50 protein-coding genes and 1 pseudogene are annotated in these 43,809 nt (G+C 40.4%); 19 read left to right on the top strand and 32 right to left on the bottom strand.

What is annotated here, in order from left to right; translation table 11 throughout:
- Positions 1–274: 274 nt before the first annotated feature.
- Positions 275–934 carry a YkyA family protein gene (locus tag ACFVSH_RS07050; RefSeq protein WP_387599628.1) on the bottom strand — a complete coding sequence of 220 codons (660 nt, stop codon included), beginning with the start codon at positions 932–934 and terminating at the stop codon, positions 275–277.
- A 215-nt stretch (positions 935–1,149) separates the two neighbouring features.
- On the opposite strand from ACFVSH_RS07050, the gene ACFVSH_RS07045 reads away from it, so the two are divergent.
- Together ACFVSH_RS07045 and def are read left to right on the top strand one after the other, a co-directional pair.
- Positions 1,150–1,320 carry a YjcZ family sporulation protein gene (locus tag ACFVSH_RS07045; RefSeq protein WP_387599626.1) on the top strand — a complete coding sequence of 57 codons (171 nt, stop codon included), beginning with the start codon at positions 1,150–1,152 and terminating at the stop codon, positions 1,318–1,320.
- A 239-nt stretch (positions 1,321–1,559) separates the two neighbouring features.
- Positions 1,560–2,114 (top strand): peptide deformylase, encoded by a 555-nt coding sequence (def, locus tag ACFVSH_RS07040; RefSeq protein ID WP_387705369.1) that lies wholly within the window; start codon positions 1,560–1,562, stop codon positions 2,112–2,114.
- Positions 2,115–2,162: 48 nt separating this feature from the next.
- Here def and ACFVSH_RS07035 read toward each other — a convergent pair whose 3' ends face one another.
- Positions 2,163–2,930, bottom strand: a complete 768-nt coding sequence (locus tag ACFVSH_RS07035; RefSeq protein WP_260284149.1) for a Cof-type HAD-IIB family hydrolase — start codon at positions 2,928–2,930, stop codon at positions 2,163–2,165.
- Between the two features lie 882 nt (positions 2,931–3,812).
- Between ACFVSH_RS07035 and ACFVSH_RS07030 the strand changes: the two genes are divergently transcribed.
- Positions 3,813–4,022 (top strand): DNA-dependent RNA polymerase subunit epsilon, encoded by a 210-nt coding sequence (locus ACFVSH_RS07030; protein ID WP_034314070.1) that lies wholly within the window; start codon positions 3,813–3,815, stop codon positions 4,020–4,022.
- A 3-nt stretch (positions 4,023–4,025) separates the two neighbouring features.
- Complete coding sequence (gene rnjA, locus ACFVSH_RS07025; RefSeq protein WP_214750625.1) at positions 4,026–5,696, top strand: ribonuclease J1; 1,671 nt, start codon at positions 4,026–4,028, stop codon at positions 5,694–5,696.
- Between the two features lie 79 nt (positions 5,697–5,775).
- Here the strand turns inward: rnjA and ACFVSH_RS07020 are convergent, their stop codons facing one another.
- The 5 genes from ACFVSH_RS07020 to ACFVSH_RS07000 all read right to left on the bottom strand — a co-directional run bounded on the left by ACFVSH_RS07020 (position 5,776) and on the right by ACFVSH_RS07000 (position 9,675).
- Complete coding sequence (locus ACFVSH_RS07020; protein ID WP_192203910.1) at positions 5,776–6,435, bottom strand: potassium channel family protein; 660 nt, start codon at positions 6,433–6,435, stop codon at positions 5,776–5,778.
- Between the two features lie 62 nt (positions 6,436–6,497).
- Complete coding sequence (locus tag ACFVSH_RS07015; protein WP_387599614.1) at positions 6,498–7,628, bottom strand: N-acetyldiaminopimelate deacetylase; 1,131 nt, start codon at positions 7,626–7,628, stop codon at positions 6,498–6,500.
- Between the two features lie 68 nt (positions 7,629–7,696).
- Positions 7,697–8,407, bottom strand: coding sequence for a 2,3,4,5-tetrahydropyridine-2,6-dicarboxylate N-acetyltransferase (gene dapD, locus ACFVSH_RS07010; RefSeq protein WP_192203908.1), 711 nt, complete (start codon positions 8,405–8,407; stop codon positions 7,697–7,699).
- 124 nt (positions 8,408–8,531) lie between these two features.
- Positions 8,532–9,416, bottom strand: a complete 885-nt coding sequence (locus ACFVSH_RS07005) for a transcriptional regulator CcpC (RefSeq protein ID WP_063231999.1) — start codon at positions 9,414–9,416, stop codon at positions 8,532–8,534.
- A gap of 76 nt (positions 9,417–9,492) precedes the next feature.
- A complete protein-coding gene (locus ACFVSH_RS07000) occupies positions 9,493–9,675 on the bottom strand; it encodes a hypothetical protein (RefSeq protein WP_387705371.1) in 183 nt (60 codons plus the stop codon).
- On the opposite strand from ACFVSH_RS07000, the gene ACFVSH_RS06995 reads away from it, so the two are divergent.
- Positions 9,605–9,787, top strand: a complete 183-nt coding sequence (locus tag ACFVSH_RS06995; protein WP_387600264.1) for a hypothetical protein — start codon at positions 9,605–9,607, stop codon at positions 9,785–9,787. The genes ACFVSH_RS07000 and ACFVSH_RS06995 overlap by 71 nt on opposite strands.
- Positions 9,788–9,869: 82 nt before the next feature.
- Here the strand turns inward: ACFVSH_RS06995 and ACFVSH_RS06990 are convergent, their stop codons facing one another.
- The 4 genes from ACFVSH_RS06990 to ACFVSH_RS06975 form a co-directional block, all read right to left on the bottom strand.
- A complete protein-coding gene (locus ACFVSH_RS06990) occupies positions 9,870–11,375 on the bottom strand; it encodes an MDR family MFS transporter (RefSeq protein WP_387705367.1) in 1,506 nt (501 codons plus the stop codon).
- 125 nt (positions 11,376–11,500) lie between these two features.
- Positions 11,501–11,941 carry a cyclic-di-AMP-binding protein CbpB gene (gene cbpB / locus ACFVSH_RS06985; protein ID WP_192203903.1) on the bottom strand — a complete coding sequence of 147 codons (441 nt, stop codon included), beginning with the start codon at positions 11,939–11,941 and terminating at the stop codon, positions 11,501–11,503.
- 122 nt (positions 11,942–12,063) lie between these two features.
- Positions 12,064–12,210: a hypothetical protein gene (locus ACFVSH_RS06980; RefSeq protein WP_192203901.1), complete on the bottom strand. Its 147-nt coding sequence runs from the start codon at positions 12,208–12,210 to the stop codon at positions 12,064–12,066.
- A gap of 95 nt (positions 12,211–12,305) precedes the next feature.
- Positions 12,306–12,545 carry a YkuJ family protein gene (locus tag ACFVSH_RS06975; protein WP_034314086.1) on the bottom strand — a complete coding sequence of 80 codons (240 nt, stop codon included), beginning with the start codon at positions 12,543–12,545 and terminating at the stop codon, positions 12,306–12,308.
- 184 nt (positions 12,546–12,729) lie between these two features.
- Between ACFVSH_RS06975 and ACFVSH_RS06970 the strand changes: the two genes are divergently transcribed.
- Both ACFVSH_RS06970 and ACFVSH_RS06965 read left to right on the top strand, forming a co-directional pair.
- Complete coding sequence (locus ACFVSH_RS06970; RefSeq protein ID WP_387705365.1) at positions 12,730–13,689, top strand: MBL fold metallo-hydrolase; 960 nt, start codon at positions 12,730–12,732, stop codon at positions 13,687–13,689.
- 94 nt (positions 13,690–13,783) lie between these two features.
- Complete coding sequence (locus tag ACFVSH_RS06965) at positions 13,784–14,017, top strand: glutaredoxin family protein (protein ID WP_387705363.1); 234 nt, start codon at positions 13,784–13,786, stop codon at positions 14,015–14,017.
- Between the two features lie 74 nt (positions 14,018–14,091).
- Here ACFVSH_RS06965 and ACFVSH_RS06960 read toward each other — a convergent pair whose 3' ends face one another.
- The 4 genes from ACFVSH_RS06960 to ACFVSH_RS06945 form a co-directional block, all read right to left on the bottom strand.
- Entirely contained in the window at positions 14,092–14,577 is a 486-nt protein-coding gene (locus tag ACFVSH_RS06960; RefSeq protein WP_387705361.1) for a DUF3993 domain-containing protein, read from the bottom strand.
- Positions 14,578–14,759: 182 nt separating this feature from the next.
- Complete coding sequence (locus tag ACFVSH_RS06955) at positions 14,760–14,987, bottom strand: hypothetical protein (protein ID WP_260284144.1); 228 nt, start codon at positions 14,985–14,987, stop codon at positions 14,760–14,762.
- Positions 14,988–15,061: 74 nt separating this feature from the next.
- Positions 15,062–16,267 (bottom strand): EAL domain-containing protein, encoded by a 1,206-nt coding sequence (locus ACFVSH_RS06950; RefSeq protein ID WP_387705359.1) that lies wholly within the window; start codon positions 16,265–16,267, stop codon positions 15,062–15,064.
- 189 nt (positions 16,268–16,456) lie between these two features.
- A complete protein-coding gene (locus ACFVSH_RS06945) occupies positions 16,457–18,313 on the bottom strand; it encodes an SLC13 family permease (RefSeq protein WP_387705357.1) in 1,857 nt (618 codons plus the stop codon).
- 163 nt (positions 18,314–18,476) lie between these two features.
- Between ACFVSH_RS06945 and ACFVSH_RS06940 the strand changes: the two genes are divergently transcribed.
- Positions 18,477–19,340: a metallophosphoesterase gene (locus ACFVSH_RS06940; protein WP_260284141.1), complete on the top strand. Its 864-nt coding sequence runs from the start codon at positions 18,477–18,479 to the stop codon at positions 19,338–19,340.
- 180 nt (positions 19,341–19,520) lie between these two features.
- On the opposite strand, the gene crcB is transcribed toward ACFVSH_RS06940, so the two are convergent.
- Positions 19,521–19,883: a fluoride efflux transporter CrcB gene (gene crcB, locus ACFVSH_RS06935; protein ID WP_387599592.1), complete on the bottom strand. Its 363-nt coding sequence runs from the start codon at positions 19,881–19,883 to the stop codon at positions 19,521–19,523.
- Positions 19,880–20,260, bottom strand: coding sequence for a fluoride efflux transporter FluC (locus ACFVSH_RS06930; RefSeq protein ID WP_387705355.1), 381 nt, complete (start codon positions 20,258–20,260; stop codon positions 19,880–19,882). Before ACFVSH_RS06930 ends, crcB begins: the two co-directional genes overlap by 4 nt.
- A gap of 116 nt (positions 20,261–20,376) precedes the next feature.
- Between ACFVSH_RS06930 and ACFVSH_RS06925 the strand changes: the two genes are divergently transcribed.
- Both ACFVSH_RS06925 and ACFVSH_RS06920 read left to right on the top strand, forming a co-directional pair.
- The gene (locus tag ACFVSH_RS06925) at positions 20,377–20,730 is read left to right on the top strand and encodes a hypothetical protein (RefSeq protein ID WP_387599587.1); all 354 of its coding nucleotides are present in this window, start codon (positions 20,377–20,379) and stop codon (positions 20,728–20,730) included.
- Between the two features lie 291 nt (positions 20,731–21,021).
- Positions 21,022–21,528: a YkyB family protein gene (locus ACFVSH_RS06920; RefSeq protein ID WP_260284138.1), complete on the top strand. Its 507-nt coding sequence runs from the start codon at positions 21,022–21,024 to the stop codon at positions 21,526–21,528.
- A 55-nt stretch (positions 21,529–21,583) separates the two neighbouring features.
- Here the strand turns inward: ACFVSH_RS06920 and ACFVSH_RS06915 are convergent.
- From ACFVSH_RS06915 to corA, 3 genes and pseudogenes are all read right to left on the bottom strand, one after another.
- Positions 21,584–22,489, bottom strand: a pseudogene (locus ACFVSH_RS06915) (chemotaxis protein).
- Positions 22,490–22,596: 107 nt separating this feature from the next.
- On the bottom strand, positions 22,597–22,809 hold the full coding sequence (locus ACFVSH_RS06910; protein ID WP_387705353.1) for a hypothetical protein: 213 nt from the start codon (positions 22,807–22,809) through the stop codon (positions 22,597–22,599).
- Positions 22,810–23,009: 200 nt separating this feature from the next.
- The gene (gene corA, locus ACFVSH_RS06905) at positions 23,010–23,993 is read right to left on the bottom strand and encodes a magnesium/cobalt transporter CorA (protein ID WP_387599578.1); all 984 of its coding nucleotides are present in this window, start codon (positions 23,991–23,993) and stop codon (positions 23,010–23,012) included.
- A 144-nt stretch (positions 23,994–24,137) separates the two neighbouring features.
- Between corA and ACFVSH_RS06900 the strand changes: the two genes are divergently transcribed.
- Entirely contained in the window at positions 24,138–25,286 is a 1,149-nt protein-coding gene (locus tag ACFVSH_RS06900) for an aminotransferase A (RefSeq protein WP_387705351.1), read from the top strand.
- Positions 25,287–25,385: 99 nt separating this feature from the next.
- Here ACFVSH_RS06900 and ACFVSH_RS06895 read toward each other — a convergent pair whose 3' ends face one another.
- From ACFVSH_RS06895 to ACFVSH_RS06865, 7 genes are all read right to left on the bottom strand, one after another.
- A complete protein-coding gene (locus ACFVSH_RS06895; protein WP_034314117.1) occupies positions 25,386–25,751 on the bottom strand; it encodes a hypothetical protein in 366 nt (121 codons plus the stop codon).
- Positions 25,752–25,816: 65 nt separating this feature from the next.
- The gene (locus tag ACFVSH_RS06890) at positions 25,817–26,719 is read right to left on the bottom strand and encodes an NAD(P)-dependent oxidoreductase (RefSeq protein ID WP_387599573.1); all 903 of its coding nucleotides are present in this window, start codon (positions 26,717–26,719) and stop codon (positions 25,817–25,819) included.
- 6 nt (positions 26,720–26,725) lie between these two features.
- Positions 26,726–27,511, bottom strand: a complete 786-nt coding sequence (locus ACFVSH_RS06885) for an SDR family oxidoreductase (RefSeq protein ID WP_387599571.1) — start codon at positions 27,509–27,511, stop codon at positions 26,726–26,728.
- A gap of 318 nt (positions 27,512–27,829) precedes the next feature.
- A complete protein-coding gene (gene ptsP, locus ACFVSH_RS06880) occupies positions 27,830–29,548 on the bottom strand; it encodes a phosphoenolpyruvate--protein phosphotransferase (RefSeq protein ID WP_260284132.1) in 1,719 nt (572 codons plus the stop codon).
- A complete protein-coding gene (locus ACFVSH_RS06875; RefSeq protein ID WP_076366836.1) occupies positions 29,548–29,814 on the bottom strand; it encodes a phosphocarrier protein HPr in 267 nt (88 codons plus the stop codon). Before ACFVSH_RS06875 ends, ptsP begins: the two co-directional genes overlap by 1 nt.
- A gap of 213 nt (positions 29,815–30,027) precedes the next feature.
- Positions 30,028–30,813 (bottom strand): ABC transporter permease, encoded by a 786-nt coding sequence (locus ACFVSH_RS06870; RefSeq protein WP_387599566.1) that lies wholly within the window; start codon positions 30,811–30,813, stop codon positions 30,028–30,030.
- Complete coding sequence (locus ACFVSH_RS06865; RefSeq protein WP_387705350.1) at positions 30,813–31,445, bottom strand: ABC transporter ATP-binding protein; 633 nt, start codon at positions 31,443–31,445, stop codon at positions 30,813–30,815. Before ACFVSH_RS06865 ends, ACFVSH_RS06870 begins: the two co-directional genes overlap by 1 nt.
- Before the next feature lie 184 nt (positions 31,446–31,629).
- Between ACFVSH_RS06865 and ACFVSH_RS06860 the strand changes: the two genes are divergently transcribed.
- The 3 genes from ACFVSH_RS06860 (at position 31,630) to ACFVSH_RS06850 (ending at position 33,671) form a co-directional block, all read left to right on the top strand.
- Positions 31,630–32,448, top strand: coding sequence for a thermonuclease family protein (locus ACFVSH_RS06860; RefSeq protein ID WP_387599560.1), 819 nt, complete (start codon positions 31,630–31,632; stop codon positions 32,446–32,448).
- Positions 32,449–32,703: 255 nt separating this feature from the next.
- Positions 32,704–33,111 (top strand): hypothetical protein, encoded by a 408-nt coding sequence (locus ACFVSH_RS06855; protein WP_387705348.1) that lies wholly within the window; start codon positions 32,704–32,706, stop codon positions 33,109–33,111.
- 71 nt (positions 33,112–33,182) lie between these two features.
- Entirely contained in the window at positions 33,183–33,671 is a 489-nt protein-coding gene (locus ACFVSH_RS06850; protein ID WP_387705346.1) for a sigma-70 family RNA polymerase sigma factor, read from the top strand.
- A gap of 48 nt (positions 33,672–33,719) precedes the next feature.
- Here ACFVSH_RS06850 and ACFVSH_RS06845 read toward each other — a convergent pair whose 3' ends face one another.
- A complete protein-coding gene (locus ACFVSH_RS06845; RefSeq protein ID WP_387599551.1) occupies positions 33,720–33,914 on the bottom strand; it encodes a hypothetical protein in 195 nt (64 codons plus the stop codon).
- A 452-nt stretch (positions 33,915–34,366) separates the two neighbouring features.
- Between ACFVSH_RS06845 and ACFVSH_RS06840 the strand changes: the two genes are divergently transcribed.
- Together ACFVSH_RS06840 and ACFVSH_RS06835 are read left to right on the top strand one after the other, a co-directional pair.
- Positions 34,367–34,543 carry a YkvS family protein gene (locus ACFVSH_RS06840; protein WP_064505160.1) on the top strand — a complete coding sequence of 59 codons (177 nt, stop codon included), beginning with the start codon at positions 34,367–34,369 and terminating at the stop codon, positions 34,541–34,543.
- A gap of 199 nt (positions 34,544–34,742) precedes the next feature.
- On the top strand, positions 34,743–35,369 hold the full coding sequence (locus ACFVSH_RS06835; protein WP_387705344.1) for a hypothetical protein: 627 nt from the start codon (positions 34,743–34,745) through the stop codon (positions 35,367–35,369).
- Between the two features lie 41 nt (positions 35,370–35,410).
- Here the strand turns inward: ACFVSH_RS06835 and ACFVSH_RS06830 are convergent, their stop codons facing one another.
- From ACFVSH_RS06830 to ACFVSH_RS06820, 3 genes are all read right to left on the bottom strand, one after another.
- A complete protein-coding gene (locus tag ACFVSH_RS06830; protein ID WP_387599545.1) occupies positions 35,411–36,451 on the bottom strand; it encodes a YkvI family membrane protein in 1,041 nt (346 codons plus the stop codon).
- A gap of 244 nt (positions 36,452–36,695) precedes the next feature.
- Positions 36,696–38,390, bottom strand: coding sequence for a M3 family oligoendopeptidase (locus ACFVSH_RS06825; RefSeq protein WP_260284126.1), 1,695 nt, complete (start codon positions 38,388–38,390; stop codon positions 36,696–36,698).
- Between the two features lie 220 nt (positions 38,391–38,610).
- Entirely contained in the window at positions 38,611–39,048 is a 438-nt protein-coding gene (locus ACFVSH_RS06820) for a MarR family winged helix-turn-helix transcriptional regulator (protein WP_192203855.1), read from the bottom strand.
- A 155-nt stretch (positions 39,049–39,203) separates the two neighbouring features.
- On the opposite strand from ACFVSH_RS06820, the gene ACFVSH_RS06815 reads away from it, so the two are divergent.
- From ACFVSH_RS06815 to ACFVSH_RS06805, 3 genes are all read left to right on the top strand, one after another.
- Positions 39,204–40,700: an ATP-binding protein gene (locus ACFVSH_RS06815; protein WP_387705342.1), complete on the top strand. Its 1,497-nt coding sequence runs from the start codon at positions 39,204–39,206 to the stop codon at positions 40,698–40,700.
- A gap of 142 nt (positions 40,701–40,842) precedes the next feature.
- The gene (locus tag ACFVSH_RS06810; protein ID WP_387705340.1) at positions 40,843–42,066 is read left to right on the top strand and encodes an MFS transporter; all 1,224 of its coding nucleotides are present in this window, start codon (positions 40,843–40,845) and stop codon (positions 42,064–42,066) included.
- Positions 42,067–42,182: 116 nt separating this feature from the next.
- Positions 42,183–42,914 carry a ZIP family metal transporter gene (locus ACFVSH_RS06805; RefSeq protein WP_387599535.1) on the top strand — a complete coding sequence of 244 codons (732 nt, stop codon included), beginning with the start codon at positions 42,183–42,185 and terminating at the stop codon, positions 42,912–42,914.
- Positions 42,915–43,223: 309 nt separating this feature from the next.
- Here the strand turns inward: ACFVSH_RS06805 and ACFVSH_RS06800 are convergent, their stop codons facing one another.
- Positions 43,224–43,466 (bottom strand): aspartyl-phosphate phosphatase Spo0E family protein, encoded by a 243-nt coding sequence (locus tag ACFVSH_RS06800; RefSeq protein WP_192203849.1) that lies wholly within the window; start codon positions 43,464–43,466, stop codon positions 43,224–43,226.
- Between the last annotated feature and the right edge of the window lie 343 nt (positions 43,467–43,809).

Here is a 43,809-nt window from a genome sequence, read left to right as displayed (position 1 = left end):
CATTTAAACCCCCCAGCATATCGGATCGATTCCAAAACCGCTTAAACTATAGGCATTTGAGCCGTCGGAATAATATTCCAAAAAAATATTCAAACGCTTTCATATAAGTCTGCTGTTAGAATTTTGATTATCGTTTTTTTTTAGTACAGGTATGGAATCCCGCATCAAGGTGGTTGCACAAAAAAGGCCATTCTAGAATTTTTCTGTCCCTACATGAACTGGATTGAACAAAATATGGGCTGTGAGTGAGAATCACAGCCCATCATTATTTATATTATTTTGTTGAATCAGCCATTTCTATGCCGGAACTATCATAAAAACTTTCTTTTTTTTGATTTGATTTTTCCGTTAATGCATTAAATTCCTCATTTGCTTTCAGAACCTTTGTATAAGAAGTATTTATTTTCTTGATTTGCACTTGTAATTCATCCATTTTCAAATCCTCTTTTTTAAAAAGTTCATATAATTCACGATCATAAGCCAGACTTTGTTGATAAGCATCATATAAATTATCGTAGGTGCTATAGCGCTCACTCATGACCTTTTTCATTTCAGTCGCTTCTTTTTTTATTTTTTCATCCTCTATTTTCCCGATTTGTTCATCTATCTGATTGAATTGTTCTTTTGAGGATTGCATACTGCTTTGTTCCTTTTCAATTATTTTTTCCCTTTGGTCGATATTCTTGGTGGCTTCATCTGAAAGCTCGACAATCTGTTTATAATCATCCAATCCAAGTTTAATGATTTTCTCATATTTTTCTTTTTCTTTTTTCTCCAAATCATTAAGAGGCTCTTGATGTTCGGTGAAATCACTTTCCTTATCTGCAGTTTTCTCTAGGATTTTGTGGATTCTTTCTTCCGGTGAACCATTAAAACAACCAGTCAAGATCACTAAAGAAAGAAGTAAAATAACATATGGACCAAAACGCTTCAACTTAGACAGCTCCTTCTAATAGTACTTCGATGATTCATTTTTCTCTAAATTCCCTTATTAGCAGCAAACACTTGTTACAATCATATTCCAAACAGGTTTTTTTCATTACTGGGCGCTAGCCTACACCCTTTAAGCCATACTGCATAGGCTGTAGTGACCGTTTCAAATCAGAGTGGTCAGTATTTTAATAATACAAAAAACGGAGGTATGAAATTATGTATGGAGGTTACAACCAGGAATGCTGTTATCCGGTTTCCGTTGCACCCAGCTATGGTTATGGTGATGGTTATGGCTATGGTGGTGGAGGCTGCGGCTTTGGAAGCGGCTTCGCTCTAATCATTGTCCTGTTCATTCTGTTAATCATTGTCGGCGCGTGCTTATGCTAACCAGGTAATTACTATTACCTTTACCCGAAAATGTTAACTATTTACCCTGAATAACAAAAAATGATTTATTTTTTTTAAATAGACCTTAACACGCAAATAATATAATGGCTGGGATAGGAATTAATGACTTGATTCCATCCCTTCCATTTTTCTTTCATTAGACATCCATTAACTTTCAGTGTTTTTTTTGTTAAAATAACCCTATACATATTATAAGAATTTTTGCGGGGTGAAAGATAATGCTTACCATGGATGATTTTGTTAATGAAGACGATCCAATCTTAAGGCAAGTCGCGGTAGAGGTTCCGCTTCCGGCATCAAAAGAAGATAAGCAACTTTTAGAAAGCTTGATGGAATATATCCAAAACAGCCAGAATCCCGATATTTCTGCACTATTCGGGCTAAGGGCAGGAATTGGCTTGGCTGCACCACAGGTGAATGTTTCAAAAAGGATGATCGCGGTTCATTTGAAAGAAAAAGATGGTCAACTGTATAGCTATGCACTTTTCAACCCTAAACTCATCAGCCATTCAGTGGGAAAAGCATATTTGACATCCGGAGAAGGCTGCCTTTCCGTAAATCGTCCCGTTTCCGGCTATGTGCCCCGTTATGCTCGAATAACGGTTGTGGGTACGGACCTGGAAGGAAAATCGGTTCAACTCCGCCTGAAAGGCATCGCAGCCATTTGCTTTCAGCATGAAATCGACCACCTTAATGGAATCATGTTTTATGATCATATCAATCCGGAAGACCCCTATGCCATTCCGGAAAATTCAATTGCGTTGGAAAGGTAACGCAATAAGCAAAACCCCTGTCTGTTGGCTGACGGGGGTTTTGTTTTTTTATATCAGTTCCAGTTCCTTCAAACCAAAAAGTATGCCATCATCATCGACATCCTTCGTTACAAAGTCTGCCTCTTGCTTCACCAGTTGACCGGCATTCCCCATTGCCACGCCATATCCCGCTACTTTTAACATCTCTATATCATTTAAGCCATCTCCAAAGGCGTAAACATCCTCCAAAGCAAACCCGACTTTTTCCATTAATATTTTAATGCCTTCAGCTTTTGAACCCCCGAATGGAAGTACATCCGTTGAATATTCATGCCATCTAATGAAATGAAAGTCGTCATATTTCCCAACAAAGTTCCCTTCTTCATCTTCCGAACAGAATAATAAGGCTTGATATATATCATGGTCCTCATAAAAATCTGCCACATGTTCAGGGTGGGGAAACTTCAGGCTGCTTAATGCTTCTTCGATTCTGCTATGATGTGGAACACTCGATTTCATTGTCTCCTCATTCATGAAAACGATCGGTATTTCATTTTTTTCAGCATGTTCGTGGAGCCGTTTTATCTCAGGTATGCTCAAAGGGTTTTTATAAACGACTTTCCCTTCAAAAACAACGTATTGTCCATTGAAACTTACAAATGTATCGATGCCAAGCTCTTCCCTTAAAGATTCGAACATGAACGGAGCCCTTCCTGTGGCAATCGCTACAAAAACCCCGCTATCCTGCAGTTGCTTAATGGCTTTTTTTGTTGAAGCAGGTAACTTTTTTTCATGATCGAGCAATGTTCCGTCAATATCAAAGAATACGATTTTCACTAACAATTCACTTCCAATTCATTCATTTTTCCTTTTTAATATGTACCCATTTAATAATTGTCATCAAGATAAGTCAAGTAACATAACTGGATTCCACTCAATTTACGTTTTTTATTCATGAATGGGCATATACTATTCTTAATAGTGACAACTCAGGCTTTCTTAGATTACTTCTCTCCCATCCTTCTATCCTCCAAAATCCCAGCCGCTTGTTTGAATGAGCCTTTTTTTTCAAAAATGGGCCAAGTACCTGTAAAGACGTATTTACATTATTGAATAATCCTATACAATAATAGTAAGGGAGCGTGATCGCCATGTTAAAAAAGCTTCGTAAAAAGCTTGCTAAACAGTGGAAAGATCTTTTAAGAAAAAAATCTATCGCATGATTTGCCACTCATTCCTGCCTTGGCCGTCATCCATATGCGAATTTTTTTCGGACAGCTCTTCAAAAACTTGCGAAGGGCTTCTTCCTTGTTGTAAAGTTCTTGTTAAGCATTCTTTCTATCTTGGCTTTTATATGGTCAGGGGGATACATATTTCAAATAAAGATATGAGTCGTTGTGTTTTCATGAAACGCTGACACAGTCGTACTGTTTTAATTAGAAAGAAATCGTTTATGAAAAAAAAGATCCCATGATTTAAGTTTTACACATGGCAAAAACGGATAGGATATAAGATAGAGGAAGACACAATTGGATTGATACCAGAATCGGCCATCTATTTTTTATATACTTTTAGACATTGGTATATTTAATTCATCAAACCCCTTCCGTTTTTATGGCGGAGCTGGGTTTATTTTTACATGATGTTGAAAAACATGAAAAAATTGTTGTTTTTATATATAATGAAAAAAGCAATGCAAACAAGTGAGGAGAGATTAAAATGGTTTTTAAGGTATACTATCAAGTAACCATATCAGAGGTTCCCATCAGGGAGAATACTAAAACAATGTTTGTCGAAGGTGAATCCGTTCGTGACGTTCGTTTAAAATTAAAAAAGGAACCTTATAACGTAGAAATCGTATTACCCGTAACCGGAGCATATTTAGAATATGAAAAACAAAATGAAGATTACAAAGTATTGGAGCTATAATTTATGAAATTTGTAAAAAACGATCAAACAGCTGTATTCGCCCTGGGCGGTTTAGGCGAAATCGGTAAGAACACATATGCTGTTCAGTTTCAAGATGAAATCATCATCATTGATGCTGGAATTAAATTTCCTGAAGATGAGCTTCTTGGTATTGACTATGTGATTCCAGATTACAGCTATTTAGAAAAAAATGTAGATAAAATTAAAGGTGTCTTCATTACCCATGGCCATGAAGATCATATTGGCGGGATTCCTTATTTGCTTAGAAAAGTGAATGTCCCTGTATACGGCGGGAAACTAGCACTTGGACTGCTTCGTAATAAATTGGAAGAACACGGCCTTTTACGCCAGACAACCATGATTGAGATCAGTGAAGATGAAGTGATCAAGTTCCGGAAAACGTCCGTCTCATTCTTCCGTACAACACACAGTATCCCTGACTCTTATGGAATCGTTGTAAAAACACCACCTGGACAAATTGTCCATACTGGTGATTTTAAATTCGACTTCACACCAGTGGGCGAGCCTGCAAACCTGACCAAGATGGCTGAGATCGGTAAAGAAGGTGTATTGTGCTTACTCTCGGATAGCACAAATAGTGAAGTGCAGAACTTTACTATGTCCGAAAGCCGTGTCGGCGATACCATTCAAGACATTTTCCGTAAGGTTGACGGCCGGATTATTTTTGCAACGTTTGCATCGAACATCCATCGCCTTCAGCAAGTTGTCGAAGCAGCCGTGGCTAACGGCCGTAAAATAGCCGTTTTTGGCCGAAGCATGGATTCAGCCATATCAATTGGACAAGATCTTGGTTATATCGTAGCGCCTAAAGATACATTTATTGATGTACAGCAATTAAATCGTATGCCTGCGAATAAAGTAACCATCCTTTGTACAGGCAGTCAAGGTGAACCAATGGCAGCATTATCGCGCATAGCGAATGGCACTCACCGTCAGATTCAAATCATTCCTGGTGATACTGTAGTATTTTCATCTTCACCTATCCCAGGTAACACAATCAGTGTTTCGAGAACAATCAATCAATTATATCGTGCAGGAGCAGACGTCATTTCAGGTCCTTTGAATGACATTCATACATCAGGACATGGCGGACAGCAGGAACAAAAGCTGATGCTTCGTTTGATTAAACCAAAATTCTTCATGCCAATCCATGGTGAATACCGTATGCAAAAACTACATGCCCGCCATGCAGTCGATTGCGGGGTTCCGGAAGAAAATTGCTTTATCATGGATAATGGCGAAGTTCTATCCTTAAGTGAAAACACAGCACAAATCGCTGGTAAAATCCCTTCAGGATCGGTTTATATCGATGGAAGCGGCATCGGGGATATTGGTAATATCGTTCTCCGTGATCGTCGGATTCTTTCTGAGGAAGGCCTTGTCGTTGTCGTTGTCAGCATCAATATGAAGGAATTCAAAATTGCATCCGGACCTGACATTATCTCACGCGGATTTGTTTACATGAGAGAATCAGGAGACCTTATCAGCGATGCTCAATCCTTGATAACTAAGCATTTAAATAAGGTGATGGAGCGCAAAACTACACAATGGTCTGAAATTAAAAATGAAATTACAGACACTTTATCTCCATTCCTATATGAAAAGACTAAACGGCGTCCAATGATCCTGCCGATCATCATGGAAGTCCAATAATAATAGAAGCCCAGCCATTGATGGCTGGGCTTTTTTGTGGATAATAAGTGCGCGCTGCCCGAAATTGAGCAAGGCTTGCTTATTCCACAATTTTTTTTTCAAAGCGATTGATGTCCGAATCCGCGCCGATGACGATCAATATATCACCTTTATGAATTAAATCGCTCGCCTGCGGGGAGACATTTATATCGTTCCCCCTTTTGATCGCGACTATATTCAGCCCATAATGAGCACGGATATCAAGGTCAAAGATCGAGTTTCCATTCATCTTTTGGCTTGCAACAATTTCGACGATGGAGTGTTCATCAGAAAGCTCCAAATAATCGAGAATATTATTGGAGACGATATTATGGGCGATCCTTCTCCCCATATCTCGTTCGGGGTGCACGACATAGTCTGCCCCGATTTTACGAAGAACCTTCTCATGATAATCATTTTGCGCTTTAACCGTAACATTCCCGACACCCAATTCCTTAAGCATAAGCGTCGTCAATATGCTAGCTTGAATATTCTCGCCAATCGCTACAATGACGTGATCAAAATTCCGAATCCCTATGTTTCTCAGTACATTTTCATCTGTAGTATCCCCTACTACGGCATGTGAAGCTATTCTGGCAAATTCATTCACTCGATCTTCGTCAGCATCGATAGCCAGAACCCCTAATCCTTCTTCAGCTAATGTCTTGACTATGCTGCCGCCAAAACGGCCAAGTCCAATCACCGCAAATTCTTTTTTCACAATAAGCCCTCCAACGTCATTCGTTCTCTCTTTAGAGCCTGTTCTGTACTGAAAAGCATTTTTTACGCTTCGCTTCCTTTAAACGTTATATAGTCCGTTAAGTGATTGATTGCGAGCTCAATCGCAGTTTCATCCGGACTTAACTTAGCGTGGTGCAATCCGTAATCCGATGAAACCCCCAGCCAGAACATGAATCCTGGAATCTCCTTTAACATATAACCAAAATCTTCACCAGTCATTGCTTCAGTGCAGCGATGCAAATGAACAGCGGTTGACTTCTCTGTAAATTCCATGAATTCCCGGGTCAGCCGTTCTTCATTATACACCTGGTGATACATCGCACCATAGTCGATTTCAGCCAAGCACTCATATCCCACTTGTATGCCATCCACAAGCGCTTTTATTCTTGACTTGACCTTTACCATCGATTCGGGGTTAAGGGTGCGTATTGTACCTTCTAACCGTGCTGTCTCCGCAATAATATTTTGAACGGTGCCTCCAGTAATCTTCCCAACTGTAATGACAGCTGAATCAAGTGGATTGACATTCCTGGAAACGATTGTTTGCAGCTGCCCTACAAGCGAACAGGCCGCAATGACCATGTCATTTGTTTCATGCGGATAGGCTGCATGCCCTCCTTTCCCTCTCAAATCGATGAATAATTCAGATGTATTGGCAAATAGAAGCCCTTCTTTAACGGCAATCGTCCCAACTGGGTACTCTGGAGCAATATGTAAAGCAAGAATCATATCCGGCTTCCATTTTTTCATCGTTTCCGATTTAAGCATCGGTTCAGCTCCGCCAGGACCTTCTTCTGCAGGCTGGAAGATGAATAGCAAGTCATCATCGATCGGATTTTCGGTGAAATATGTCAATAATCCCAAACCTATGCTCATATGAAAATCATGACCGCAGGCATGCATATATTCCTCGTGTGTGGATGCAAACGGCAATCCGGTTTCCTCTTTTATCGGCAGACCGTCAATATCAGCCCGGTAGCCAATCGTTTTTCGCGGGTTCATTCCCTTCACTTTCACGAATATCCCAGTCCGCCAAGTTTCTATCTCCATTCGCTCCTGGGCCAGTTTCGTTATGTAGTTAAGTAGGTATTCCTGCGTCTTGAATTCTTGGAACCCTATCTCCGGTATTTGATGCAAATCACGCCGGATCTCGGCAAAAGGACTTATTTTCACATTATTTCCTCCTATACAGAAAGCGTGGATATATTTATCCACGCTTCAGGCAATATTCACTAAAGAAATTAAAGTTGACGAAGTTCTTGCATGATTTCTGTTTTTGATTTTGTTTTTTCGTCAATTTGTTTAATGACCCTCGCCGGGATACCGGCAGCAACGGAGTAAGGAGGAATGTCTTTCGTTACAACTGCACCAGCCGCCACAACTGAACCTTGACCGATTTTCACACCTTCCAGTACGACCGCATTGGCTCCGATTAAAACATCATCTTCCAAAATGACCGGTTGTGCGGAAGGCGGCTCGATGACACCTGCTAAAACGGCACCTGCGCCTACGTGACAGTTTTTACCTACTGTTGCACGACCGCCCAGTATTGCGTTCATGTCGATCATTGTGCCTTCACCGATGACAGAACCAATATTGATTGATGCACCCATCATGATGACTGCGTTGTCTCCAATGGATACTTGGTCACGGATTACTGCGCCAGGCTCGATACGGGCTTTGATGCCTTTTAGGTCCAATAAAGGAATGGCAGAGTTACGGCGATCATTTTCAACTACATAATCCTCGATTTTTGTTCCTGCTGCCTTGATTGCTTCTTCGACTTCAGACCACTCACCGAATACAACACCTGTATTTCCTGTTATGAAAGTTTTAGAAGCTGGTCCAAAATCCATGCCTTCTAAATCGCCTTTGACATATACCTTTACAGGTGTAGATTTTTTACTATTTGAGATAAAAGAAATAATTTCGTTTGCATCCATTTTGTTCATTCCGGGTAAACCTCCTAAATATGTATCATTACTCGTTTTAAATTTACCAGACAACTGCCGGCAAGACAAGTTGAATGTCACTCTTATATATTATTCTCCCCTATTGACACTTTCGTCAGCGGACCTATAACATTCCTTGGTCGCGAATATGCTCTTTCACCACTTCCGTGAATGCTTGCACTTGCTTTAACTGGAAGGCAGATTCATAGCCGCAAAGCCATGTATCTCGTTCGATTGAGTGGTTATGCCCATCCAGTAGAGGGATTTTAAAAACATTCGTATCTTTATCATGCAAAGTGATGGCTGGCAGGATTGCATATCCTATACCATTGAACACCATTTGTTTGCATGTTTCGATTTGATCCACGACAATGGTGTTTTTTGGTGTCGTTTTAAATTGCCGATGCCACCAGTCCTGGATTTCCTGATAATAATTCGAATCGCTTTTAAACTGAATGAATGGCCGGTCCGTTTCGAACACTTGATTCAATTCCTTCATTTCAGTATCGACCAGATACAGCATATCCGTAAATAAATGCTGTTTTACACCTTTCCAATCCGGGGCTCCCCTTATGATGCCAATATGCACCTGTCCTTCATACAAAGACTTTAAAATCTCACTGCTCCAGCCAGTGATTAAGGAAATTTTGGCATACGGATATTTTTGAACGAACTTTTTCAATACTTGCGGCAGCCAATTTTGACCGACAATCGAAGCACAGGCTATTTTCAAAGTCCCATATACTTCATGGTCCATAGCTTGAATGCTTTCCCTGACCTTTTCTTCTTTTTCGATAACCTCATTGGCCAAACGAATTACCGCTTCACCTGCAGGCGTCAGTGACAGCCCTTTTTGTGAACGCAGAAACAGTTTCGAGCCCCAATCCTTTTCTATGGATTGTAAACGCTGTGATAAAGCCGGCTGGGAAACGAACAACCGCTCAGCTGCTTTTCTCATATTCATTTCCTGAGCAAGCACGGATAATAAATGAAATTCTGAAAATGACATACACACCAACCTCTTGATAATTAATTCTTATCATGATGATTTAATTTATTTAAATTTTATTATCAACAAAGTCGGCTTATAATACAAGAGAAAAGAAACGGAGTGAATATCCTTTGACGATCATTTTACTGCTTGTCATCAGTTTTGCAGCATCCTTCGTCGGCCAATCAGCTGGGAGCGGCGGCCTTATCGGAATGCCATCCCTTCTTTTGATAGGTTTACCCATATACCAGGCTATTGGTTCAGTCAAATTTCCCAATATGTTTTCTTCTTTTTCTAGCTTTTATACTTTATTCAAGAAAAAGCAGCTAAAATTGAAGGATGCCCTCCAGTTAATCCCATTTTCCCTTTTGCAGTGGCCTGCTTGCTAATTCATTCTCTGAGAAGGCAATGAATTTGTTAGCCATCTGTATCTTGACTGTAAACTCCATTTAAAGAGTCTGCCTTTTTTCCCTATGCCTTCTTATTCTTTCTTAGTCTCGTAAGTAACAGGAAGCTGATTACAGAGAAGACCAGGACAATAAGATAAATCGTCTGCAAAGACAATGTAAGTCCTTCCTGTAAAACATTTACCACATTTTCAGGAAGCGACATGCGTTCTTCACTGTTCAACAGTTTATTTGCCGTATCTATCGTCACTCCCGAGCCGGCTGGCGCATGCTCGTTCAAGTAGGCCTGAAGCCTCATATTCATGATTCCTCCAAGTAATGCAGCACCTACAGTATTTCCTAAATTACGCATGAACATATTGGAAGCTGTCGCAATGCCCCTTCGTTCCCAGCTGACGGTTTTTTGAATGACGACAATGAATGAGGTTGAGGTCAAGCCCATGCCCACTCCGACAAAGAAGGATCCCATGGCAGCAATAAGTGGGCCAGCTTCCGGCTTCATCCACACGAGGATCAAGCTCCCAAGGATCAATGAACACCCTCCAAGGAGGGAGGTTGATTTGAATCCTATTTTCATCAATAACCTGCCAGAGACCATCGATGCGATCGGCCAGCCAATTGACATGGCTGTCAATGTAAAACCAGCTACCGTAGGCGAGCGTTCCATCACGCCCTGAACGAAGGTCGGAAGGAAACTCGATAATCCGATCATCATCACCCCTGTCGTCAGGGATACAAGATTGGCAATCAGGATGGAACGCTCCTGCCAAATTTCAAATGGCATCATCGGTTCGGCCGCTTTCTTTTCCTGAAGAATGAAGAAGATGAAGGTGATGATGGCCACTAATGCCAAGGATATGACCGGAGCTGAAGCCCATGACCATTTTACTCCTCCTTCTACGAGAATCACCATAAGAGTGGATATGGATAACGTCAATAGCGTTGCACCTAGGTAATCGATATCACGTTTTTTCTTTTCGATATTTTCATGAAGGAAAAACCAAATCCCAATAAAAGATAATAACCCCAAAGGGATATTTACCCAGAAGACAAGCTTCCAAGTCAGGGATTCAACGATCAAGCCGCCCAAAGCTGGCCCCATGACAGCCGAAATGCCCCACACGCTCGATAGATACCCTTGAACGCGTGCCCTCTCTTCATTTTTATAAATATCGCCAACAATTGTCGAGGCCACAGGAGCTACAGCCCCTGCCCCAAAACCTTGTATAAAGCGATATATGATGAGTTCCGTCATAGAATCTGCAAAGCCGCAGAGAAGGGAGCCAATGAGGAAGACAATGATTCCAAATAATAAAACAGGTTTTCTCCCGAGAATATCCGATAGCTTTCCATATATCAAGACTGTTACCGCGTTCATTAGCAAATAACCTGAAAACACCCAGCTGTAAAGTGAAAAACCGCCTAAATCACTTACAATGGCTGGCATTGCCGTTGACACTATCGTTCCTTCAATAGCATTCATAAACATAGCCAACATGATTGCAGCTAATATGAAGGGACGTTTCAATTTTTTATTCTGCACCTTAGCACTATTCACTTCTTGGCCCAATTTCAGCATCCTCCCCTAAGACCCTAACTGTTTATAGACTTTTCCACTAGCTGGATAAAATATGTAAAAACAAGAAAACTCGCCAACTGGCGAGTCTTGAGGTTAACCATCTTTTTAAGCCTTACTTATTTATCGGGTGTATTTTGTTTAAATACCTTTTTCAGGATTGCTCTTCTCGTTAAGATACCTTCAAATACATGTTCGTCATTCTCCACACAGACAAAAGGATGATCAATCAACAATTCCACACCCTTTGTCAATGTATCATCAATATGCAGGCGAGGTATTTCTATATTCATTATTTCGGAAACTTTTTTATTCTCAAGATTATCAAATTCAATTCGTTCCAGTCCCAAGATTGAATCAAGAATGACTGGTGTGCTAATTAAACCATGCAGTTTATACATCGGATCTAACACAGGAATGGCCGTATAACCGCTCTTTGTTAAAACCAATAGTGCATGTTCTAAATTATTGGTTACCTGCACGTGGGCCACGCGTTCAGAAGAAATCATTAAGTCTTTAACGCTGGATTCCAATAAATCCCCATCATGAGTACCGATCATGTTAAAACCCCTTACCATATGTTTTTATATACAGCTCTTTCTATAGTTTAACATATGTAAGCAGAAAAGGCTCATTCCTAGACCAATAAAATCCCAAACGACGGGATGTCCGCAAGAGATTTTTAGCCTTTACTAGTTTTGATGTTAACCTGTTTAAAACCGCATTCCGGGCATTGATAAATTACATTTTGGTTGGATTGTGCCGTTAATACATCATCCATTTCTCTTTCCTCACCGCATGCTGGGCATATTACCATTGGATTTTTCATTTTACATCCCTCCAATTAATAAGATGTGTAATTTTCACTGCTTCATTCACAATAAAAAAGCCGCTTCCAAAGGAGGGCGGCTTTTCGTGATTTTTTTAAGATTGAAGAAGATCAAAGATTTCAATGGTAATCATATCAATATTATCAAATTGATATTTGGATGATTTCCCTTTATCACTGTATACTTCAAGCTCGAACATTTCTGTTTTGCTGAAATATGTAACCTGGCACTTTTTCACACCATCTATTTCAAAAAAACGTTGAGCAGATTCAGATTCCTTCGCTTGCTCTTGAAGACTTTTCAATCTGGTAAGGATGCCCTGTAATTGAGACATACTCCCTCTCCTTTCTGAATAAAACCTTTTCGATAGGTTTCACTATACCATACTTTTCTATCCAGTAACCACGCTGAAATAAATTCAGAATAATTTAAAACTTCATTCTTTACATGGCACTATTAACAGAATAAAATAAGGAATGGATTTTGTACATGAAAAATTTTTTAGGGGGTAGATTCTGTTGCAAAACATTAGTGAACTTGGTTATCGCATTTCATTGATTGATGGTTTTGATTTGGATAGAAGAAATCGTACAGGTACATATGTAATTGCCGATGAAGACATCACATTAGTCGAAACTTCCGCCAGCCCTTCCATCCCCCACTTAATGAAGGGGCTCGAACATTTGGGAATCGCCCTTGAAGATATTACATATATCATTCTTACCCATATTCATTTGGACCATGCAGGTGGAGCTGGACTTTTTTTACAGCATTGCCCGAACGCCAAAGTGATCGTCCATCCAAAAGGTGCACGTCATCTAGAAGATCCAACACGTTTGATAGCTGGGGCTAAAGCAGTATATGGTGATGAATTCAATAAGCTTTTCGATCCGATTTTACCTATCCCGTTTGAAAGAATGCTGATTAAACATGATCGGGAATACCTGCAAACAAGTGAAAATTCAAAGTTGACCTTTTTTGATACTCCCGGACACGCAAACCATCATTTAAGCATATTCGATTCGGTTTCAAAAGGGATGTTTTCAGGTGACACCGTAGGCATTTATTATCGTGAACTAGATGAAGAAGGTCTGGAATTTTACTTACCTTCCACATCTCCAAACCAATTTAACCCCGAAGCGATGCTTGCAGCAGCGAAATTGTATGAAAGCATCGGCGTCGAACGTATATATTTTGGCCATTATGGGGTATCCGAAAACCCTAAGGAAGTATATGAACAGCTTCATTTCTGGCTGCCTAAATTTGTTGCGACTGCCAAATCGGCATACAGGGAATATGCGAGCTTTGAGGAACGAGTGGCAGCGACCAGTAAAAATATTTTCACGGAAGTCGCCTTTCATTTAGGCGAAAAAGGAATCACCACAGATCATCCTGTTTTTGAAATCATCGCCATGGACCTGAACGTTTGTTCCATGGGATTGATAGACTATCTGGTAAAACAGGAAAAAGGGAAGTAGAACGGGTGCTAGGGGGTGTTTTCCTATTCAAATGTATCGGCATCCTCTATAATGAAAAAATAAACCTTACCTAAATCATACATGGAGGATTGAAATGAAAGACGTTACGCTATATACCCAACCTGATTGCCCTCCCTGCAAAATCATGAAAATGTTCTTTGATGATAATAATGTCGTTTACAAAGAAAAGGATATTAAAGCAGATGGACAAGCCCGAAAAGAATTAACGAATAAATACGGCGCCTATTCCACACCAACGGTCGTCATCGACGGGAAAGCCATTATTGGTTTTGAATTGGACGAAATAAAAAAAGAACTGAATATATAAAAAAGTCTAGAGAAGGCAGTGACCTCCTCTAGACTTTTTCATTTCCCGCATTTTTCAACTTAGAAAAACTTGCTTTATTTCATTTTATCACTTTCATAATTTACATCCGTTATCTTCCAAACATCATTTTCCTTTTTCAAGGTAACTGATTCAACATGTTTTTTCATCGATACAGGTCCGTCCCCAGTGTCCTGGAATTCCTCCTGAACATAAATGACATCACCATTTTTCCCATATACAATTTCCGTATTCTTGTCGTAACTGAAAAAAGGGATATAATATGGAGCGAAATCTGATCCAAATGCCATATAACCGCCATCGACTTCCACTACATTCGCTTCGACAAATTTCTTGATGAAATCACCTGTGAAATGTTTATCCAACTTCGCTTCAATCGCTTCCATAGTACGTACTTCCTCACTGATCGAACCTTGGTTCTCCATGGCATCTTGTACTAAAGATAGTACTTCCTCTCTATGTAAGCCTTCCGCTGAAGTTGTGAACCCTCCACTTAAAAATAAAAGGATACTGGCAAGACATGCAACTAGATATTTCCTCATTACAATCATCTCCTTGTTATAGAATTTCTCCTAATGGTTCTGATTTTTGCCTATGCCTTTCAATACCCGTCATAATCAAAGCCAAACTAGGGAAAATCAAATTCCCCGGGATACCTAATACCTTTGCCCATTCTTCACAATAAAAAAGGAGATTTCATGAAATTGAAATCTCCTTCTCACAATTATCGAAAAGCATAGTAAAAGATAAATCCGGCAACCAAAATCGTCCCGACGAAAAGGGAAACGAATACCGGGTTCTTTAAATAAGGATGTTCTTTAACAGAATCATCGATAGTCGAATCATATCTGGCCTTCACTTTCTGTGCCCTTGCTACAGAATAAGTATAAAAGAGCAGATATAATGCCATGATCGTAACGATTATGATTAGAATCCAGATGTACGTGCTCAAAATATGTCCCCTCCAAGCGCATCATTTCTGCTTATCGTTACACATTTAAAGCGATTATATTCATGAATCGTTTTTTATAATAGTGCTTCATTTTCATATAAATAACTATAAGAAAGATCACAGAAAATGTATTCCTTATTATTCAGGGGGTATGAAAAGGTCCGTATTGTTTCCCCTGTTTCGATATCACTGTATAAATCGGATAGTCTTCCTTTTTTCTCATTGCGCATCTTTACGATATTTTCGAGAAAATAAGGTCTCCAGCTCCAATTTTTATTCATATAACTAGGTTGGACTAGCCATTGCCCGTCCTTATGTAGGATATTGGGGGATTTTTGATACCCCTCTTCATCACAAATATAAAGCCGAAAACATACGGAATCCAACTTTTTCGCCAAAATATTGAGAAACTCTTCATGGGAGCCGTTCCGCTTTTGCTGTTTTAAGAAATTTTGCATATTCTCGTTGAATTGCAAGGTTATTTGATAAACCGCTTCAAGCTTCTTGGTCTCTAAAGAAATGAAGGACTGACATTCTTGATGGAATTTTTCACGAAGTAAATCTTTATTAATGAATTCACCTTCCGGTTTCGCCAAAAAATACCCTTGATAATACCGTCCCCCATTCTTCCATGCAAAACGAAGCTGGTATTCGGATTCAATGTTCTCAAATAGTAAATTGGCGCCGATTTTTCGTGCAAGCATGCTTAGAGAAAACAAGATGACCTGATAGGCATCTCCACCTGAAATGCGAAGCTGGTCCAGGTTAACTTTTAAAATATTCGGAGAAATTTGTGCGATTCGGTCCAATTGCGTATCTTGTCCTAAATGATCTAAAGCTATCTTAATCCCATATGTTTTAAAGTAAGCAAGCACATGCTGCAAAGGATCTAAGTTTTCCGGACTGATCGTGTCTGATAGTTCCAGCACGATCCGGTGCATTTCCTCCGGTTGAAAATGACGATGTAAAATCTCCATGAATTCTTCGCCATGATCCAGCATAAGCAAATTAGGATCTCTGTTGATAAAGATAAGAAAATCTTCACCATAGTCTTTTATTCTCTCCAAAGCAATTTCAAGTACGTAATTATCCACTTCCACCCTATACTCTTCCGGCACTGCAGAATCGTGAAAAAAAGGTCCAAGGCTTTTATATTCCGATTGTTCCTCATAGCGCCCTAGAATTTCATACCCGATTACCTGATGTTGATCTGCACTGAAAATCGGTTGAAAGAATGGTGTCACCCTGTCTAAATTCTTTAATATCTTTTCTGTATCCATGATGCATCTTCCCCCTAATTACGAAAACACCAATATGCCAAAATTATACCATTAGTTTCTTGCATTGATAATAAATAATTTAAATTCCTACTGCATAACTCTTTTTTCAGAACCGCATTCATCCAATCCATTTGAAAAGAAACACATTGAAAAAGCATTGTCCATAACTGAACAATGCCTTATGTCTTATCAAAAAGGGAATAACCACGGTATTGTGATCACCATGATAACGCCGATGAAGATCTGTATGGATATCCCGATCATGATGAAATCTTTATGCTTGTAATCACCCGCCGTCATGACAAGCGCATTGGTAGTGGCAACCCTTGGAGTCGATAAAGCCAAACTGCCAGCAACGGCAAGGCATATAAACACAGGAAGGGGATCGATGCCTTGATTCACCGCAGATGTCAGTGCGATGGGCGTCATGATTACCGTCGCGGCTCCATACGGGATGAATTGGCTCAGGATCAGTGTCAGCAAGTAAAAGACCGCTAATATGCCGTGTGGCCCGATATTACTGAATAAAACGGCCAGCCAATCACTTATCATCCTCACTCCGCCCGTATTATCCAGTGCAGCCGTTATTCCGAACATGGCGGCAATCAAAAGAACAGGTTCCCAGTTAATCTTTTGAAAAGCATCCTCCATCGAACGGACACAGCCACTGATCACCATCAACAATGCGGCCGTCAATACCGATAGTACGGCAGGGACAGACTCCATCGATAATAGAATGACCATCAATGCAGTGATTCCCAAGGCAATCCATGCTTTGCCCTTGGAGTTGACTGGAGAGCCATCTTCCGAGGTACTTCCAATGACGATGACATCCTGTAAATCCGAGGAAATCCTCTCAATGTTCTCCCATTCCCCATGTATCAGGATTGCATCCCCCGGTTTAAGGCGTTCCGTTCCGACATCCGCTTGAATATATTCGCCATTCCGATTGATTGCAAGCACATTACATTGGTATTTCTCACGAAAATGCACATCTATCAAGGTTTGATTCTCATAATCCGAGTTCGGGACGATCAATATTTCTGTCAATCCAAATCTGCTGCTAAGAAAATGTTTCTTTATTTGTTCGGGATTGAAATGTTTAAACTCCAGTTCATAGTTAAGTGCCAATCTCTCAACTGCTTCTTCTTCTCCAAACACCAAAATGATATCTTCAGGATGAAGAACCTCATCCGCCCTTGCAGAAATCGTCAGCTGCCTTTGCAACAGCGGTAATTGCTTATCCTTTGGCTTCCGCTGGATTTCAATCAAAGTCAATTCATACTGAATAGGAAGCTGGAGGTCAGACAGCCTTTCTCCAACAATATCGGAAGTAGCGGGTATATGCAGGTAATGCAATCTGTCATATACTTTGTACATGCCTGCAAGCTCCCCTGCAGACAGCCCCTTGACACTATTGTTCGCCGCTATCGTCTTCTCTGGAAGCAACAGGCGTCCGAGTGTCAACATGAAGAATACCCCTGCTGCAAAGGCGATCAAGCCCACGGGTGTAAAGTCAAAAAACTCTAATGTCCCTATTCCATTTTGCCGTAATACATCAGCAACGATCATATTGGAGGGAGTACCTGTCAGTGTTAATAGCCCTCCTATGCTGCTTGCATAGGCAAGTGGCAATAAATACCTTGTCGGACTTGTTTTTTGTTTTAAGGCCATGCTCATAACGAGCGGTAGCAGTATGGAAACAATTCCCGTTCCGCTTAAAAAGGCACTTAATATTCCTGCTGTAAGCATGACGATAAGCAGCGATTTCCATTCACTGCCCCCACATAAACCCAACAACTTATTTCCTGCCTTTTCCACGATTCCTGTATTTAACAGGCCGGCACCGACTATAAATAGCCCAGCCAGCATGATGACCACTTGATTCGCAAACCCGGCCACTAGTTCATCCAATGTCAGAATCCCCAGTAAACCCAGAATGGATAGTGCACTTAGTGCAATTAAATCCGCTCGAAATTTCCCTTGTATAAAAAGCGCAATCGCGCATAGAAGTATAATCAGTGTAATAAACATTGGTTCGGTCATCATGTTACCTCCGTATAGATGTTCAATTTCAAACCGGCTACGGTTTCATCAAACCCCAGTTTACATGTTTTTCAAATGCTCATAGAAGATATTTTCTTCATTTTATGTATATTGTTTGTTAGTATGAGGAAGTAACATTTTTATATTAGATAGGTTGATTAATTTGAATAAACCCATATCCAGAAGAACATTCTTAAAGAAAAGTTTTGGTACATTGGCTACCTTAACCGGTTTGGGGATTGGCGGAAACTATTATGCCCATAATTTGGAACCGAAATGGTTAGAAATCAAGCATAAAATCATCAGCCACCCGCTTATCCCAAAAGGTTTTCATGGCATGAAAATGATCCAATTCAGTGATACACATTTAGGCTTTCAATTTCAGCTTAAAGATTTACAAGAAATTGTCAATAAGATAAACCAACTGGACCCTGATGTTATTTTATTTACCGGAGATTTGATGGACCATCCTAATGAATACAAGGATCACCAGAAAATCCCCCTCATTTTAAATCAGCTCAAAGCACCACTTGGTAAATTCAGCATCTACGGTAACCATGATCATGGGGGATATGGTTCAGAAATTTACAGCGATATCATGGAAAAATCCGATTTTACCATGTTGCAAAATACCTCATCTAAGATTACCTTATTAACGGCTGAAGAAATAGTCATTGCCGGGATTGATGATGCCATGCTAGGAAAACCTGATTTTGAAAAAGCACTATCCGGCATCCCTGATGAAGTGTTCACCATTATGCTTTCGCATGCCCCTGACCTTGCTGACACATCAAGGACTTATGACATCCAGTATCAAATAAGCGGTCACAGTCACGGAGGACAAGTACAAATCCCCTTTGCCGGTGCCCTTGTAACTCCCCCATACGCTGAAAAGTACCGGGAAGGCACGTATGAAATCGATTCATTAACGTTACATGTTAATAGAGGGCTTGGCACTACCCGTCTCCCATATCGTTTCCTTTCACGTCCGGAGTTGACAGTTTACGAATTCCAATCCGAAAGATGATAGGAAAAGAATACAGGGGAAAACCGCCAGACTTTTTAACAAAGCCTGTGCGAATAAAACGACTTGTTGCCATAAATCATGTGTTCATGTGTAATGGACTCCTATGAATTATAGCATTAGAAGTATATCTGAGAAAACCAGGTTTTTTTTACCAGCACCAAATGGTAGTTGCCATAAAGGTTATACCATACTTAAATAGCCGCACAGGAAAGTTCCGATACACCCTAAAACAGATACCGTTATATAGATAAGGCCATCTATATAACGGTGTTTACTAATAAGTTCAAGTGTTTCCATGCTGAATGTTGAAAAGGTCGTAAAAGCACCCAGGAAACCTATTGTCAGAAAAACCTGCAAAGATACAGACCAGCTTTCTTTCTGTGGCAACGCCAGTCCGAGCCCAAAGGAACCTATAAGGTTAATCAGTAAAATGCTAATGGGTATCGAGATGGCTGGCAATAGCCTATTAAAAATAATCTGCAAGAGATATCTTGAGGCCGCTCCAAAAAAGCCTCCTATAAAAACTGAAAGAACCTCGATCAAAGGGACTCACCTCTCCGTCTATTAAAAAGGCCCAGTCCGAAGAAACCAGCAACCAAACCAAATAAAAGCGTGGCACCAATATACAGTCCCGCCAATGCCAGAGAAGTCTGCAGTAGATTCACCACTTCTTGGGAAAATGTGGACATCGTGGTGAAACCTCCGCAAAACCCGCTGCCCAGCGCTAAAAAAACAAGCGATTTCTTTTTCAAGACGAAATAGCCATTGATCATTCCAAGTAAAAAGCTGCCTACTATATTTATTAAGAGGGTTCCAAACGGGAAGAAGGAATGACCAGCAGTCAAGATTACGCAATATCGCAATATCGCTCCAGCTGCTCCTCCAAAACCGACTGCAAAAAAGCTTTTAAACCGATCCATCAAGGTCCCCCCAAATTTTACTCATAAGTAGATTCATTATAACAGATTAAGATGGAACAGGCTCTTTTCTTAAAAAATTCCATACTATGTAAAGAATTTGAGAAAGGAGGCAAATTATGCAAACACAATATTTTCCTTACTACCACTATCCGCAGACCATTATGCTACAGAACGATTACAGAAATGCATATGGGAATGAATATGGACCTGAATATTGGAATGACGAGCGCTTCTTTCCTTTCTTTCCTCTATTGGCGCCTGTAGCTTTTGTTGCAGGATTGGCAATTGGACCGTTGCTATTCAATAACCGTCCACCTGTCTATGCTCCATATCCTCCTCCATACCCGCCCGCTTACCCTCCTTACCCCGCTTATCCAGCGTACCCTGCTTCTCAAGGCTTTCAGGGTCCCCAGCAACAATTCGGCGCACAGGCTGCGGTAACTGAAAATATCAATATATACACTCAATAAGGGTTGGACAGAAGGCGACATAAGCGCCTTCTTTTTTCTTGGACCAAAAGGCTTCGGATTGAATTTTACTTCACTATATATTTTGAAGTGGTATAATATGAAAATGAATAGATGGTAAAGTGTTGGGAAATGATGGTCATACCCTAGAGATGTACATGCAGTATTTTTTCACTTTTTTCTGTCTGGTTGCACACACGGCTCTATTTCATCCAATATATAAAAACGGGTTTTTACTGAAGGAAATCTGTTTATAACGTCCTTCTAACCTCATTAAGAAAAGGAGTTTCCACAATGAACCAAACGAAAGGACATTCTGAAAGGGATGAGTTTTCGATAAACTCCCTTGCCCAAGCCGTGTTTATTGTCAATAAACACGCGAAGACTGCATTGGAGCCCAAGAATTTATATAATTTAAAACGGCTCGCATTAAGCAAGCTTATGCAAGAAGGAAAAGCGAAGAAGATTGGACTTCATTTTTCTGATAACCCTCGCTTTGCAGCACAACAATCCGACGTCATTGTCGAATGCGGATCATATGTTTTTCATTTACCTCCCACAAAGGAAGATTTGAAAAAACTACCCCACCTCGGCAGCCGGGCAGCTTCCATACGGAACCCTAAAGCCGCGTTGTCATTATCTAAGGCAAAACAGATCCTGCAAACTTACGTTGGACAAGCAGGTGAAAAACAACCGAACAATGCCAACACCGAGAAAAGGGCTCACGGACGTGGGTCGGTCAAGCAACCATTTCACAATCCATTCCCATCCTCCTTTTTAGGAAAAGGTTCCAAGTATTAATCATTGATAAACCAAACGGGCCGTGAGGTAACGCCTCATCGGCCCGTTTTCACATTCATAATACCAATCTGTCTATCAACTTTATAAGCTCTGCAATTTCCGGCTTGCTGATTTGTGCGTCAGCCCCTACGACCTGACCTTTATGACGAAGGCTGTCAGTAATCAAAGAAGAGAAAATAATCACCGGCAACCCAGCAAGTTCCCCGTTTTCCTTTATTCTTCTAGTCAAATGATGTCCATCCATTTGTGGCATCTCAATGTCGGTGATCACAAGATTCACTTCATCTTCAACCACTTTTCCTGATTCAATTAAATTCTCCAGATAATTAAATGCATCAAGTCCATTTTCATAAAACTCCAAGTACTTGAATCCAGCTTCTGACAATGTATCAAAAAGCAGCTTTCTCAGTAATGGAGAATCTTCTGCAATCAGGATTCTCTTGTCTTAATTTTGCCGGGCACCAAGCTTTTTAACCTGTTGGATATTTATTCCTGATTCCGGATTGATTTCGACCACTATTTTTTCAAAGTCAAGTAACAGTAACATTTCACTGTTTAATTTTATTACTCCGATAATCTGACTTTCAAGGCCTTGATACATATCCGAAGGCTTTTCGATTTGGGACCAGGAGATACGGTGGATCTGTGTTACGGTATGGACATGGAAAACCACTTTTTGCTGATTGAATTCAGCCACTATGAATTTATCCTGATCAGGAGTCTCAGATGGCGGAAATCCTAAAGCATTCGCCACATTCACAACTGGCAGGACTTCTCCACGAAGCTCAATGATCCCCTCCACATTTGGATGGGAATGGGGGACAAGCGTGATGGGGACAGGATTAATGATTTCCTTCACCTTGATTACGTTAATGCCGAATTTATTCTTTCCGAGACCGAATTCCACTATCTCAAGCTCATTCGTGCCACTTTCCAGTAATATTCCTTTATTTGCTTCCATTGTGTCATCTCGCCCTTCTCATACTTTTTCATTTCATAATTCCACAAAAATTTCATGGTTTTATCAATGAACTCCTACCTAATAATTCGGTTAAATATTTCTTTTGTTTAGAGCACAGATAAAAAAAGGATCAAGCAGTGATTATCTATTGAAGCCAAACTAAAAAAGGGACCCATCAGAGTCCCCCTTTTCCAAAGTTCATTTTTCACCACTGCCATCCTGCCCATCATATCGATCGTAAAGGGGCCTGTCTCTTCGACAAACCCCTCCATGATATATCCGACATGGGTTATGAAGCAAACCTGATGGGCTGGTCTCAAAAAGCCCTGCCGCCCTTCCAAAGCCTATTCGCGGAAAGCAACAAAGAATAAAGCTTATATGCATGTGGAAAAGTAAATTGATGATGGTCACCCCGATTAAAACGAATAGACCATTCGTTTGCCCACAATTTCCATCGTCGCTCCATTCAAAAAAATACTCATCTCAATTAAGCCTAGAATAGCAGGCCAGTTGGGTCATTTCATCTTTTTCGCGACCTATTCTTTGGATTGAGCCAACCTTTTTTAACAAAGAATAAAAACATCATCAAGGCAATTCCACCCATCATTCCAAGAATGAGGAAATAGCCATAATGCCAATTTAATTCCGGCATATATTCAAAATTCATCCCATACACGCCCACTATGAAGGTCAGCGGCATGAAAATGGTAGTGATGACAGTCAATGTCATCATTGTTGAATTCATATTATTAGAGTTCACAGACAAATAACTATCACGTATATCGGACGAAAAATCTCGATAGGATTCAAGCATTTCAGTCAATTTAAGAAGATGATCGTACACATCATTAAAATAAAGGTGCTGATCTTTTAAGTAATTCAGTCGCTCCGACGAAATCATTCTGTACAATAAATCACGCATCGGCAATATGGTCCGACGGAGCCTGGACATATCTGTACGTAAATCGAAAAGCTGATCCATCAATTCGTTAATCGTGTCATTTTCAGTATTTTCCTCAATGCTACCCAATTCGCTTTCAATTTTATAAACAGGTGGGAAGAATTCATCGACGATCCTGTCAATTATCCTATGCATCAAGAAAAAGGGACTTTGCTTCAACATTTTATTACCAGCAATTTCTTCCCGTACCTTTTCCAGCTCAAACATATCTTCTTTATGAAAACTGACTATCCATTTTTCACCAACGAACATATCCAATTCCACTGCTTTAAATACCTTCTCCCTTAGAGCATGAATCACAAGAAATTGGTAACCCTCATAAAAATCCATTTTAGGACGTTGATTAAAATCATCCAGGCAATCTTCAATTGCCAGCGGATGAAAGTGAAAATGACTGGATAAAAGTTCGATTTCCTTGTTTGTGGGGTTGGAAAAATCCACCCAGAACCACTCGATATCCGGATTATTCATTTCCGTTAGCGGTAAATCAAAACTGATTTCTTGATTAGATGTAATTGCGCAAGTCCGTATCAAATGTATCAACCCTCAATATTTTCTTATCATACATTATACCTTTAATTCATTAATCTCAAAAAGTTTTCTCCCCCATCCAAACTAAATGATAAAATAGAATGAGTCAAACATGGTACATAATTCATGTAGTTAGATAAGGGAGGATATTCATAGATGGAACATTTAATAAACCCTCTAGTAAAAGACGTTCAAATATCAGGAATCCGTAAATTCTACAATATGGTCGCTGATATCGAAGGCACCATTTCCTTAACGATAGGACAGCCTGACTTTCCAACTCCAATGCATATTAAAGAGGCGGCAAAACAAGCCATCGATAATGACTATACCGTTTATACTCACAATGCCGGCTATCTGGAATTGAGGGAAGCCGCTTCAAAATATGTAAAGGATAAATACAAGCTTAGCTATGATCCGGCGAATGAAGTCCTAGTGACTTCTGGTGCCAGCGAAGGCATAGACATTACCTTTCGGACGATTCTCATCCAAGGGAACGAAGTCATATTGCCGGGTCCTGTATACCCGGGATATGAACCCATCATTAAGATGTGCGGTGCAACACCCGTTTATGCCGATACAACAAAAAATGGATTTCGTTTGACTGCAGATATCATTGAAAAGTACATAACTGATCATACACGGTGCATCGTTCTGCCCTATCCATCGAATCCGACCGGGGTAACATTATCTGCCGAAGAATTATTGGACATTGCCGAACTTGTAAGGGGCAAGGACATATTCATATTGGCTGATGAGATATACAGTGAACTGGTATTCGATCAGGAGCATGTTTCGATTGCCACTTTCTTAAAAGAACAAACCATCGTCCTGAACGGATTGTCCAAGTCCCATTCCATGACCGGGTGGAGGATTGGCCTTCTGTTTGCGCCTGTAGCCATCTCTCAGCATATCCTGAAGGTTCACCAATACAATGTAACTTGTGCCGCCTCCATATCACAGAGAGCTGCCTTGGCAGCATTGACGGCAGGCAGAGATGATGCCATTCCCATGAAGACCGAGTATGCCCGGAGACGTGAATACGTATACAGTCGCTTACAAGCGATGGAACTGGAAATAGTCAAACCAAATGGTGCCTTTTACTTCTTTATAAAGCTGCCTGAAGGCTATGCCTCTTCCCTTGATTTTTGCCTAAAGCTTGTTCAACAGGAAAAAGTGGCAGTGGTCCCTGGAGATGCCTTCTCTCCCCTTGGCGAAGGGTACTTCAGGATATCTTATGCCTATTCCATGGAAACCCTTGAAAAGGCTTTGGACCGTATTGAATCATTTTTAGCTAAAAAGTAACCGAAAAAAAGTGGCCTTCAATTGGATGAACAATTGAAGGCCATTTTCCTATTTTTCAAAGATGTCAGGCTACCGGAGGTTTTTCACCAAGCCAATCAGCTAATACAATCTCCGTAAAAAACGGATTTCCCGATATCCTTCTTCCTTATTTGTCGTGGTAAGGCTCACTTCAACGATGGAACCAAGTAAATCAGCCATCACTTCTTCAAATTCCTTTGCGGAGCGCGGCTTTGAAAAACCTAAACTCTTCAATTCGCGCATCAAGATCTGAAAACCGGCATTCGTTTCGATATGACTGAATTTCACCGGCAAGATTAGCGGACTTTCATTCATTAATTTCAGATCCCAACGAATGGGCTTTGTTTGATGAATGGTTTTTTCCCGTTTAAAGCCTTCAATCCTTACAATATATCGACCATCTTCTAATTCCTGGAATTTCATATTGATATCATCGAATTCGCCCATAGCTTTCACTCCTTTTTGTAAAGGCTGTCGCTATCAGCTTATTCATGATAAAGAAATGCTAGCACTTAATTATAATGTTTATATAACGCCTGTGTACCGCTATTTTCCTCTCCAGCTTCTGCCAGCCCCTCATACAGGGATTTGCTTAGGCTTAATCCAGGAGCGTCCATTCCCATTCTTTCCGCTTCATCAAGTGCAATCTTCATATCCTTGATAAAATGCTTGATATAAAAACCAGGTTCAAAATCCCCTTCAACCATCCGCGGCACAAGATTGGACAGTGACCAGCTACCGGCAGAGCCCGATGATATGCTTCTTAATACCCGTTCCGGATCCAACCCCGCCTTTTGGGCATAGGAAATCGCTTCAGTCACTCCGATCATATTAGATGCAATGGCGATTTGATTGCACATTTTCGTATGCTGTCCCGAACCAGCCGGGCCTTGATGGACAACATTGCTGCCAATGATATCAAAAATGGGCAGGACCGCTTCAAATGCCTCACTAGACCCGCCGACCATGATCGTAAGCTTTGCATCACGGGCACCGATATCCCCTCCGGAAACCGGTGCATCCAATGATTCCATGCCTCTTTTCTTGGCCTCCTCCGCTATTTTCACTGCCAAAGACGGTGTGGAGGTCGTCATATCGATTAAATGGGTTCCTTGTTTCCCGTTCTCGATAAGCCCATTTTCCCCAAGATAGATTTCTTCCACATCACTAGGGTATCCTACCATGGAAATGATCACATTGGCTTTCTGCGCAATTTCCTTTGGTGCAGATGCCCACTTCGCGCCCTGTGAAAGCAGTTCACTTGCCTTATCTTTCGTCCTTGTATAAACATATACCTTAAATCCCGCTTTAAGTAGATTTGCGGCCATGCTTTTCCCCATAACTCCTAAACCTATGAAGCCGATCACTTTGTTCAATTGCATCACTGCGGATTCCTCCCAATCATTTTGTTTCAAAAATCCTTAAATGGACTTTATCATTCCTCCGTCAACTAAATAGGACTGCCCCGTTAAATATGTATTGGCACCTGAAACAAGGAAAGTAACGAACTTTGCAAATTCCTCGGGTTCCCCATAACGGCCAAGAGGAATTTTGTTAATGGATTGTTCTGTCATTTCCTCAGGAGTGACGCCTTGTTTCTCTGCATTCATTTTATCAAGGTGCTGAACGCGGTCCGTTGCGATTCTACCTGGTCCAACTGTATTGATCAATATCCGGTCTGGTGCTAATTCTGAAGCTAACGTCTTTGACAATCCAACGATAGCAGTTCGGAATGTATTCGATAGAATCAATCCTGGAATCGGTTCTTTAATGGATGAAGAAGCGATATTAACGATTTTCCCGCCCTGTTTTTTTAAATGTGGCAAGCTCTCACGGATCGTCCTTATGAAGCTTAGTAAATTAAGTTCGAAAGATTGTTGCCATTCTTCATCATTGAAATCTGTAAATGAACCCCCTGGAGGACCTCCGGCGTTATTAATAAGAATATCGATACCTCCGAACTCTTCAGCAGTTTGCCTAACCAAGCTTTCAATATCTTCAGCTTTTGTTATATCCGTTACCATATAAGCAACTTTCCCCGCCCCAAGCTGCGATATTTCCCTTTGTACGGCGGCAAGCTTTTCTCCATCCCGGCTAGCTAGCATGACATTTGCTCCTTCTTTAACCAATTCAGCTGCCATGGCCTTCCCCAAACCCTGACTCGAAGCTAAAATCAAAGCATTTTTCTTTTCCAAATGTAATTCCATATTTTATCATGACCTCCATTTTCCTGAATTTATAATTCTATTATATCGCTATTTCCGAAAAGTGAAAAATCTGAATAATCATTCTTATGATTTTTTTATCCAGCTGTCAAAAAAAAAATTGCCGGTTGGATACCCAACCGGCGTCAAAGGGGGAAATGAGAATGTCAGCTGCCCTAATAGAGCTAAACAACTGTGCTTGCTTTTTATTTACCCCCATTTTGGTGCAATAAACATTTTTGCTTAAATGTTCAAGCAAAAATTACAGGAAAGCACCCCATCCGAAGATTCTGTGATGGGGTGCCGTTTTTCCTCATTTTTTTATTTCTTCAAAGCGTTAATTACCGCTTCTTTCACATTATCATTCGTATCCAACCCTAAAACTTCCTGAGATAGTTTTTTCATCTCTTCAAGCGAAAGTTGGCTAATTAAAGAACGTGCTTTTAAAATCGAAGTGGCACTCATTGAGAATTCATCAAGACCCAATCCGATCAAAATCGGTATGGCAATTTCATCTCCAGCCATTTCACCGCACATCCCGGCCCATTTCCCTTCTTTATGAGCAGCATCTATGACCATTTTAACCAGGCGTAAAATCGCTGGGTTATATGGTTGATATAAATAAGATACTCTCTCATTCATTCGGTCAGCGGCCATCGTATACTGAATCAAGTCGTTAGTGCCTATGCTGAAGAAATCGACTTCCTTAGCAAATATATCAGCCATCACTGCAGTTGAAGGGATTTCAACCATAATTCCGACTTCAATTTTTTCGGCAACTTGAATGCCATTATCAAGAAGTTCCTGCCTGACTTCAGCCAAGACGGCTTTAGCCTCGCGGAATTCAGCTAGTGTGGCGATCATCGGGAACATGATTTTCAAATCCCCATAAATGCTTGCGCGAAGCAGGGCACGGAGCTGAGTCCGGAAAATCTCCTGCTCATTTAAGCAAAGGCGAATCGCACGGTATCCAAGGAAAGGATTCATTTCCTTAGGAAGCTCTAAATAAGGCAGCTCCTTGTCTCCGCCTATGTCAAGCGTTCTGACGACTACAGGCTTACCTGACATACCTTCCAGCACCGCTTTGTATGCCTCGAACTGCTCTTCTTCACTCGGAAAGTCATTTCTGCCCATATAAAGAAATTCCGTACGATATAATCCGATGCCTTCACCGCCATTTTGATGAACGCCATCCAGATCTTTCGGAGTACCGATATTTGCAGCCAATTCCACATGATGGCCATCATTTGTAACGGTTTGTTCATGAACCAGTTTCGCCCACTCAGCCTTTTGCATCGCATAGGCTTCCTGCTCCTCCTCGTAGCGTTTCACGAGTTCAGGAGTAGGATTTATATGCACTTCACCCTTTAGCCCGTCAATGATGACCATGTCACCATTTTCAATGGAAGAGGTCACTGATTTTGCTCCAACGACTGCTGGAATTTCCAATGAACGTGCCATTATGGCTGAATGGGATGTACGTCCACCGATATCTGTCGTAAATCCTTTGACATATGCAGGATTCAACTGTGCTGTATCGGATGGAGTCAAATCCTCCGCAATGATGATCACTTCTTCAGCAATCATGCTTGGATTTGGAATATGAACACCTAAAAGATGCGACAGTACCCGTTTCGTGACGTCACGGATATCCGCAGCCCGTTCCTTCATGTATTCATTATCCATTTGTTCAAACATCGTAATGAACATGCTTGCGGTTTCATTTAAGGAAAACTCAGCGTTGACGCTTTCTGATTGGATTTTATCCTGAATCGGAGTTATTAGTTCCGGATCAGCCAAAACAAGCAGGTGTGCGTCAAAGATAGCGGCTTTATCGGCCCCTAAATCCTTTTCGGCTTTATCCCTGATTATCTCCAATTCATTTGTTGACTTTTGAATAGCTTCCTTAAAACGGGATATTTCCGCCCCGACATCTTCTATGCTTCTTTTTTCAATCGATAAATCTGGCTCTGTAAGTCGATAGGCTTTAGCGATGGCTATTCCGTTTGAAGCTGCTATTCCACTAATCAAAGTGGACATTATTCTGCTAATCCTTCTCTGTTCAACGTTTCAGCAAGTGTATTTAGTGCATCATTTTCATCGCTTCCTTCAGCAGAAATCGTAATTTCCGCACCTTGGCCAATACCCAGTGACATTACACCCATAATGGACTTAAGATTCACTTTTTTCTCTTTATAAGAAAGGTTTATTTCTGAATCAAATTTTCCTGCAGCTTGTACAAGCAATGTAGCCGGACGAGCGTGAATTCCTGTTTCTGCAGTTACTGTAAATGTTTTTTCTACCATATAAATCAATCTCCTTTAAGATAAATTAACATAAATAGGTTATGTAAGGGGGGTTCTCCATCCACTCATGAAAGAAATGAAAAAAGAAATGCCCTTTTCCTTATCAGGATAGCATTATCATTCCCAACAAACAAACCAAAACTATTGGTACCTACAAAATAGTACAAAAATATAGATGGAACTGCAACTATTACTTTTCAGATTCTTCAATGATTAAATGGATAACTGTGCATTTTTGGTGAAAAAAGCCCTGAAACTCAGCATAATGAAAAGGACCACCGTTAAAGAAACACTTCCGAGAATCCCGATTATTATCGCAATCTGGTATTCAATAGCGATGAGCGGGCTTATCCCCGACAGGATTTGCCCTGTCATCATTCCTGGAAGGAAGATAATCCCCATCCCTAGCATATTGTTCAAAGTCGGGAGCACTGCGGAGTCGAATGCAGCATCCACATATTTCTTCACAGCCCTCGCTGGAGTCGCTCCAAGCATCAACATCGCTTCCACCTTTTCACGATTACTGCTAATCCCATCATGAAGGTTTTTAAGCGCCAATGTAACTCCAGTCATGGCATTCCCAACGATCATCCCTGCAATTGGAATGAAATACCTCGGCTCATACCACGGCGTGAAATGGATGACAACCACATTAAAATAAAATAAGGCCGCCATGGGTCCTGACAACATACTTAGGATAACCATCCTTTTGATTTTCTTATTAATTGTATAAGGCACTTGCTTAAAAATATTATGGATGGAAAACAGTGCCATCGCACATAAAAATCCTAAAGAAAGTAAAGGGTGGGGATTTTCAAAGATATATGTCAAAACATATCCGGCTAGAATGAGTTGCACCGTCATCCGTACCGTAGCGAGCATGATTTGCTTTTCCCGTGAAATCCCCCGCCATTTCACGATTATGAGCAGAATCCCTACAAAGACATAGGCTGCACAGAGACGCCAGAACTCAATATCTATTATCCCATTCGCCTCCATTAATAATCACCCTCCTTCGCCTTTTTCAAAACAATCTTCTTTTCAGCACATATTTCCGCAAGCTGTTTTGAATGGGTTATCATGATGACCGTTCCTTTTCCCCGCTTCACTTCTTCTAAAAATCGGCTCATGACCGTCAGCTCGGCTTCTTCATCAAGAGCTGAAGTCGGCTCATCCAGTAAATATACCTCGGGTTTCAATAAAAGTAGCCTCGCCAGTGCCAGCCTCTGTTTCTCCCCGCCAGAAAGATTCTCCGCCCCTTCGTCTAAAGGCTTCTGCAACTGGACGGTTTCAAGTGCTTTAACCAATTCGGCTTTATCCTTTTTTTCCCGTTCTGTCAATTCCAGGCCAATCTGCAGGTTTTCTTCAATCGTACCCGGTAAAGTGAAAGTTGACTGAGAAAGCATTGTGACTTTACGCCGGAGCTCTATCGGGTTGAATTCATCCAGCAACTGATCCTGATAATAGATCGAACCGCTATCCGGGTCATCCATCCTGTTCAATAATCGGAGCAGTGAGGTTTTCCCTGCACCGCTTTCCCCGGTCAAGCAAGTAACCATACAAGCGGGTATTCTCAAATCATCAATTTTCAAAATCCCTTTATACCTAATATTTTCAAGCCTAAATATCATTTTACACGCCTGCCTCCCTTACTCCACCCTATCATTATAAGAAACTATCATGATATGAGGTAGCGATGCATGAAAAAATTTCAATGATTTTCATTTTCTTTCCCTTTTTTATAGGTTAGTATTATTCCTGCTGAATATATCCATGACGGACGTGGAAAAACCTAAATAAATGGAGGGACTTATCATGAACGGAAATTCCTTTTTACATTCTTATCTGAATGCCTTTCTCCTGACTGCACTTTGCCTGATCACGCTGTCTGGCTGCCAGGCTGCATCAGATAACCTAATCAATCAATCCAAACAGGAAGATTCAATCTCCAATGAAGACATCAGATCCAGTGCGGATTCTTCAAATGAAGAAAAAGGCAAGACATTCAAAGCCGAGATCATTAAAGTTGTTGACGGAGATACAGTAAAGATCAAAATGGCTAATGGAAACGAAGAAACGGTCAGGCTACTTTTGGTGGATACTCCAGAAACCGTGCACCCATCCAAGCCCGTTCAACCTTTTGGACCTGAGGCAAGCAAATTCACCAAGGAACTAATGCCAGCGGGTTCTGAAGTGGAAGTAGAAACCGGCATAGGTGAAAGAGATAAATATGGCCGGCTGCTGGCCTATTTTTATGTTGACGGTAAAATGGTGAATAAACTCCTGCTTGAAAAAGGACTGGCCAGGGTGGCCTATGTTTATGCACCGAACACGAAATATCTAGATGAATTGGAAAATATTCAGAAACAAGCCCAAAAAGACGAAATCGGTATTTGGTCAATTGAAAACTATGCAACTTCAAAGGGGTTTGATGATTCGAAGTCCGTAGAAGCTTCAGCGGAAATGCCAACTGCATCTTGCAGTAACCCGCAAATTAAAGGGAATATAAACTCTAAAGGCAACAAAATATATCACATTCCTTCGGGCCAATATTACGAAATAACCAAACCGGAGGAAATGTTTTGTACCGAACAAGACGCACAGGATGCTGGATTCCGAAAATCGCAAAGTTAACAAATACAATAGTTAATAATATGCCCGCTTTCTGAAACCACCATTAAGAACGTATAAGGGAACTTGTAAGAGATTAGTTTGCCTGTTTTCTGAAACCCGCTCACTTTCTGCCGAGCCTCATCAAAGCAAGCATCTAGAAGGGCTCGGCTAGCAAGTTTTTCGGCAGGAGTGCCGCAAATTTCTTCATTCAAATGAGGATCACAGAAAAACCATTGAAGATAAGCCAGTCTCAAACTTGGTTTGGGATGAGTCCAGTTGATTGGAACGGAAGGTACGAGACTCCTGCTTAGAAAAGCGCGTCCAAAGGAGACCCCACAGGCGCAAAAGCGCCGAGGAGGCTCCCGGACCGCCCGCGGAAAGCGAGTGCCTGAAGTGGAAATCAACGTTCCTTTTACAAACCCTCAAATAACTGTTTCAGTGATTTCAGAAACCCGCCCCCTTGTTGTCGAAACTGAACACATCCCCATGATATATGGCCTTACATTAAATGAAGAAGTATTGAATGGTTTTGGCACATCCAATCTAAGGATGTGTTTTTCATTTGGCCATCCCCTCATTAAAGTTCGATTGAATCAACATTTTCCTATTAATAAGATCCTCGTTAATCCCTTTAAAACTCACTTTTTATTCCTTCCATTTACCCGTTATGCCATTTGGCTTTAGCCGAACATTTTATTTATGGTAAAAGCACCCGGGAATACAGGAAAGTGCACTTTCTAAAGGTGGCTTGCTTAATGGAAGATTTCTCAGTACTAACGTCTGAATTCACGCCGATGATCCATCATATAATCCGCTCACTTTCCATCTATAAAAATAAGGAAGAATATTTTCAAGTAGGATTGATTGCTTTATGGGAGTCATATGGGAAATTCGATGAAGAATGCGGTCAGTTCTCCAACTATGCCTTTACGGTAATCAAAGGCAAAATTCTGAACGAATTAAAGCACCACCATAAATATGAAGCCAACACCGAACCATTTGATTCCTTCCTACTAGAGATTAAAGATCCATTTTCAATATACGATGAGGCCTTTGCCATCGATAATCTCTTAACCTACACGGATGGATTGACACTGAATCAGCAACGCTGGCTTTTACAAACGTACTTGGAGAATAAAACGGTCACTGAAATTGCTGAAGTATATCAAGTTACTACCGCAGCCGTCAAATCATGGAGAAGGTCCGCTTTAAATAAATTAAGGAAACAATTGATTTTTCCATAATGAATAATTTGGGGTGGCTCAATCATGAGCCACCCCAAAAAATATCCATTAACTTCTCGCTTCTTCTAAATACGTATAAATGATCACACCGTTATGTTGAGCATTCCCCCGAAAATGTTTAAAGTCTTCCCTTTTAACAAGAACCTCACGAAAAGGTAAAAATTCTTCTTTTGTAATCCTGAATTCATTCATTTCCCGATTTGCCAGTTTATCGAGTACATCTTTTGCTTCTTCTGCATTCATAAGATTATCCTCCTTAATTATCAAATGTTCTATCATTTCTACAGGAGAAATTCCGTTTTTATTTTAACATAAGCTTGCCACTTAATATAATTCAGAACTTTTTAAGGCCCACTGCTACATAATTCTTTACGAATGCTTTAAAATAGTGCAAACTGTATAGTAAAATATCATAATGTAAAATGATTGGCATTTTTTGTACATAGAATTACATACTAGTACGTATAACTGCGTTCGCAAGATATACCGAATTATGCCATATCATTACATCTGCTCCATTACAAGAAATCGTACCTTCTTTTAAAAGTTTAGCTTACTGTACCGACATAAGAGATAACTTTTTCTCTTACTAGCACCTCCCACGTCAAAATCTAAACCGCAAGATGTTCGAATAATCCAATTACTCCATAGTTACTTTTTGATCATTGGAAACAAAATGGGAAAGGATGATTGCCATGAAGAAAGCGGAAGTTGGAAATATCATTGAATTTAGAGAAGGCTTAAAAGGAATCGTCGAGAAAGTGAACGAGAACTCAGTAATCGTGGACGTCACGTATATGGAAAATTATCGTGATTTGGAACTTGAACAGAAAACCGTCGTCAACCATAAAAATTATAAAATCATAGGATGATTGAATGTACTCAAACGGGATGGTTACTAGATGACCATCTCGTTTTTCACTTTATCGCAATCCTGCAAATTGATTCTCCCGCTTTTTGTAACCATTTCCATTTCATTCCGTCTAATTCATTAAAGGGTACAATACCTGTATTTGATGCAGGTTCTCTAAATTCAGATTGGAATTTCAATCAGAAAGATGAGGGAAACACATGACTAGTTGGACACGTTATATTGGCTGTGTCACATTCGCCGTTTTTCTTCTGACTGGCTGCGGTACAGCCACAGACGAAAAAACAGATGAGCCACGGGAAGACACAGTAAAAGAGGGGAATGAAGGCAACACCTCTCAAGGAGATAATCACGATAACCGAAGTGATAACAAAGTAAGACTGATGGAGCAAAACCTGCAGTATACAATTAACGGGGAAGCAAAAGAAAAAACAGCTTTCCTAAAAAAAAGTGATAACCAACCGTTCAGCCTCTATGTTTTGCAACAATTCAGGTTAAGTGCCGAAGAACCAGGAAAGGATATTATGTTCCTGACTGAAGATGACTCCATTTATATGAGAATCGAATTGTTGAAGACGGATGTCAATTGGGATGAGGTGGAAAAAAATGTTCAAGCCCAGCTGAAAAGCATTTCAGAAACAATCAGCGATCCTTCACTTGATGTCGAGGGCGGAACGGGCTTTGAAGTGGAAAGCGGCGATGATGTGATCACTTCCATATTGCTCAAGGATGAAAAATCACCCGTCCGCTTAACTATATTCACGAAAACAGATAGAGATTACCGGGATGCATTTCTAGTGATGGCTAAGACGCTGATGAAAAGGTGAACATCGATAAGGAGGGCTAAGGACAAGTCCTCCATTCTTCATTACTCCTTCCCCGCCTTGCTTTTCCAGACCAATATTAAAAAAAGGAGACTTATGTATCCAAAAACCGGATAAATATATCCTAGTAATCTTCCATATCCGAATTCACTGATGATCAAAGCTATTAAAAAAATCACCGCTATGATCATCATGCTTGGCAATTTAATATAATTGCTGATTTGCCTCTGCAATCCATAAATGTTTCCGATGACCGAAGTGAATATCTCCCCGTAAATCACCAAAATGAACATCCAATATAACTGACTGGCTGCCGTTCTCATAATAACCGCTGAAGGAATTTCATATTTATTCACGTCAGGAAGTGTCATAAGTGAAAAATGCCCTGTCAATAAAATGATCGTCAGGAATATCCCCCCAAGAATTGCACCATGTTTAATGACCTTCTCATCTCGAACTTCATACGCAACCGGAACCAGCACAGCCTGTGCCAAAGCAAGGTTAAAGGCTGTATAGGCAAATGGTGACAAAATCATTTTCACGGTGATCCCTTCTTCAGGAACTTTTGTAAGTGTCTTAAAGAAATCCCCATTATCCAAAGTCGAGAAAAAAAGAATCAAGCTAAAGCAGATCATGATTGGTACAACAAAAGAATTCACAGTGAAAACACCGCGCATGCCCATCATCAGGACCAAGGATGCCAGTATGATCGTAGACCAACTTCCTATACTTTTAGGCACGCCAAGTTGTTCTTCGAAAACGGCTCCTGAACCCGAAATCATGACAGCCGTCACTCCTAACAGCATGATAAGGAAAAAGAAGTTGATGATTCCCGCTATTTTCCTCCCAAAAAGAAATTGATTGAACTCCTCATAAGAAGATGCTCTTATCCTTGCGGAAATGAGCATTATTTTCGTCCCCGTGAAAATAAAAATATAACCTGCTATTAAAATCCCGATAAAGCCATAAAAGCCATAACGGGTAAAAAACTCGACAATCTCTTTTCCAGTTGCAAATCCTGCACCGACGACTGTGCCAACATAAACTGCTGCAATCTGAAAACTCCCTGACCACCTTGACAGCATATTCTCCCCTCCTCCCTACATTTATATGTAAGGAAGAGACATTTAAGACAAGCCGAGCAATATTCCTTTCGTCGGCTGTTTTTGTCTTGGGCTAACAATCTCTCATTATGAAGGCGGAAACTCGCTATGCATTTCTCTGTGGAGCGAAAATCACCACATTTCATGCCCAACATTCCGAACGTATGAAAGATAAAAAAAACGCTTGGAATAATCTCCAAGCGTTCGTATCATACAGACTAATATTTCATAATGCCTTATCATCTACATTGGAGAGCCATTCGTCTATCACCTTCACAACGGACTGTACAGTACCATCATCAAATGGGGAATTTAGATTCGCAGATTCAACGAGATCAAGGAACGACTTGCTGCCTCCAAGTTGGCACAGATTCAAATAATCACCCCAAGCCGTTTCATCTTTTTCAGTCGACCTTTTCCAGAATTGGAAAGCACAAATTTGGGCCAATGTATAGTCGATATAATAGAAAGGTGATTGATAAATGTGGCTTTGCCGCTGCCAATACCCGCCATTCTCCAAGAATTCATTTCCTTCATAATCCCGATGTGGCAAATATTCCATCTCGATCTTACGCCAAGCCTGCTTTCTTTCAACGGGGGAGGCATCAGGATTTTCATAGACAAAATGCTGAAATTCATCAACAGCTACCCCATACGGGAGGAATATGAGCGCACCGCTTAAATGGGAAAACTTATACTTTTCCGTATCTTCCTTGAAAAACAGCTCCATCCATGGCCAAGTTAAAAATTCCATGCTCATCGAATGGATTTCACAAGCTTCATATGTTGGCCAATAATACTCAGGAATGTCAAGTTCACGGCTGCGATACACTTGGAATGCATGGCCTGCCTCATGCGTCAAAACATCTATATCCCCAGAAGTACCGTTGAAATTAGAAAAGATGAATGGAGCTTTATAGTCTTCTATAAAAGTACAATAGCCACCGCTTTCTTTTCCTTTCTTCGCCACAAGGTCCATCAGGTCATTATCAATCATATAGTTGAAAAACCGATCAGTTTCAGGCGAAAGCTCCTGGTACATCCTTTTCCCATTTTCGATGATCCACTCAGCATCGCCTTTTGGAATGGCATTACCCGTTCTGAAATGAAAATTCTCATCATAATAGTTCAGTTTCTCCAATCCAAGACGTTTGCGCTGACGTCCCTTCAGCCGGGTGACAAGCGGTACCACTTCCTCTTTCACCTGCTTGCGGAATGCAGCAACCATTTCAGCATCATAATCAGTCCGTGTCATTCGATAATACCCAAGTTCCACGAAATTCCCATAACCTAGCGCTGTCGAAATTCCATGCCTCACCTTGACTAGGTCATCGAATATACGATCCAATTCCTCCTGTTTTTCTTCAAAGAAACCGTAATATGCCTCACTTGCATTTTTCCTTAACTCACGGTCCGAGGACTCCATAAAAGGCTGAAGCTGCGCAAGTGTTAATTCTTCTCCATCAAAGTGAATTTTTGCAGAGGCAATCAATTGCGAATATTCACTTGATAATTTATTTTCTTTTTGCAGCTGTGGGATAATTTCGGGCGAAAAAGTTTTGAGTTGGGCCTCTGCCAGGTCAAATAGTTGAGTTCCCCATTTCTTCTCAAGCTCCTTACGATATTTCGAGCGAACGAGTTCATTGTAAAATTTTGAGGTTAACTCTTCCATTTCAGGGGAGAAGTCATCTAAATAATCATTCTCAGCTTTATAAAAATCATCATTCGTATCAATGGAATGCCGTATATAGACCAAATTGAACATCGTACCTACATAATTTCGGATTTCATTTATTTCTTCCATAGCTTTTATTTGCGCATCAGCATTAGCGGCGTCAGTAAACTTTTCCAAAGCTTTCATGAATCGGGTTTTAATTTCATCCATTTCAGGACGTTTATATTCATACTCATTAAATTTCATATGTACGCTCCTTTTCACGATATAAAAACATTTATTCAACCTGAGTAACATGATTCATCGAATTCGTTTTCAAGACACATTCACCATTATCGCGGTTATCGTAATATAATTTAATTCGCCACAGCGTTAATAAAAACCTTTATGTCCTCAAAACAAATTCAGATTTTATCAGAAATAAAAAACCAGCACCTGCAGACAAATCCGGGTGCTGGTTCTTTAGCTAATTTTGAGCGGAATACCCAATCTTTTTAAGCAATTCGATAACAGTGTCCTTTTCATCGTGCGTAAGTACACTCATGATATCATCGATTCTTTTTTCATGCTCAGGAAATACTCCTTCAATAAAGGCCTTTCCTTTATCCGTTATTTTTGCAAAGGTTACACGGCGATCCTCTTTACATGCTATTCGCTGTAGATATTCCTTCTGTTCAAGTTTATCCACGACATAGGTAATGCTGCCGCTAGCTAGCAGGATTTTTCCGCCTATTTGCTGCAGGGGCTGATCCCCTTTATGATAAAGTAATTCCAGTACTGCGAACTCAGTTGGATTCAAACCCTCTTCTGCTATATGTTTATTTACCACATCATTTATTGAACGATGGGCTCTAGACATCACAATAAACAGTTTCAAAGACTGTTGGATGTTATTATTCTCCATAACTTCACAACCTTAAAATTTTTAATTAAAATATCTTGAATTAAAAGTTATTATATGGCATAAAGACTTTTTTGTCAATCTCCCCTGTTAGTATGCACTATTGTTTAATCATTCATTTTGTTATACTTGAAAAAAAAGCTAAAGTAGTGACAATCATGAAAACAAGGCATAAATTCACCACATATCTACTTATTGTTATTTTACCATTAATTATCCTCTCAATCATTTATTGGGTGCATTTAGAACGTTCGATTCAAAATGAAAGACAGGAACAAGCTGAATGGACGGTAACGGTTTATCAAGAATACATAGATCAAGTTATCAGAGAAACGAAGGCAAACCTTGAGCTACTTAGCCTTAGCAGTTCCGTGCTTTATATGGATAACAAAAAAACCGAACTTCTTATGAAATGGATCAAAGATACAGATTCCAGGTATGCCGGAATATATTGGCTAAATCGCGACGGTGTCTCCATTTCAGGGACGAATAAGAATTTCAATCATTACTTTCTAATTGAACAGAATGATATAGAACTTGCAGTAAAAACCCGAAAAGCCGTTGTTGTAGGAACAAAGGAGCTATATAACCCTGATTACAATTATTTTTCCACTTTTGCTCCCATTCTGGATCATGATAAAAAAGTGCAAGGGTTTTTATTGGCACATATCAGGCTGGATCATATGGAAAATATATTAAAGATTCTCAGCCCTGGTCAAACCTTTATATTGGAAACAAAGGACAAAACCCGAATTTTGGATAGAAATGCCGACGGATTCACTGGACATTCTAAATCGGTGGCTGTTCCTTTGACCGAAGTCGATTGGAAACTATCCGTCAAATTGCCCGACAAGATTAGCACAAATAACATGAATGTTTTTTTAATGCTTGTCTTTTTCACCTTCTTTTTTGCTCACATGATTTACACCATCGTGGAGGAACTGATCGTTCGCAGGAATGCCAAAAACCAAAAGTTAATAAATGAAAGGCAAAAAATAGAATTTGTCGGTACATTGGCTGCCAGTACTGCACATGAAATAAAAAACCCACTTACCGGCATAAAGGGGCTAGTGCAGTTATTGGTTGAAAAACACCCCGAAGAACAAGATCAGTTCTATTATTCTGTCATCATGAAGGAAATTGAACGGATCAATAGTATCGTCAGCGAATTTTTGATTTTAGGGAAGCCGATGGCCCAGACTTTATCCATATATGATATTCGCAGTATCATCGCTGAATTGAGACCAATAATAGAATCAGAAGCACGCCACTTCAATATTGAAGTGGAATGGAAAATCATAAAGGAGCCGATCCTGGTTCATTGTACAAAGGACCAACTTAAACAAGTCATTCTCAACATTGCCAAAAACGGTTTCGAGGCAATGGAAGTTGGGAAAAAGTTAAGGATTCGAATTCACCATGAAAATGAATGGGCTAAAATCATGATCATCGACACCGGGCAAGGACTGAGTGAAAAAGAAATAGGCAAAGTGTTCGATCCCTTCTATACATCGAAAAAGGAAGGAACGGGATTAGGGCTATTTGTGTGTAAACGAATAATTGAATCTTTTAACGGTTCCATCGAGTTTTCAAGTAAACCACTTAACGGTACAACCGTAACAATCAGCTTACCGTTGATAAAAGGCCACCATTAACAATACTTTGAAGAGTTTCATTTTTTTATGAAGACCAGTAACGATTCCGATTTATTTAAAGGTGTCATGCATACGGTGCATGCTTCCTGAATCTATTTATGGAATAGGTAAAAAACTTAATCAGGAAGAAGGAAATATACAGATGGGAAGTATCGCTGCCATTAAAACAAAACCGCAAAAACAAGATATGACTCTGAAAATCATGATTGTCATTGGCATTTGCCATTTAATGAATGATTCTCTTCAGGCCGTCGTACCGGCCATGTTCCCAATCCTCGAAAAATCAATGTCGCTAACATATACACAGCTGGGAATGATTGCATTCTGCCTGAATATCGTCTCATCGCTCTTGCAGCCGGCAGTCGGGTTCTATACGGATAAAAAGCCATTTCCATATGCATTGCCCATTGGGTTGACCAGTACCTTAATCGGGGTCATCATACTCGCAATCGCCCCTAACTATAGCATTATCCTTGGTGCAGTCATCTTGATGGGCTTAGGGTCGGCCATATTCCATCCCGAAGGCTCCAGGGTTGCCTATATGGCAGGAGGACCCAAAAGAGGCCTGGCACAATCAATTTATCAAGTCGGCGGGAATAGCGGGCAGGCACTTGCCCCGCTCATCACTGCTCTCGTGCTTGTTCCTTTTGGTCAAAAAGGTGCACTCTGGTTTGCCTTGGTTGCCTTATTGGCCGTTATCCTATTGCTGTATATTGCCAAGTGGTATTCCCAAAAATTAGTTCACTTCCAGCCTAAAAAGCTTGCTGCAAAAATAATCAATAAAGAGCGGACCCATAAAGTGGCCAAAGCCCTGGTATTGATTTTATTCATAATCTTTGCCCGTTCCTGGTATGTATCGTGCATGACGAACTTTTACAGTTTTTATTTGATCGAGCAGTATTCGTTCACGATAAAATCTGCCCAATTTTTCCTATTTGCCTTTTTGGCTGCCGGTGCTGTAGGTACATTTTTCGGAGGTCCGCTTGCTGATAGATTCGGGCGTAAAAATATCATTTTCTTTTCTTTCGCCGCCAGCATGCCAATAACCGCACTTTTACCATTCGTACCTCCAACAGCCGCTTTTATTTTATTATTGATGGCGGGATTCATTATAATGAGTAGTTTTTCCGTCACTGTAATATACGCACAGGAATTGGTTCCGGGAAAAGTCGGAACGATGGCAGGCTTGACAGTGGGGTTAGCCTTTGGAATGGGTGCCATTGGATCCGTTTCATTGGGAGCCATTGCAGATATAATTGGAATCGGATCCATGATTAAGCTAGTGGGATTCCTGCCATTACTGGGAATCATCAGCATACTGCTGCCGACTGATCTGACATTGAAAAAATGGTATACAGAAGAATGACTGCAAAATGGTTTTTTCCTGGAACATTTTCTTTATGTCTAAATACAATAAATTATTGTTCCACCCAAAAGTTCACTAATGAGTAACGATCCGTTCCATACAAAAAGGAGAAATTTATGAGTGGAGTTTTATTAGGCAGCATCCTTTCTGCAATGTCTACAGGGTTTGGTGCGTTACCAATCTTGTTCATTCAAGGATCAATCACACATCGATTCAGAGACACGCTTCTGGCATTTACGGCTGGAATTATGATGGCTGCTTCGTTATTGAGCCTGATCCCGGAGTCTCTGGCCACCGGAGGGTATGTGCCGCTAGTCATTGGGGTTTTTCTCGGAGTAATGACATTAACGATCATGGAAAAAAACATTCCTCATATCGATCTCAGCCATACGAAAAGTGGCATTCAGTTCGATGAAAAGGCTTTGCTCATCATCACTGCCATTACACTCCATAATATTCCTGAGGGTCTTTCTGTCGGGGTCAGTTACGCCTCTGATAATGCTGATACAGGTAATTTGATCGCATTTGCCATCGGCCTGCAAAATGCTCCGGAAGGCTTACTAGTCGCCTTGTTTTTAATTAATCAAAAAATCGGTAAACTCACAGCGTTCCTGATAGCAACCTTAACCGGTACCATCGAAATAATTACTGGCTTACTAGGTTTTTATTTAACCTCTTACATTGGGTTTCTGGTCCCATACGGCCTAGCTTTCGCCGCCGGGGCCATGCTTTTCATAGTTTATAAGGAATTGATTCCTGAAAGCCATGGGGATGGTAATGAACGCACATCTACCTATTCCTTCATTGTCGGCCTTTTGTTCATGGTCATATTATTGGAAGTTTTGTAATTCTCGAACTTCCATGGCTGGCTCCATCAAGTGAGTCAGCTTTTACTTTTTATTTATCAGTGTAATCCATTCAGAAAAATTAAGACTTCTAAACCAATCCCGATGCATGAAGGACACCTTCTGGTGGCCTCCCCTCGATATATACCCCAAATCTATAGGAAATTCAAAAGATATATTGTCTTGTTTATATAAGTCTTTCATTAATTGTTTTCGGATATTTATGCAAAGGTTATTTCACCAGAAATCACACAAAGTTGCTAGTCTCCTTGCCTGCTACTTTAAAAAGTCATGCATGCATTCAAATCCCCACTAAAAGGTAATGTCGTCATTAAAGGGCTGCTGCACAATAACGACCATTTCTTCCCGCTTATTTCTCACTTCCACTGATGAATGATGTTGAAGGATCAAATACTCATTTATAAGTTTGTCAAGCTGCTCACTTTGGCGAAGGGTATTCTCATGATTTAGCCCATACATTTTGGCCAACTCCATCATTTCCCAACGCTTCATTCGAATCTCAGAACAAATTTCCGTTGCACACCTAGAATTCATAACAACATTCACTACTCCTGCCTTTTTAAAGTTACATTATAATAAAGAAGTATTACAAAATATGCCTTATATGTAAATAGATTCGCAAAAAAAGACAAAACTTCTTAAATTGCGATAGTGCTTTAACCACCAGCAGACAGGATATGACGGAAATTTCTAAGCATGGACCTCTTCTATTGATTAGGACAAGTTCATATGAAGCCCGCTTTGAAAATCGATTCGAAAGTTCTGCAATTTGGATGTCATTCTTATTTTCCAACTTAAACTTCAGCAGCTTCTCTATAATGGAGTTCATTGTTACAACCCTCAATTGTGATTCTAAGATAATATAATATGAAAAAAG

Source organism: Peribacillus sp. NPDC058002 (genome assembly GCF_042886655.1).
Taxonomy (GTDB): domain Bacteria; phylum Bacillota; class Bacilli; order Bacillales; family DSM-1321; genus Peribacillus; species Peribacillus aracenensis.
This window is presented reverse-complemented; position numbering and strand designations above follow the sequence as displayed.

Coding starts and splice junctions, on each gene's coding strand:
- ACFVSH_RS07045 (WP_387599626.1), top strand. CDS start 1,150: ATGTATGGAGGTTACAACCAGGAATGCTGTTATCCGGTTTCCGTTGCA.
- def (WP_387705369.1), top strand. CDS start 1,560: ATGCTTACCATGGATGATTTTGTTAATGAAGACGATCCAATCTTAAGG.
- ACFVSH_RS07030 (WP_034314070.1), top strand. CDS start 3,813: ATGGTTTTTAAGGTATACTATCAAGTAACCATATCAGAGGTTCCCATC.
- rnjA (WP_214750625.1), top strand. CDS start 4,026: ATGAAATTTGTAAAAAACGATCAAACAGCTGTATTCGCCCTGGGCGGT.
- dapD (WP_192203908.1), bottom strand. CDS start 8,407: ATGAACAAAATGGATGCAAACGAAATTATTTCTTTTATCTCAAATAGT.
- ACFVSH_RS07005 (WP_063231999.1), bottom strand. CDS start 9,416: ATGTCATTTTCAGAATTTCATTTATTATCCGTGCTTGCTCAGGAAATG.
- cbpB (WP_192203903.1), bottom strand. CDS start 11,941: ATGATCGGTACTCATGATGGGGATTTATTGGAATCCAGCGTTAAAGAC.
- ACFVSH_RS06980 (WP_192203901.1), bottom strand. CDS start 12,210: ATGAAAAATCCAATGGTAATATGCCCAGCATGCGGTGAGGAAAGAGAA.
- ACFVSH_RS06975 (WP_034314086.1), bottom strand. CDS start 12,545: ATGTCTCAATTACAGGGCATCCTTACCAGATTGAAAAGTCTTCAAGAG.
- ACFVSH_RS06965 (WP_387705363.1), top strand. CDS start 13,784: ATGAAAGACGTTACGCTATATACCCAACCTGATTGCCCTCCCTGCAAA.
- ACFVSH_RS06960 (WP_387705361.1), bottom strand. CDS start 14,577: ATGAGGAAATATCTAGTTGCATGTCTTGCCAGTATCCTTTTATTTTTA.
- ACFVSH_RS06950 (WP_387705359.1), bottom strand. CDS start 16,267: ATGGATACAGAAAAGATATTAAAGAATTTAGACAGGGTGACACCATTC.
- ACFVSH_RS06945 (WP_387705357.1), bottom strand. CDS start 18,313: ATGACCGAACCAATGTTTATTACACTGATTATACTTCTATGCGCGATT.
- ACFVSH_RS06930 (WP_387705355.1), bottom strand. CDS start 20,260: ATGGATCGGTTTAAAAGCTTTTTTGCAGTCGGTTTTGGAGGAGCAGCT.
- ACFVSH_RS06925 (WP_387599587.1), top strand. CDS start 20,377: ATGCAAACACAATATTTTCCTTACTACCACTATCCGCAGACCATTATG.
- ACFVSH_RS06920 (WP_260284138.1), top strand. CDS start 21,022: ATGAACCAAACGAAAGGACATTCTGAAAGGGATGAGTTTTCGATAAAC.
- ACFVSH_RS06900 (WP_387705351.1), top strand. CDS start 24,138: ATGGAACATTTAATAAACCCTCTAGTAAAAGACGTTCAAATATCAGGA.
- ACFVSH_RS06895 (WP_034314117.1), bottom strand. CDS start 25,751: ATGGGCGAATTCGATGATATCAATATGAAATTCCAGGAATTAGAAGAT.
- ACFVSH_RS06885 (WP_387599571.1), bottom strand. CDS start 27,511: ATGGAATTACATTTGGAAAAGAAAAATGCTTTGATTTTAGCTTCGAGT.
- ptsP (WP_260284132.1), bottom strand. CDS start 29,548: ATGTCCACTTTGATTAGTGGAATAGCAGCTTCAAACGGAATAGCCATC.
- ACFVSH_RS06875 (WP_076366836.1), bottom strand. CDS start 29,814: ATGGTAGAAAAAACATTTACAGTAACTGCAGAAACAGGAATTCACGCT.
- ACFVSH_RS06870 (WP_387599566.1), bottom strand. CDS start 30,813: ATGGAGGCGAATGGGATAATAGATATTGAGTTCTGGCGTCTCTGTGCA.
- ACFVSH_RS06865 (WP_387705350.1), bottom strand. CDS start 31,445: ATGATATTTAGGCTTGAAAATATTAGGTATAAAGGGATTTTGAAAATT.
- ACFVSH_RS06860 (WP_387599560.1), top strand. CDS start 31,630: ATGAACGGAAATTCCTTTTTACATTCTTATCTGAATGCCTTTCTCCTG.
- ACFVSH_RS06850 (WP_387705346.1), top strand. CDS start 33,183: ATGGAAGATTTCTCAGTACTAACGTCTGAATTCACGCCGATGATCCAT.
- ACFVSH_RS06845 (WP_387599551.1), bottom strand. CDS start 33,914: ATGAATGCAGAAGAAGCAAAAGATGTACTCGATAAACTGGCAAATCGG.
- ACFVSH_RS06840 (WP_064505160.1), top strand. CDS start 34,367: ATGAAGAAAGCGGAAGTTGGAAATATCATTGAATTTAGAGAAGGCTTA.
- ACFVSH_RS06835 (WP_387705344.1), top strand. CDS start 34,743: ATGACTAGTTGGACACGTTATATTGGCTGTGTCACATTCGCCGTTTTT.
- ACFVSH_RS06830 (WP_387599545.1), bottom strand. CDS start 36,451: ATGCTGTCAAGGTGGTCAGGGAGTTTTCAGATTGCAGCAGTTTATGTT.
- ACFVSH_RS06825 (WP_260284126.1), bottom strand. CDS start 38,390: ATGAAATTTAATGAGTATGAATATAAACGTCCTGAAATGGATGAAATT.
- ACFVSH_RS06820 (WP_192203855.1), bottom strand. CDS start 39,048: ATGGAGAATAATAACATCCAACAGTCTTTGAAACTGTTTATTGTGATG.
- ACFVSH_RS06815 (WP_387705342.1), top strand. CDS start 39,204: ATGAAAACAAGGCATAAATTCACCACATATCTACTTATTGTTATTTTA.
- ACFVSH_RS06810 (WP_387705340.1), top strand. CDS start 40,843: ATGGGAAGTATCGCTGCCATTAAAACAAAACCGCAAAAACAAGATATG.
- ACFVSH_RS06805 (WP_387599535.1), top strand. CDS start 42,183: ATGAGTGGAGTTTTATTAGGCAGCATCCTTTCTGCAATGTCTACAGGG.
- ACFVSH_RS06800 (WP_192203849.1), bottom strand. CDS start 43,466: ATGAATTCTAGGTGTGCAACGGAAATTTGTTCTGAGATTCGAATGAAG.